General features: G+C 62.2%; 55 protein-coding genes (1 of these 55 cut by a window edge). 24 read left to right on the top strand and 31 right to left on the bottom strand.

All coding sequences use genetic code 11. The features are described 5' to 3' along the window. The 20 genes from AC097L_RS22080 to AC097L_RS21985 all read right to left on the bottom strand — a co-directional run. Positions 1–354 carry the 5' end (the start) of an L-lactate dehydrogenase gene (locus tag AC097L_RS22080; RefSeq protein WP_479588873.1) on the bottom strand. The gene continues 564 nt to the left of window position 1, outside the view, so 354 of the gene's 918 nt are visible here — the first part of the coding sequence; the start codon lies at positions 352–354; its stop codon lies beyond the left edge, outside the window. Positions 355–422: 68 nt separating this feature from the next. Beyond that, positions 423–1,013, bottom strand: coding sequence for an NAD(P)H-dependent oxidoreductase (locus tag AC097L_RS22075; RefSeq protein ID WP_479588872.1), 591 nt, complete (start codon positions 1,011–1,013; stop codon positions 423–425). Positions 1,014–1,093: 80 nt separating this feature from the next. After that, positions 1,094–1,540 carry a TIGR02594 family protein gene (locus tag AC097L_RS22070; RefSeq protein WP_479588871.1) on the bottom strand — a complete coding sequence of 149 codons (447 nt, stop codon included), beginning with the start codon at positions 1,538–1,540 and terminating at the stop codon, positions 1,094–1,096. Then, positions 1,537–2,223 carry an SOS response-associated peptidase gene (locus AC097L_RS22065; protein ID WP_479588870.1) on the bottom strand — a complete coding sequence of 229 codons (687 nt, stop codon included), beginning with the start codon at positions 2,221–2,223 and terminating at the stop codon, positions 1,537–1,539. The genes AC097L_RS22070 and AC097L_RS22065 overlap by 4 nt, the downstream gene beginning before the upstream one ends. A gap of 74 nt (positions 2,224–2,297) precedes the next feature. Next, entirely contained in the window at positions 2,298–2,516 is a 219-nt protein-coding gene (locus AC097L_RS22060) for a hypothetical protein (protein WP_479588869.1), read from the bottom strand. After that, complete coding sequence (locus tag AC097L_RS22055) at positions 2,500–2,622, bottom strand: hypothetical protein (protein ID WP_479588868.1); 123 nt, start codon at positions 2,620–2,622, stop codon at positions 2,500–2,502. Before AC097L_RS22055 ends, AC097L_RS22060 begins: the two co-directional genes overlap by 17 nt. A gap of 182 nt (positions 2,623–2,804) precedes the next feature. Beyond that, on the bottom strand, positions 2,805–3,890 hold the full coding sequence (locus AC097L_RS22050) for a porin (protein WP_479588867.1): 1,086 nt from the start codon (positions 3,888–3,890) through the stop codon (positions 2,805–2,807). Positions 3,891–4,242: 352 nt separating this feature from the next. Then, positions 4,243–5,322 (bottom strand): YncE family protein, encoded by a 1,080-nt coding sequence (locus tag AC097L_RS22045; protein WP_479588866.1) that lies wholly within the window; start codon positions 5,320–5,322, stop codon positions 4,243–4,245. 178 nt (positions 5,323–5,500) lie between these two features. After that, positions 5,501–6,685, bottom strand: a complete 1,185-nt coding sequence (locus AC097L_RS22040) for an acetyl-CoA C-acyltransferase (protein ID WP_479588865.1) — start codon at positions 6,683–6,685, stop codon at positions 5,501–5,503. 97 nt (positions 6,686–6,782) lie between these two features. After that, a complete protein-coding gene (locus AC097L_RS22035; RefSeq protein WP_479588864.1) occupies positions 6,783–7,970 on the bottom strand; it encodes a GIY-YIG nuclease family protein in 1,188 nt (395 codons plus the stop codon). Then, positions 7,963–10,107 (bottom strand): DEAD/DEAH box helicase, encoded by a 2,145-nt coding sequence (locus AC097L_RS22030; RefSeq protein WP_479588863.1) that lies wholly within the window; start codon positions 10,105–10,107, stop codon positions 7,963–7,965. The genes AC097L_RS22035 and AC097L_RS22030 overlap by 8 nt, the downstream gene beginning before the upstream one ends. Continuing rightward, positions 10,104–11,261: a PDDEXK nuclease domain-containing protein gene (locus tag AC097L_RS22025; RefSeq protein ID WP_479588862.1), complete on the bottom strand. Its 1,158-nt coding sequence runs from the start codon at positions 11,259–11,261 to the stop codon at positions 10,104–10,106. Before AC097L_RS22025 ends, AC097L_RS22030 begins: the two co-directional genes overlap by 4 nt. Further along, complete coding sequence (locus AC097L_RS22020; protein WP_479588861.1) at positions 11,258–14,095, bottom strand: class I SAM-dependent DNA methyltransferase; 2,838 nt, start codon at positions 14,093–14,095, stop codon at positions 11,258–11,260. Before AC097L_RS22020 ends, AC097L_RS22025 begins: the two co-directional genes overlap by 4 nt. A gap of 280 nt (positions 14,096–14,375) precedes the next feature. After that, on the bottom strand, positions 14,376–16,268 hold the full coding sequence (gene thiC, locus AC097L_RS22015) for a phosphomethylpyrimidine synthase ThiC (RefSeq protein ID WP_479588860.1): 1,893 nt from the start codon (positions 16,266–16,268) through the stop codon (positions 14,376–14,378). A gap of 236 nt (positions 16,269–16,504) precedes the next feature. Continuing rightward, positions 16,505–18,307 carry a bifunctional isocitrate dehydrogenase kinase/phosphatase gene (gene aceK / locus AC097L_RS22010; RefSeq protein WP_479588859.1) on the bottom strand — a complete coding sequence of 601 codons (1,803 nt, stop codon included), beginning with the start codon at positions 18,305–18,307 and terminating at the stop codon, positions 16,505–16,507. Between the two features lie 38 nt (positions 18,308–18,345). Beyond that, positions 18,346–19,011, bottom strand: a complete 666-nt coding sequence (can, locus tag AC097L_RS22005) for a carbonate dehydratase (protein ID WP_479588858.1) — start codon at positions 19,009–19,011, stop codon at positions 18,346–18,348. Positions 19,012–19,070: 59 nt separating this feature from the next. Then, positions 19,071–19,538: an SgcJ/EcaC family oxidoreductase gene (locus AC097L_RS22000; protein ID WP_479588857.1), complete on the bottom strand. Its 468-nt coding sequence runs from the start codon at positions 19,536–19,538 to the stop codon at positions 19,071–19,073. 176 nt (positions 19,539–19,714) lie between these two features. Then, complete coding sequence (locus AC097L_RS21995) at positions 19,715–20,422, bottom strand: response regulator transcription factor (protein WP_479588856.1); 708 nt, start codon at positions 20,420–20,422, stop codon at positions 19,715–19,717. Between the two features lie 4 nt (positions 20,423–20,426). Beyond that, a complete protein-coding gene (locus AC097L_RS21990; protein ID WP_479588855.1) occupies positions 20,427–21,035 on the bottom strand; it encodes a sensor histidine kinase in 609 nt (202 codons plus the stop codon). Beyond that, on the bottom strand, positions 20,968–21,882 hold the full coding sequence (locus AC097L_RS21985; RefSeq protein ID WP_479588854.1) for a HAMP domain-containing protein: 915 nt from the start codon (positions 21,880–21,882) through the stop codon (positions 20,968–20,970). The genes AC097L_RS21990 and AC097L_RS21985 overlap by 68 nt, the downstream gene beginning before the upstream one ends. Before the next feature lie 77 nt (positions 21,883–21,959). Here AC097L_RS21985 and AC097L_RS21980 point away from each other — a divergent pair, with 77 nt between their 5' ends. Continuing rightward, on the top strand, positions 21,960–23,075 hold the full coding sequence (locus AC097L_RS21980; RefSeq protein WP_479588853.1) for an MBL fold metallo-hydrolase: 1,116 nt from the start codon (positions 21,960–21,962) through the stop codon (positions 23,073–23,075). Here AC097L_RS21980 and AC097L_RS21975 read toward each other — a convergent pair. Then, positions 23,072–23,845 carry a M48 family metallopeptidase gene (locus tag AC097L_RS21975; RefSeq protein ID WP_479588852.1) on the bottom strand — a complete coding sequence of 258 codons (774 nt, stop codon included), beginning with the start codon at positions 23,843–23,845 and terminating at the stop codon, positions 23,072–23,074. The genes AC097L_RS21980 and AC097L_RS21975 overlap by 4 nt on opposite strands. 391 nt (positions 23,846–24,236) lie before the next feature. Between AC097L_RS21975 and AC097L_RS21970 the strand changes: the two genes are divergently transcribed. Further along, positions 24,237–26,021: a methyl-accepting chemotaxis protein gene (locus AC097L_RS21970; protein WP_479588851.1), complete on the top strand. Its 1,785-nt coding sequence runs from the start codon at positions 24,237–24,239 to the stop codon at positions 26,019–26,021. Here the strand turns inward: AC097L_RS21970 and AC097L_RS21965 are convergent. The 4 genes from AC097L_RS21965 to glyQ all read right to left on the bottom strand — a co-directional run bounded on the left by AC097L_RS21965 (position 26,018) and on the right by glyQ (position 30,475). Beyond that, on the bottom strand, positions 26,018–26,773 hold the full coding sequence (locus AC097L_RS21965) for a lysophospholipid acyltransferase family protein (protein ID WP_479588850.1): 756 nt from the start codon (positions 26,771–26,773) through the stop codon (positions 26,018–26,020). The two genes, AC097L_RS21970 and AC097L_RS21965, sit on opposite strands and share 4 nt — an antisense overlap. Before the next feature lie 64 nt (positions 26,774–26,837). Next, positions 26,838–27,413, bottom strand: coding sequence for a D-glycero-beta-D-manno-heptose 1,7-bisphosphate 7-phosphatase (gene gmhB, locus AC097L_RS21960; protein WP_479588849.1), 576 nt, complete (start codon positions 27,411–27,413; stop codon positions 26,838–26,840). Positions 27,414–27,423: 10 nt separating this feature from the next. Beyond that, entirely contained in the window at positions 27,424–29,556 is a 2,133-nt protein-coding gene (gene glyS / locus AC097L_RS21955; RefSeq protein WP_479588848.1) for a glycine--tRNA ligase subunit beta, read from the bottom strand. Position 29,557: 1 nt separating this feature from the next. After that, entirely contained in the window at positions 29,558–30,475 is a 918-nt protein-coding gene (gene glyQ / locus AC097L_RS21950; RefSeq protein ID WP_479588847.1) for a glycine--tRNA ligase subunit alpha, read from the bottom strand. A gap of 152 nt (positions 30,476–30,627) precedes the next feature. Between glyQ and AC097L_RS21945 the strand changes: the two genes are divergently transcribed. Further along, positions 30,628–30,852 (top strand): hypothetical protein, encoded by a 225-nt coding sequence (locus tag AC097L_RS21945; protein ID WP_479588846.1) that lies wholly within the window; start codon positions 30,628–30,630, stop codon positions 30,850–30,852. 165 nt (positions 30,853–31,017) lie between these two features. Here the strand turns inward: AC097L_RS21945 and AC097L_RS21940 are convergent, their stop codons facing one another. Continuing rightward, on the bottom strand, positions 31,018–32,088 hold the full coding sequence (locus AC097L_RS21940; protein WP_479588845.1) for a type II asparaginase: 1,071 nt from the start codon (positions 32,086–32,088) through the stop codon (positions 31,018–31,020). Positions 32,089–32,317: 229 nt separating this feature from the next. On the opposite strand from AC097L_RS21940, the gene AC097L_RS21935 reads away from it, so the two are divergent. From AC097L_RS21935 to AC097L_RS21895, 9 genes are all read left to right on the top strand, one after another. After that, positions 32,318–32,953, top strand: coding sequence for a TetR family transcriptional regulator C-terminal domain-containing protein (locus AC097L_RS21935; protein ID WP_479588898.1), 636 nt, complete (start codon positions 32,318–32,320; stop codon positions 32,951–32,953). 118 nt (positions 32,954–33,071) lie between these two features. After that, positions 33,072–33,659: an NAD(P)H-dependent oxidoreductase gene (locus tag AC097L_RS21930; protein ID WP_479588844.1), complete on the top strand. Its 588-nt coding sequence runs from the start codon at positions 33,072–33,074 to the stop codon at positions 33,657–33,659. Between the two features lie 26 nt (positions 33,660–33,685). Next, positions 33,686–34,981 (top strand): amidohydrolase family protein, encoded by a 1,296-nt coding sequence (locus AC097L_RS21925; protein WP_479588897.1) that lies wholly within the window; start codon positions 33,686–33,688, stop codon positions 34,979–34,981. A gap of 12 nt (positions 34,982–34,993) precedes the next feature. Beyond that, entirely contained in the window at positions 34,994–35,875 is an 882-nt protein-coding gene (locus tag AC097L_RS21920) for a creatininase family protein (protein WP_479588843.1), read from the top strand. A 79-nt stretch (positions 35,876–35,954) separates the two neighbouring features. Continuing rightward, entirely contained in the window at positions 35,955–36,947 is a 993-nt protein-coding gene (locus AC097L_RS21915; protein ID WP_479588842.1) for an ABC transporter substrate-binding protein, read from the top strand. A gap of 56 nt (positions 36,948–37,003) precedes the next feature. After that, the gene (locus AC097L_RS21910) at positions 37,004–37,801 is read left to right on the top strand and encodes an ABC transporter ATP-binding protein (RefSeq protein WP_479588841.1); all 798 of its coding nucleotides are present in this window, start codon (positions 37,004–37,006) and stop codon (positions 37,799–37,801) included. Next, the gene (locus AC097L_RS21905) at positions 37,798–38,622 is read left to right on the top strand and encodes an ABC transporter permease (protein ID WP_479588840.1); all 825 of its coding nucleotides are present in this window, start codon (positions 37,798–37,800) and stop codon (positions 38,620–38,622) included. Before AC097L_RS21910 ends, AC097L_RS21905 begins: the two co-directional genes overlap by 4 nt. A gap of 13 nt (positions 38,623–38,635) precedes the next feature. Further along, entirely contained in the window at positions 38,636–39,994 is a 1,359-nt protein-coding gene (locus AC097L_RS21900; RefSeq protein WP_479588839.1) for an FAD-binding oxidoreductase, read from the top strand. Further along, positions 39,991–40,491 carry a RidA family protein gene (locus tag AC097L_RS21895; protein WP_479588838.1) on the top strand — a complete coding sequence of 167 codons (501 nt, stop codon included), beginning with the start codon at positions 39,991–39,993 and terminating at the stop codon, positions 40,489–40,491. The genes AC097L_RS21900 and AC097L_RS21895 overlap by 4 nt, the downstream gene beginning before the upstream one ends. Here AC097L_RS21895 and lnt read toward each other — a convergent pair. From lnt to AC097L_RS21880, 3 genes are all read right to left on the bottom strand, one after another. Then, entirely contained in the window at positions 40,449–42,014 is a 1,566-nt protein-coding gene (lnt, locus tag AC097L_RS21890) for an apolipoprotein N-acyltransferase (protein ID WP_479588837.1), read from the bottom strand. The two genes, AC097L_RS21895 and lnt, sit on opposite strands and share 43 nt — an antisense overlap. Next, on the bottom strand, positions 42,014–42,901 hold the full coding sequence (locus AC097L_RS21885) for an HlyC/CorC family transporter (RefSeq protein WP_479588836.1): 888 nt from the start codon (positions 42,899–42,901) through the stop codon (positions 42,014–42,016). The genes lnt and AC097L_RS21885 overlap by 1 nt, the downstream gene beginning before the upstream one ends. A 75-nt stretch (positions 42,902–42,976) precedes the next feature. Next, a complete protein-coding gene (locus tag AC097L_RS21880; protein WP_479588835.1) occupies positions 42,977–43,666 on the bottom strand; it encodes an N-acetyltransferase family protein in 690 nt (229 codons plus the stop codon). A 219-nt stretch (positions 43,667–43,885) separates the two neighbouring features. On the opposite strand from AC097L_RS21880, the gene AC097L_RS21875 reads away from it, so the two are divergent. Next, on the top strand, positions 43,886–44,446 hold the full coding sequence (locus AC097L_RS21875) for an HdeD family acid-resistance protein (RefSeq protein WP_479588834.1): 561 nt from the start codon (positions 43,886–43,888) through the stop codon (positions 44,444–44,446). Positions 44,447–44,459: 13 nt separating this feature from the next. Here the strand turns inward: AC097L_RS21875 and AC097L_RS21870 are convergent, their stop codons facing one another. Beyond that, complete coding sequence (locus AC097L_RS21870) at positions 44,460–44,933, bottom strand: Lrp/AsnC family transcriptional regulator (protein WP_479588833.1); 474 nt, start codon at positions 44,931–44,933, stop codon at positions 44,460–44,462. Positions 44,934–45,092: 159 nt separating this feature from the next. On the opposite strand from AC097L_RS21870, the gene AC097L_RS21865 reads away from it, so the two are divergent. Together AC097L_RS21865 and phhA are read left to right on the top strand one after the other, a co-directional pair. Continuing rightward, positions 45,093–45,875: a transporter substrate-binding domain-containing protein gene (locus AC097L_RS21865; protein ID WP_479588832.1), complete on the top strand. Its 783-nt coding sequence runs from the start codon at positions 45,093–45,095 to the stop codon at positions 45,873–45,875. Then, entirely contained in the window at positions 45,863–46,753 is an 891-nt protein-coding gene (phhA, locus tag AC097L_RS21860; RefSeq protein WP_479588831.1) for a phenylalanine 4-monooxygenase, read from the top strand. The genes AC097L_RS21865 and phhA overlap by 13 nt, the downstream gene beginning before the upstream one ends. A gap of 66 nt (positions 46,754–46,819) precedes the next feature. On the opposite strand, the gene AC097L_RS21855 is transcribed toward phhA, so the two are convergent. Further along, positions 46,820–47,734, bottom strand: coding sequence for a LysR family transcriptional regulator (locus tag AC097L_RS21855; RefSeq protein ID WP_479588830.1), 915 nt, complete (start codon positions 47,732–47,734; stop codon positions 46,820–46,822). Positions 47,735–47,925: 191 nt separating this feature from the next. Between AC097L_RS21855 and AC097L_RS21850 the strand changes: the two genes are divergently transcribed. From AC097L_RS21850 to AC097L_RS21810, 9 genes are all read left to right on the top strand, one after another. Continuing rightward, on the top strand, positions 47,926–48,957 hold the full coding sequence (locus AC097L_RS21850; RefSeq protein ID WP_479588829.1) for a 4-hydroxythreonine-4-phosphate dehydrogenase PdxA: 1,032 nt from the start codon (positions 47,926–47,928) through the stop codon (positions 48,955–48,957). 20 nt (positions 48,958–48,977) lie between these two features. Further along, a complete protein-coding gene (locus AC097L_RS21845) occupies positions 48,978–50,150 on the top strand; it encodes an L-rhamnonate dehydratase (RefSeq protein ID WP_479588828.1) in 1,173 nt (390 codons plus the stop codon). A gap of 5 nt (positions 50,151–50,155) precedes the next feature. Continuing rightward, a complete protein-coding gene (locus tag AC097L_RS21840; protein WP_479588827.1) occupies positions 50,156–51,070 on the top strand; it encodes a dihydrodipicolinate synthase family protein in 915 nt (304 codons plus the stop codon). A gap of 141 nt (positions 51,071–51,211) precedes the next feature. Further along, positions 51,212–52,024, top strand: a complete 813-nt coding sequence (locus tag AC097L_RS21835; protein WP_479588826.1) for a transporter substrate-binding domain-containing protein — start codon at positions 51,212–51,214, stop codon at positions 52,022–52,024. Between the two features lie 189 nt (positions 52,025–52,213). Continuing rightward, positions 52,214–52,936 carry an amino acid ABC transporter permease gene (locus AC097L_RS21830; RefSeq protein ID WP_479588825.1) on the top strand — a complete coding sequence of 241 codons (723 nt, stop codon included), beginning with the start codon at positions 52,214–52,216 and terminating at the stop codon, positions 52,934–52,936. Further along, entirely contained in the window at positions 52,933–53,577 is a 645-nt protein-coding gene (locus AC097L_RS21825) for an amino acid ABC transporter permease (protein ID WP_479588824.1), read from the top strand. The genes AC097L_RS21830 and AC097L_RS21825 overlap by 4 nt, the downstream gene beginning before the upstream one ends. After that, positions 53,570–54,301: an amino acid ABC transporter ATP-binding protein gene (locus tag AC097L_RS21820; protein ID WP_479588823.1), complete on the top strand. Its 732-nt coding sequence runs from the start codon at positions 53,570–53,572 to the stop codon at positions 54,299–54,301. The genes AC097L_RS21825 and AC097L_RS21820 overlap by 8 nt, the downstream gene beginning before the upstream one ends. A gap of 20 nt (positions 54,302–54,321) precedes the next feature. Continuing rightward, positions 54,322–55,266, top strand: a complete 945-nt coding sequence (locus AC097L_RS21815; RefSeq protein ID WP_479588822.1) for a YncE family protein — start codon at positions 54,322–54,324, stop codon at positions 55,264–55,266. Beyond that, positions 55,266–56,198, top strand: coding sequence for an amidohydrolase family protein (locus AC097L_RS21810; protein ID WP_479588821.1), 933 nt, complete (start codon positions 55,266–55,268; stop codon positions 56,196–56,198). The genes AC097L_RS21815 and AC097L_RS21810 overlap by 1 nt, the downstream gene beginning before the upstream one ends. Positions 56,199–56,314: the final 116 nt, after the last annotated feature.

Raw genomic sequence — 56,314 nt, 5'->3', positions numbered from 1 at the left:
GTTGCTGACGATGACCACAATGCCCTGGTAGCCGCGCAGTTGCAGGGCGATGTTGCGCAGAATGACCAGGTTTTCTTTCAGCAAATCCAGCCGCGACTGGCCGGGCGTGCCGCCCTTGCCAGCTGTGATGACGATAGCCTGGGTGTCCAGCATCTCGGCCAGCGATCCGGCCCGCACATGGGCCGACGGGTAGAAGGCCGCGCCGTGCGCCAAGTCCATGGCCTCGCCCTCGGCCAGGCCGTCACGCGCGTCGAACAAGATCACCTCTTGCGCCGCCCCCGCCTGCAACACCGAAATCGCCACGCTGGCGCCGACCCAGCCGGTGCCGATGATGCCAATGGAAGGTGTGCGCATGGGGAGTCCTTTGCTTTGAAAGACCCCAGCCTACACCGTGGTTCGGTGCGGTTCTGTGCGCTAGCGCATCAAGCCGCCAATGCCCCCATCTTGCGCAGCTTAAGCAACCAGTCTTGCACGCCCTCTGCGCCCAGCTGGTCCACCATACCGATCAAGCTTGCATGCACCGGCGCGATGCCCACAAACCCCAGGATATTGCGCTCCAGCGAGCGCACGCTGTGCGCCCGAAAGTAGTAGCGGTACACCAAAGCCGGCATGCCCATGGTGACCACGACCCGGGCCGAACGCCCCGTCAGGCCCTTGAGGCCAAAGAGGTTGCCCTGGCTGGCCTTGAAAGCAAAGCCCGGGCGGGCAATCTGCTCCAAAAAGCCTTTCAGCAAGGCGGGCATATCGCCCAGCCACAGAGGAAAAAACAGCACCAGATGCTCGGCCCAGGCAATGTCGGCCTGCGCGATCGCCAGGCCGGGCGGCAGCGCGCCATGCTCCCAATCCTGCTGGCGACGCAGGAGTGGAAAGTCCAAAGCCGCCACGAGAACCCGGCGCACCGTGTGGCCCGCCTCTTCCGCCCCTGCGGCATAGGCATTGGCCAAAGCACCGCACAGGTGCTCTTGCGTGTCGTCGGGGTGGCCTTCGATGAAGACGATGCGCCGTGCGTCCATAAGCTTCTCCTGCTGTAGCCCAAAGCCCATACTGGCATGGCCATGGGCTAGCGGCTTGACACACGTCAAGCCCGCAGGGATTAACCGGGTGAAACGCCCGCAGGCCAGCGGTAGCCCAGCACCGAGGCCAGCGGGTAGCTGTTTTCGCACACGCAGTCCAGCTGGTTGCCGCCCAGCAGCAGCACTTTGTCACCCTCAGTGCGCAGATAAAAACCGACGTGGCCGGTCCAGCCCGTGGGGTTGTCGCGGGTCAGCACCACGATGCAGCCGGGCACGGGGGCATCCAGTGGCTGGCCCCAGTCCAGCCAGGAGCGGGCCAGGGCCGAGCCGGTGCCGGAAATGCCCACCTGGGCCAGCGTCCAGTTCACAAAAGACGAGCACCAGGCGGCCTTGTCGTCATAGCCTGCGATGTTGGTGCCTGCGTGGTAGGCGGTGATGCGCGGGTTGCTCTGGCCGGGCGGCGCGGTGCGCACGCCCTGCTCGCTGGCGGCTACCAGCATCCAAGTAGCAAAGGGCTGGAGCTTCAAAACAGCCCCTGCGGCACCTTATCAGCCTTGGTTTCCAGCGGGTTGGCGGCCAGCCAGTTGGCCGGGTACTGGCGCATGAATTCCTTGGCTTTTTCGATGCGCACCGTGAGCCAGGCATCCACCGCGCCTTCGTTGAGGATGACGGGCATGTGTTTGTCGTTGCCCGCGGGGCCGTAGCGGCGCATCAGGGCGTGGTTATTGGCGTTAACGGTGAGCACGGTGTAGCTGAGGAAGGGCACGCCGTCTGGCCCGGTCCAGCTGGCCCACAGCCCGGCCACGCCCATGGGCTTGCCGTCGATGCGCGAAATGCGCGTGGGCACGGCCTTGCCGCTGCGCAGGTCGTCCACATAAAAGGCCTGCATGGGCACGATGCAGCGCTGGTTTTGCAGCCAGGCATCGCGGAAGTTTTGCGTGGTGCTGGCCGTTTCGGACCGGGCGTTGACCAGCTTGGGCGCGCGCAGCTTGCCGTCGGATGCCGACTTGACCCAGTGCGGCACCAGGCCCCACTGGGCAGGAGTCAAGACACGAGACGCTGGTGCATCACCCTCGGCCGCAACGGGCCGGATGCAAAACCCCGGCTTGCGCGGCCACATGTCGCGCTCGCCCAGGGCGCTGGGCGGTTCGACGCTGAAGGCGTCTTGGTAGGCGGTAGCTTGCTGCAGAGATTCGTAGTGGGTGGTCATGCGGGGATGGTAGCGCGGTGGGGGAGGTGCAACCGCCCAGCCCCAGCGCAGAAACCCCCACAGCGGTATGAAAATTACTTTCCGTAGGTCAGCACGTAGAACTTATCGGCAACAAACGTGTTCGCGTAGTACGGCGACACGCTGGTGGTGATCTGCTTGGCGTAGTCGGCGCTGATGGCGTAGATCTTCTTGGTCTTGTGGTCCATCGCCATGGTGCGCACCCCGGCCTGGGTGCCCAGGGCTTCGGAAGGCTTGTAGATGTTAGCGTCCAGCTGCTCAGATACATTCAGCACTGAATTCACGCCGTTCACCGGGCACATAGCCCATGTGGTAGCTCATCTCGGCACCCAAGGCGCACTCCAACGCCGACTTTTTGAGTTGCTTAAAGATGCCTTTCAACGAGCAGGCGTCATCGGTCCTGAGATGAGCTATAGAAGTTGCTCTGCGCTCAACAGCGGCCGGGTCTTGGCAGGCTGGAGCCACCAACACCCAAAGCCAATCACCAGGTCTCGCAACCCGCGGTTTTTACATCGCCAATGCAAGCCAGCTCCCATCATTCAGGCTGGCATTGTGCTATTGCATCAGAACTTGTGGCGTATGCCCACGCCAAAGATACTGGTGTGCTCATTATTCGCCAGCTGGTGCTTGGTGTTGACGTAAGAGGTGTACAAAGTGGTGCGCTTGCTCAGGTCATACAGGGCTTCCAGATCGTAGCCCGTGCTCTTACCCAGGAGGTCACCCTTAGATTGCGCAATTTCTGCACGCAAGGTCAAAGCCCCGACGGGTACAGACACTCCAAACGCGTACTCCTTTTGCTGGGGGGAGTCGGTGAGCTTGGCTTCATTGAATGCGGCAGACAGCTTGAGTAGACCAAAGTCATATGCGCCACCAGCCAGAATATTCCTCAGGCTGATAGTGCTCGGACTCCGGGTCAGAACCTCGTTCTGGTAGGCCACCACTGCAGTGATAGGGCCATTTGCATATTCAGCAGCCAACGAAGTGGTGTTGGTTGCGCCGACCGTTGCGGTCTTGTTTTCACCCAGCGCGTACAAGGCTGAAACCGTGAAACCACTGAAGTTGTTGGAAATAAACTTGATGCTGTTATCAGCCCGCGAGTTATAGCCAGTCCAGGCGCCATCATTCTTGGCAAAATTATTCAGCGCGGTCACATAGGCCGCGTTCACCACACCTGCTTTGATTGCGGTGGCACCAGCGGCATCCAGACCAGGGCCATTCGTCGCGGAAAATATATTGGTGCCAGAGGGCAGGATATCGCCAAACATGTCATCCAGCGGAGTGTCGTGGCGCCCGAAGGTCAGGGTGCCCACACTGTTGCTCAGCCCCACGAAAGCATGCCGACCGAACAACAAACCACCTTGAGCGCTGGCACCGGTATCCACAGCAAACCCGCTTTGCAGATCAAACACCGCTTTCAATCCACCGCCTAGATCTTCGCTGCCCTTTAGGCCCCAGCGGCTGCCGTTTTGGCCACCGGACTCTTCGCGGGTTTGGGTTACGCCAGCGACTCCCTTTCCAGTGGCATCCACCGCAGCCCGCTTCACGGACTGCAGGTTCACGTCGACGATACCGTACAAGGTCACGGTGGACTGGGCCATGGCAGCGCCGGATGCGGCGAGTACGGATAAAGCAATCAAAGTCTTTTTCATTCAATTTCTCCAAATATTGTTGTTTACAGGGATGTGCAGCCTAACGGCCTTCCCTGACATCGCTTCTTGTTTTAGAAGCTTGAACCTCCGGGCCTGGGCGGAATTGGCTGACGACATTTACTGAACCTTGCGCTTGGCGCTCTTGTTCCTTGTCGACTGTCCTCATTCCGTACCGACCCATATGGTCCCTCACACACGCAGTCGCTAACTCTCCTTCACAGTGGCTACTTCAAGATTCCTTGTGTTGCCGCCCAGTAGGCCTGTGCACACCCCCGCTTCGCGGAGATCCGTTCGATGCGGTCCTATTGAATAGCGCAGCCGGTGGGCCACGGCGGACAGTGCCCGCGCGACATTATTTGCCGTAGGTCAGCACGTAGAACTTGTCGTCAAAAAACGTGTTGGCGTAGTACGGCGAGACGCTGGTGGTGATCTTCTTGCTGTAGTCGGCGCTGCCCTCGGCGGTGATGGCGTAAATCTTCTTGGTCTTGTGGTCCATGGCCATGGTGCGCACGCCGGCCATGGTGCCCAGCGCATCGGAAGGCTTGTAGGTGTTCGCGTCCACCTGCTCGAACACATTCAACACCGAATTCACGCCGTTGGCCAGGAACACCCGCTTCAGGCCCGCGTCGTACACCACGTCGTCATTGCCAGCGCCGATCTCGGCGGTGTAGAGGATGGCACCGTTGTCGGCATCCATCACCGCGAACGAAGGCTTCACGGTCGCGCTGCCGCGGCAGCCCAGGAAGATGCGGTGGTTGGCCACATCCAGCGCCAGGCCATTGGTCTGGGCACAGCCGGGCGTGGGCCACTGTGCCGTAACGGCCAGGTCCTTGGTGTTGATACGGTACACCGCGCTCTCGTCGCGCGATGCCATGTAGAAATTGCCCTGGCCGTCGGCTTCCGCGTGTTCGGGTTTCTTGGTGCTGACCTTGATAGAGCCGACCTGCTTCAACGAGGGGACATCGAGTACCAGCAATTCGGTACCGTCTTTTTCTGCCCCCATATTGACAATGACGCGCTTTGTCGCGGAGTCATAGTGGACGGAATCCAGATCGTCACCCAGCTTGATAGACGGCTGGGCTTGCAGCGTAGACAGCTTAAACGGTGTGATGGTGCCGTTTTCGTTGTATGAAATGCCCAAGTCAAACTCGGGAATCACGGCTGCACCATTGGAGCTATCGCTGGCCGTCGTACCGATGATGCCCAGGGCCTTGTGGGTGGCCAGATCGTAGGCCTGCAGGCCCGCACCCCGGCGACCAATGAACAAATGGCCGCGCGCAGCATCCAACGACACATAGTCCCAGGCCGACCCTTTGCCGGGAATGGCGGTTGCGTTCACCAGGTGCCAGCCATCAAACGCAGCAGCGGACAATGGGACACTGGCGACAGCGGCCGCAGCCGCCGCTATGGAAAGAAACTTAAACAGGGACATACAAACTCCTAAAGATGGAAGCCCGCATCCTAGGACGGAGATACGCCTCACCGTAGGGGGGCAAGTACTAACGTATTTTCCACATAGGTAGCGCTTGGGCCGCTGCACATCTGCCACCCAAAATTTAAGGCAAATCGCCCTCTAGCGCATATATAACCTACGCTAGTAGCTACTATAGTTATAGCAACTCAATCGCTACGGCCGTCGCCTCGCCGCCGCCAATGCAGAGCGTGGCCACACCCCGGCGCAGCCCGTGGGCCTGCAGTGCGTACAGCAGCGTCACCAGAATCCGCGCACCGCTGGCCCCGATGGGGTGGCCTAGCGCGCAGGCGCCGCCGCGCACATTGACGCGGCTGTGCGGCAGGTTTAGCTCGGCCATCAGCGCCATCGGCACCACGGCGAAAGCTTCGTTGATTTCCCACAGATCCACCTCGGCCACGGCCCAGCCGATCTTGGCCAGCAGCTTCTGCACGGCACCCAGCGGTGCGGTGGAAAACCAGGCCGGTGACTGGGCAAACGTGGCGTGGCCGACGATGCGGGCCAAGGGCTGCACCCCCATCTGCGCGGCGGTAGAGACACGGGCCAGCACCAGCGCGGCGGCCCCGTCGCTGATGGACGAGCTGCTGGCGGCGGTGATGGTGCCGTCGGTTTTAAACGCGGTCCGCAAAGTGGGGATTTTGTCCAGCCGAATCCTGCCCGGCGCTTCGTCGGTGGCGACCTCTATCCCTTTGGCCAGCACCGGCGTGATCTCCGCTGCAAATGCACCGGACGCAATCGCCGCCTGCGCCCGCTGCACGCTGGCGGTGGCAAACGCGTCCTGCGCCGCGCGGGTAAAGCCGTATTGGGCCGCGCAGTCTTCGCCAAAGCTGCCCATGGAGCGGCCCGGCTCGTAGGCATCTTCCAGCCCGTCCAGCAGCATGTGGTCCAGCACCTGGCCGTGGCCAATGCGGATGCCGCTGCGCCCCTTCGGCAGCAGGTGGGGCGCGTTGCTCATGCTCTCCATGCCGCCCGCCACCACCACATCGTGGCTGCGCGCCACCAGCATGTCGTGCGCCAGCATGGTGGCAAACATACCCGACCCGCACATCTTGGACAGCGTGACCGCCCCCGTGCCCTGCGCCAGCCCGCCCTTGAACCCCGCCTGCCGCGCTGGAGCCTGCCCCTGCCCGGCCATCAGACAGTTGCCAAACACCACCTGGTCGATGCGTGCCGGGTCTACCCCCGAGCGCGCCACTGCCGCCCGGATAGCCGCCCCGCCCAGGTCGTGCGCCGCCAACGCGGCGAAAGCCCCCTGGAACGCGCCCATGGGTGTGCGGGCGGCGGAAAGGATGGCGATGGGGTCAATCAGGTGGGTGCTGGGCATGGTGGCGGTCCTTTGCGTCCACTGTACGCCTGCTGACGAGGGGCGAAAGACTATGAATTTAATAGCTTGTCACGCTTATTAAATAAGCACGGGACGGCTATTTGACTATCAATCTTGCCGTGTGCAGGTCATACGTCACGTCGGCAATCGACCCGTCCCGGATGCGCCCAACCGCGGCGTCGATCACCTGCAGAGGTACCAGAAACCACTCTCTCGGCTTGACCGGGTGGCCAAAACGATCTTCGATGGTCAGGTCTAGCTGCGCTGCGCCAAACAAGCGGTGGAAGATGTTTTCCAGCTGGATGCGATTCAGGTTGTGGAGCTTATAAGTCGCCACAACTTCCACACCGGCCAAGAGATAAGTAGCGTCTTTATCTGCACCTGCGATGCGGGCCTCCACCTTGCCACCCGTTACGCCAATTTTGTGGATGAGCTCGCGATGCTCTGCCACGAACGGGTGGCCAGACAGGCTGCGCAGCACGTAGATGGTGCCGGTTTCAATATCGTCTGGCTCAACAGCATCGCCAAACAGCGGTCCCATGTCTGGATCTGTGAGACGACGGCCCGTATCATCCTTGTAAAGTGCCCGTTGCAGGGAACGGCGTAGCAAGTTGCTTTCTGTACCGTTGGCGTACACCACCCGTAGACGGGCATCGCTTTCGCCATTCGGTGCCTTAATCGCATCGCCCACCTCGGCTACATAGGCCAGTTGCCCGCCCACAATGAAGTAGTTGCCGTCAAAAATACTGGTATCGCGCCCGAAACGCAGCGTCTTGCGCAAGCCGGACTGCAGGTCATGCTCCACCCGCTCAAACAGGGGCTGAAACCGCTCAAAGTCCGCGCACGGCGTGCGGTCGGCGATTTCCTCTGCCGCCCGTTTTTCGCCGCTGGAGCGCACATGCCGCAGCACGGTGATGTCGTTCGGGTCGGCAACTTCGTCACCCACACCTATCCCCAACGCGGCCAACAAGGCCTCTTCATCCGTACCATCCACATCTGCAGGGGCCACCGCACCCGACAACAGGCCCGGACCATCCAGCCCCGCCAGCAAAGTTTGCACTTCCGGCAACTTGGCGATCTGCTCCAGACGCACGGCGTACAAGCGCTCAAAGATATCGCGATCTTCACCATGCTGCGGGGCGCGGCCATGCGCCTGATAGAACCGCAGAATGTCTTCAAAGCCCGCGATGATGCGCTCCTCGCGCGGAGTGCGGCTGATAGATTGAATTGGGGTGATGTCCAGGCCAAGATCGGCCAGCAGTTCGTCTTCGTCAATATCAGCCATGGGCCACCCCACTCTCCTTGCCACTTGGCTTGGCCGCCAGCTCTTGGGTCTTGTAGCGCATGAAAGCAGCCACTCCCTCAGCCATGTGTTTTTCCCACGGATCAGAAGAGTTGATGTCTGGCAGGCGACCCCGCTCCAACTTAAAGGCTCTGGCGCGAACCGTCAGATCCACCGCATCCTCCCGCGAAATGCTCACCTTCTTGGCGGCAATGCTGGCCTGTACCTGGCGCAGCGATGCCTCGTTCATCGCCTTGGCCAGCACCGCATAGGCGGCATCGAAGGGGTTGATGCGGTCAATCAGGTCAATGTCCAGGTCGCGCACATTCACAAACTTGCGCACACCGTCTATCAGTGCCGTGCTGCCCCCTGAACTTTCCCCATTCGCATCGGCCTGGGCCAACACCAGCTTGGCCTGCTGGGTGATGTTCATGGCCGCAATAGCGTGTTGGCGGATGGCCTCTTGGTCGGTATCGCTCAACTCCGGGTAGCGGTCCCGTACGATCTTACCCATGCGCAACCGGGTCAGCTCCTCTGGCAAGGTGTTTTCCTTGTCGAACAGGCCGCGCTCCAGCACGGTTTTGTCTTGCAGGAAGCTGGTGACCACCTCGTTCAGGTCTTCTCTGCAGATGCGCGTGGCTTCAGGGCTTTGTGGCTTGACAAGCCCGTTGATCTCCAGATGGATCTGGCCGGTATCGGTGTTCACCCCGATGTTGCGGCCCCCATCTTGGTAGCCGCTTGCGCCGTAATCAAAGCCCTCTTTCGGCCCCGTGTTTTTGGGCGTGAACTCGTAGCGCGGGGCCAGCACCTGCTCCATCAACAAGCTGGCGGAGATGGCCTTGAGCATGTCGTTTACCGCCTCGGCCACGGCTCCCTGCTCGGCTGCGGGTTCGGCAATCAGGTTGGTGAATCGTGATCGTTCCTTGCCCTCGGCATCTCGGGTGGCGCGGCCAATGATCTGCACAATTTCGGTCAGGCTGCTGCGGTAGCCAATGGTCAGCGCGTGCTCGCACCAAATCCAGTCAAACCCCTCCTTGGCCATGCCCAGCGCGATGATTACGTCCACGTGGTCGCGGTGGTTCTTCTGCGCCGGGTCTTTCAGCGCCCCCAGCACTTTGGAGCGCCGGGCCGGATCGCTGTCGTCCACCAAGTCCGCCACTTTCAAAGTACGGCCATCTTTGGCCTTGATCAAATGAAAGCCGGTGACCGGGTCAACGCCCTTCCACTCGCCCAGGCCGTGCATGATTTCATCCACCTCGCGCTGCTTGTCTTTCAGGCTCTCGCGGGCATTCACATTGGGAATATGGACGATGGTTTTCAGCGCCGGGTCCAGCACCTTGGCCACGGCATCCACATACGGCCCGGTGTAGAAAAAGTAGCCAATGTCCAGCGACTTGAGCCACTGGTAGCCGTTGAGCTGCTCGTAGTAGGTGTAGGTAATGGTCTCGAACCGGGCTTCATCCTGCGGGGCCAGCACCGCCGCGCTGTCGCCCCGAAAGTACGAGCCCGTCATGGCCACCACGTGCACCTTGTCGCGGGCGATGAAGTCACCCAACTGGCTGCCTAGCTTGTTGTCTGGGCTGCTGGACACATGGTGAAACTCGTCAATCGCAATCAAGCGGTTGTCAAAAGCCGCCAGCCCCAGAGCCTCCACCGCAAAGCGAAAGGTGGCATGGGTACACACCAGCACCTTGTCGCGAACCTTGTCGTTATGGGCCAGAAACTCACCCACTGCCTTGACCTTGGATTGGGCTACCCGCGCATCGTCCGCCCCCGGCGCATTGCACAGGTTCCACTGCGGGGCCACCTGCCAGTCATAGCCAAAGCCGTGCGCACTCAGCGGCTCATCGGCAAAGCTGGAGCCAATCGAGCGCTCGGGCACCACGATCAGCGCCTGCTGCAAGCCCTGGTGGTGCAGCTTGTCCAGCGCAATAAACATCAGCGCCCGCGACTTGCCCGATGCCGGGGGCGATTTGATCAACAGATATTGCTCGCCCCGCTTGGCATAGGCCCGCTCTTGCATGGCCCGCATGCCCAGCGCGTTGGCGCGTGCGGACGCACCCGTGCGGGCGGTGCTGATGGACACCGAGGGGACGGTATAGGCATTGGTTGGGTTGCTGGGATGGATGGAATGCGTCATACGGCTTCGTTTTCGCTGGATGGATGGTCACCGGTCAGCTCATGCTCGATTTCTTCGATGCTGGGCAGGCTGGACTTCAGCTCGGCGGGCAGGGCCCGTGTAAGTTCGTAGCTAGATACGCCAATAGGATTGTCGATGCCGCGCAAGGTGTACTCGGCCAGCACCCGGTTGTGCTGCTGGCACAGAATCAGGCCAATGGTGGGTTTGTCGTCACCGTGGCATAACCGGTCGTTGACCACGCTGCAATAAAAGCTCATCTTGCCCGCGTACTCCGGCTTGAATGCGCCGCGCTTGAGGTCGATCACCACGTAGCAGCGCAGCTTGAGGTGGTAGAAGAGCAGGTCGATATAGAAGTCCTGCTCGCCCAGATCGATGTGGTACTGGCGGCCTACAAAGGCAAAGCCCTGCCCCAGTTCCAGCAAAAACTTCTCCAGGTGCACGATCAATCCGGTTTCCAGTTCGCGTTCATGGAAGGGCGTTTGCAGCGTCAAGAAGTCGAACAAGTAGGGATCTTTCAGCGTCTGCTGCACCAGCGCCGAATCCGGCTCAGGCAGCCGCAGCGCAAAGTTGCTGGCAGCCCGGCCCACCCGCTGGTGGCTGGCAGACTGGATGTGCTCCAGCAACAAGTAACGGCTCCAGCCATTGTCCAGCGCGGCCTGCATATACCACTGGCGTGCGGTGGCATCTTTGGCCTTCTCCATCAGCGTGGCATGGTGGCCCCAGGGAATAGCCAGCAACAGAGGGGCCGGAAAATGGTTGCCGGGGGCCAAGTGCGCGTCAGGGGCCGCTGGTATAACTTGTGCCACAGGCTGTGGCACAAGCTCGGCATCCAGCGACGCATGCGGGTACAGGCGGTAAAAAGCCAGCATCCGCTTGATGTTGCGCTCAGAGAACCCCTTTTCTTCGGGCAACTCGTTGTGCAGGTCGCGCGCCAGGCGCGGAATCACCGCCGCCCCATAGCCCTCTTGCTGCTGCCGCTGTGCGATCACCTGGCCGATGCACCAGTACATCCGGATCATTTCGGCATTCACAGCCATCCAGGCCCGCGCCTGCGCATGGCGAATCCGCTGCTTGATCTCGCCGAGCAACTCTGCATAGCGTGGCGTGGGCATCGACGCTACCGCCGTTGTGGCGGTTTTCTTCTGAGGACTCATGCGAGGCTCCTTTTGCTGGGTTTCTTGGCGGGCTGGGCCTTGGCCGCCGCCGCCATCTGGGTGTACAGCGCAAACAGCTTCTCCAGCCGCTCGGTGTCGTTCTTGAAGCGGCGGCCCATGTAGATGCGCTCCAGCACTTCGTCGTTCTGCGCGTGGGCATGGCGCAAGTTGTCTGGCATGTCCTCCGGGTCGTACAGGTCGGCGATGGTGGCGGGGAAATGGGCTTCGCGGGCCAGCAGAATGTTTTCGGCGCAGGCGGTGAGGTCGGCCTTGTTTTGCTCGGTGAGCAGGGGGACGGGGAAGGTGTTCCAACCCAGGGTATTGGAGTAGCGGAAGTCGGTTTTTATTTTTCCGCAGACCGCTGCAATCCAAGAGAGGTGCAGTCGCGAGGAAAAAATTGCTACGTTCCAAAGCGGCACGTCGTACAGGGCTGATGCGCTATCAGCGACGATGTCGCCACGATTGCTCAACACAAATGGTAAATACTCACGGTTTTCTGAGCTGTGGCGTGGAATGACGATGGGAAGCTCGTCGCCGCGCTGACGAATTTCACCAAAAAGGTAAGGTGTTCTTGCTAATTTCTTAGTGGCGTTCTTATCGCTATCCAAGCGCATTATCTTCACACTTTCTAAGCGATCAGCCACAGCCTTATTGGTAGACGCAATATCTGCACTCTGTGCATCCATCCACAGGCAATAGCGATATTGACCATTGATTCCGTCTTCAGAGCCAACAAACCGACGCACGATTTTCTGCGTCTGCTTATCGGACAGGCCAAGAGCTTCAACCTCATCTCGCGTTAGCAACAGGTGACCGCCATCAGTCGGTGCACTCCCTTTTGTCATCGTATTAAGTTCACCAGATGCTTCGGCCCGCTTTTCCACGATGACATTCTGCGCAGGCACAAGGTAGGCGTTGATGTTTTCAACATTTTTTAGAGAAGTGACATCCTCCTTGCCTAATGCATAAAGTCGGCGTAATTTTCTTGGCCGGGTTGAGAGGCCAACAATGACGACCATCACACCTGCGTTGTTGGAGGCCAAGTTTTTCCACTTGAATGACGTATGAGCAAAAATAATTTGCTGTCTGGCTGCAAAAATCAGCGGCCATAAGACCGGGACTTGCTGGCCTTGGCAAATGGAGTTCGTTGCCACGAACGCGGTGGCAGAATCAGTGTGTCGACCGTAATCCACAGCCTTCATAAACCAACCGGCGACGTAGTCCAATGTTCCCCATGTACTGGCACGGTCATCAAAAATAGTCTTCAGATCGGCCTTACGAGATTCAGATTCACGCTTGAGGCGCTCTTTCATTTCCTTGCTTGCACCTTTCGGCGGTTTGACGGTTGCGCCCACGTACGGAGGATTGCCACAAATGAAGGTCTCCCCGCCCTCGTTCGCAAAGTCCATCTCCGTCTGGTCCAGCGGCATGCCGAACAAGTCATCCGCCAGCAGCTTCACGCCCGTCCCCGTGGGTGGGCAAATGCTTAGCCAGTCCAGCCGTAACGCATTGCCGCACACAATCCAGTTCTGCGCGTCCAGTGGCAAAAACTCGGCCAGCGCGTCCTTTTGCCCCCGGTACAGCACGTCGCACTGGAACTCGGCAATGATGAGCGCCAGCCGGGCAATGTCGGCGGGGAAGCTGCGCAGCTCGATACCGCGAAAGTTGGTGAGCGGGATCTCGCTGCCCAGGTGCTGCTCGCCACGCAAACGATTGATTTCGGCCTCGATCTCGCGCATTTGTTTGTAGGCGATGACCAAGAAGTTGCCCGACCCGCAGGCCGGGTCGAACACCCGAATACGGGCCATGCGCTTACGCAGATTAAGGAGCTTGCTCTTGTTTTCACCAGCGGCGGCCAGTTGTGCTCGCAGCTCGTCCAGAAACAAGGGGTTTAGCACTTTGAGGATGTTGGGCACGCTGGTGTAGTGCATGCCGAGTGCGCCGCGCTCTGCGTCGTCGGCCACGGCCTGGATCATGCTGCCAAAGATGTCGGGGTTGATGAGCCGCCAATTCAGCGTGCCGGTGTGCAGCAGATAGGTACGGGCCATGCGGGTAAAGCGGGGCACCTCGGTGCTGCCAGAGAACAGGCCGCCATTGACGTAAGGGAAGGTGTTGGCCCAGTTGGGCAACTTGGCGGTGGCTCGGTCGGCCACCTTGGTGTCCATGGCACGGAATATCTCGCCCATCACCTGGTGGGTGTTGGTGCCATCACGGTCGCTGAACTTGTTGACGGTCTGGGTGAACAGGCCTTCGCCGTTGAAGATGTCGGTGTCTTCGGCAAAGAAGCAGAACACCAATCTGGCCATGAAGTGGTTCATGTCAGCCCGGCGTGCCTCGCCCGCCCAGTCGGGGTTGTCGCGCAGCAGCTCGACATACAGCTTGTTGAGCCGCCCGGTGGCGCGCACGTCGATGGGGTTGTCTTTGATCTCCTGGATGGTGGAGATGCCCGCCAGTGGCAAAAAGAAGCCAAAGTGGTTGGGAAAGTCGGGGTAAGCACAGGCTATGGTTTCACCGCCCGCCAATTCCTCGGCTTCCAGGGTGTGCCCGTCGGTGGCGAGGATGAACTTGGCTTTGGCTTTAACCGTGGCCGCGCTGGTGCGCAAGGCCTTGAGGGTGTCGCCTACATAGCCGTCTGCACACACGGCTATGTGGAGGTTGTTGCGCAGCAGCACGCCGCCGGGCACGTCGGAGGCGTTGTTGTTGCCGCTGCGCAGGCGCTTGAGGGTGGTGTCTTTGTTACCGAAGGCGGCCAGAAAAGCAAACGGGAATTCTGCCGGGTCGAAGGGCTCCAGGGCCAGGTCGGAGATGGCGGCTTCGATTTCTACTGCGTTCATGGGGGGGCTTGCCGGTTGGGGGAGTCTCACGGGCATGCACCCCGTCGGCGTGCATTTTCGCACCGGGCGGCGGTAGGAACGGGACGTTGTTATTTGCAGATTTTTAGGCTATTTTTTTCATACTAAATAAGCTGGTAGCGCATATTTACTCTGCACAGACAGCTATCAAATTTATATATTAATTTGATAGCAACTGTGGTTGCGGCGTAAGCTGCGCTCTGGCTGCACCGCCTACACCCCGGCCCTCCCCCGCCGGGTTGCAAGCAGGCCGCGTGGGCCGTTAGCCCTGTGCGATCGGGATCACGCCGCCCACCGGAACATAGATTTCCCCGCCGCCGCTCTTGAACTCTTGCGACTTCTGCAGCATGCCTTTTTCAGCAGCAGCCGCCTCGCTCACGCCCAGGTTCTTGGCGTATTCGCGCACTTCCTGGGTGATCTTCATCGAGCAGAACTTGGGGCCGCACATCGAGCAGAAATGCGCCACCTTGGCCGAATCTTTCGGCAGGGTTTCGTCGTGGAATTTCTTGGCGGTTTCGGGGTCCAGCGACAGGTTGAACTGGTCCATCCAGCGGAACTCGAAGCGGGCTTTGGATAGCGCGTCGTCGCGGTATCGCGCCCCCGGATGGCCCTTGGCCACGTCGGCGGCGTGCGCGGCGATCTTGTAGGTGATGATGCCCACCTTCACATCGTCGCGGTCTGGCAGGCCCAGGTGTTCCTTAGGCGTGACATAGCACAGCATGGCGGTGCCGAACCAGCCGATCATGGCCGCGCCGATGCCGCTGGTGATGTGGTCGTAGCCGGGGGCGATGTCGGTGGTCAGCGGGCCCAGGGTGTAGAACGGTGCCTCACCGCAATGCTTCAGCTGCTCGGTCATGTTCTCTTGCACCATGTGCATGGGCACGTGGCCGGGGCCTTCGATCATGACCTGCACGTCTTGCTGCCAGGCTTTTTGCGTCAGCTCGCCCAGGGTGCGCAGCTCGGCGAACTGGGCTTCGTCATTCGCATCGGCGCTGGAGCCGGGGCGCAGGCCATCACCGAGCGAATAGCTGACATCGTAGGCCTTCAGGATCTCGGTCATCTCATCGAAGTGGGTGTAGATGAAATTTTCTTTATGGTGGGCAATGCACCACTTGGCCATGATGGAGCCGCCGCGTGAAACGATGCCGGTCATGCGGTTGGCGGTGAGGTGGATGAACGGCAGGCGTACGCCAGCGTGCACAGTAAAGTAGTCCACACCCTGTTCGGCCTGCTCGATCAGCGTGTCGCGGAAGATTTCCCAGGTCAGGTCTTCGGCCACGCCGCCCACTTTTTCCAGCGCCTGGTAGATCGGCACGGTGCCGATGGGCACGGGGCTGTTGCGGATGATCCAGTCGCGGGTGGTATGGATGTTTTTGCCGGTAGACAAATCCATCACCGTGTCCGCACCCCAGCGGATCGCCCAGACCAGTTTTTCCACCTCTTCTTCGATGCTGGAGGTAACAGCGGAGTTGCCGATGTTGGCGTTGATCTTGACCAGAAAGTTACGGCCAATGGCCATGGGCTCGACTTCGGGGTGGTTGATGTTGAGCGGAATCACGGCGCGGCCCCGGGCCACTTCGGAGCGCACGAACTCGGGGGTCATGACCTTGGGGATGCTGGCACCAAAGCTGTTGCCCGCCAAGCGTTGGTCGCGCTCGGTGTTGGCGGCATACTGCGCCATCCATTCCAGCTTCTGGTTCTCCCGCAGAGCCACGAATTCCATCTCGGGGGTGATGGTGCCTTTGCGGGCGTAGTGCATTTGGGACACGTTGGCACCAGCCTTGGCCCGGCGGGGCGTGCGCTGCAGGCCAGCGGCCTGGGCGCGCAGCAGGTTGAGCGCAGCGTTTTCATCGCTTTTGCGGCCATCGTCCAGCGCGTGCAGGATGCGGGCGGCGTAAGCCTCAGAATCGCCCCGGCCGGCAATCCAGCCTGCGCGCAGGGCCTGCAGACCGGCACGCACATCGATGCTGGCGCTGGCATCGGTGTAGGGGCCGGAGGTGTCGTAGACGGTCACGGCCTCGCCGTTGCTCTGCATGATTTCGCGCAGCGGTACGCGCAGGTCGGGGCGGCTGCCCTGGATGTAGCGCTTGGTGCTGGCGGGCAGCGGGTCGCAGGCGTAGCTGAGCAACTGGGCAAATTTGTCGGGTGCATTCATGGGGGTCTCCTGTGGAAGTGGAGCCCAGAATGCGCAGCCAGACCGCGCGAACTCCCAAGGAGATGCCCCTCTGCCTTGCAGGTGGGGCGTGTAGACGGCATGCACCCGTACCTCTAAGGGTAGGACGCTGTCGTCAAGCTCTTCTTACGCTGGTATGAACCAGATCAAGTTCGCGGGTTTGGATTCCATCTCAGCGCAGCTCACTGCACACCCCGGGCGGGTCGCAGTGTACGCGATCAGCCGGGCGGTAAAAACCGCTTTTCCTGGTCGTACGGAAACACGTCATGCACGTAACCGGCCTGGATGCGCTCCTTGTGCGCCTGCCAAAAGCTGGGCTCCAGCAGGTCGGCGTGGTGGCGCATGAAGGCATCGCGCACCAACGGGTTGCCCAGCAGAAAGGGGGCAAAGGTTTCGGGGAACACGTCCTTGGGGCCGACGCGGTACCAGATCTCGCCGCTCATCTCCTCTTCTTCATTGCGCGGCAGGGGCACGGTGCGGAAGTTGCAGTCGGTGAGGTATTCAATCTCGTCGTAATCGTAGAACACCACCTTGCCGTGGCGCGTCACACCGAAGTTCTTCCAAAGCATGTCGCCGGGGAAGATGTTGGCGGCTACCAGGTCTTTGATGGCGTTGCCGTACTCCAGCACCACGCGCTCGATCTGGGCACGGGCGCGGCGGTCGTCGGGGCCCGCATTAAAGGCCTCTTGCAGGTAGAGGTTCAGCGGAATCATGCGGCGCTCGATGTAGCAGTGCTTGATGACCACCTCCATCTGGCCATCGCCATCCCTATCGCTGATCTCCAGCTGGCTGGGCGCGAACTTCTCCAGCTCGGCAATCACCTCCGGGGTGAACCGGGCTAACGGAAACGCTACCTCGCTGTACTCCAGCGTATCGGCCATGCGGCCCACGCGGTCGTGCTGCTTGACCAGCAGATACTTGGCCTTGACCTGCTCGCGGGTGGTGTCTTTTTGCGGCGGGTAAAAGTCTTTGATGACCTTGAACACGTAGGGAAACGAGGGCATATCAAACACCAGCATCACCATGCCCTTGATGCCCGGGGCGATGCGGAACTGGTCGCTGGAATGGCGCTGGTGCTGCAGCAGGTCGCGGTAGAACAGGGTCTTGCCCTGCTTCGCCAGGCCCAGTGCGTTGTAAATCTCATTGCGCGGCTTGCGCGGCATCATGCTGCGCAAAAACTGCACGTAGGCGCTGGGGATTTCCATGTCCACCATGAAGTAGGCGCGCGCAAAGCTGAACAGCAGCAGCATGTCGTCCTCGCCAAACAGGACAGCATCGATCACCAGCCGAGCGTCGGCGTTGTGCAGGATGGGTAATGCAAACGGGTGTTCCTGGAAGCCGTTGATCACCTTGCCGCAGATGTACGCACCCTTGTTGCGAAAGAACAGGCCGGTCAGCACCTGGATCTGGAAGTTGGCCCGCAGCGTGACCTCGCCCAGTTGCTGGCGCACCGCGGCCTCTACAAAAGCGATGTCGCGCGCCAGGTCACCAAACGCGCGTTGCAGGTCAAAGTCTTGCACCATCTGCAACAGCACCGCGCCCAAGTTGGCGCGCGTGGGGTAGTAGGCGCGGTAGGTGGGGCGCTTTTCGGCCGCTTCCAGGTATTCGGTGCTGACGGCGGAGCGCACGAAGATGAAGTCGTTCTGGAAGTAGCTGCGGTGCAGCATCTTGGTGGTGACCGAGTTGAAGAAGGTCTCGGCCAGCTCGGGCTGGCGGTGGTCTACCAGCAGGCCGATGTAGTGCAGCTTGACCTGCTGCCATATGTCCATGTTTTGATCCATGCCATGCGCTTCCGCCTTGAATTCGCGCTCCAGCCGGGTGGAGCATTCGCGCACCCGCAGGTCGTAAAACTCGATGCGTTCGCGTTGGGCCCGCTGCTGGCTGTGCCAGTCGGCCACCTCGAAACGGTGCTTGGCCCGGGCCGACTCGGTACGGAACAGGCGGTAGTGCCGGTTAAAGCCATCCACCATGGCTTTGGCAATATCGTAGGCGAGCGGGGAGTCCAGGCGCTGGGGAAACATGGGCACAGTCTACCCAGATGCGCCCCCCCGCGATAAGGCTAGCGCGCGACCCGCACAGCCCCGGATACCCCCGCGATCGCCGCCCGGTACGCCGCCTCCAGCCCCTCAAAGCCGTTTACAGTGATGTGCAGGTTTTGCAGCAGACCGTCGTGGATGCCATACACCCAGCCGTGCACCGTGACGTTTTGGCCGCGCGCCCAGGCATCGACCATGACGGTACTTTGGCAGACATTGACCACCTGCTCGATGGCGTTAAGCTCGACCAGCGCATCATGGCGTCGGGGTTCGGCAATCTGGTCCAGCAGATTCCAGTGGCGATCCCGCACGTCCTGGATATGGCGCAGCCAGTTGTCGGCCAGGCCGACCCGCTGCCCCGCCAGGGCCGCCGCAACGCCCGAGCAGCCGTAATGGCCCACCACGGTGATGTGCTCAACCTTGATCACGTCCACCGCAAACTGCACCGTGGACAGTGCGTTCAGGTCTGAATGCACCACCACATTGGCCACATTGCGGTGCACAAACACCTCGCCCGGGTCCAGGCCCATGATCTCGTTGGCCGGAACGCGGCTGTCGGAGCAGCCAATCCACATGTACTTGGGTTTTTGCTGCAGCGTCAGCGCGGTAAAAAAGCCGGGGCGCTGGAGCTCCATCTGGGCAGCCCAGGCGCGGTTATTGGCAAAGATGTCAGGTATGGATTGGGTCATGGACGGTATTTTGCCGCCAGTTGCTGGCTTGGCAGCACGAACCGGCGGGTTACCGGTATTTACTTCTTCTCAGGCATGACCGAAGAGTGGTGGTGGGAGATGAGCCACTTGCCATCGGTAAATTCGTAAATATAGGTGTAGCGCGCCTGCACCTTGACACCGTCGTTCAAGGTGAAGGTGTAGGTACCCACGTCTTGCGCGATGTTGCAGCCAATTTTGACGAAGCGTTTGTCGATAACGCCCTGGGGCCCCAGCTTCAGAAATTTCGCAAAGTAGTCGTTGATTTCGGCGGGCGTGCTGCGCGGCTGGTCGGTGACGGTGGGCAACAGAATGCCATCACGGGCGTAGTTGGCAGTGACCTTGGCCGGATCCAGGGTTTTCAGGGAGTCATTCCAGCGGTCAAACAGGCTGGCCACCTCTTTTTCGTTGGTGGTCTCGCAGGTTTGGACACGGGCTTGGGCCGTGCCGGCAGCCAGCAGGGCACACAGGGCAACGGCGGGGATCAAACGGGTCGTAACGGCGGTCATGGTATTCACTCTTTCATGGGTTGGCCCTGTCGGGCAAAACCTGCAACGGGGTCTCTGCTGCAGTGAAAGAAGTGTCGAAGCCGGGCATGAACCCCAGCCTGCTGGCGGCGTTAAGCCCGGCTTACGTTTGCATGAACGCCAGATGAACTGCGCAAGCCTGGAACCAGTTCGAAGTCTTATCCCAGCGCTTCCAGCCGGTAGCCCAGGCCGCGCAGTGTGTGGATCAACGGCTGGGCCTGGCCGTCGTCGATCTTGCTGCGCAGGCGGCGGATGTACACGTCCACCACATTGGTCAGCGGGTCTTCGTGCACACCCCAAACGGCCGACAAAATCCGCTCGCGGCTGAACAGCCTGCCGGGGGCCGACATCAGCAGCTCCAGCAGGGCCAGCTCGCGGGCGGTCAGGGTCAGCGCCTGGCCGCCACGGCTGGCGCGCATGGCTTCGCGGTCCAGTACCAGGTCACCGACCTCCAGGCGCGCAGTGTTGGCCGGTGCCAGGTCGCGCGAGCGCCGCATCAGCGCCTCGATGCGGGCCAGCAGCTCCTCGAACGCAAACGGTTTGGCCAGATAGTCGTCCGCGCCCAGGCGCAGGCCGGCCACCCGGTCGTCCAGCGTGCCCAGTGCGGTCAGCACCAGGATGGGCAAGGCCACGCCGTCAGCGCGCAGGGTCTGGCACACCTCCAGCCCGCCCAGGCCAGGCAGCATCAGGTCCAGCAAGATGACGGTGGGCGTGCCGTCTTCACGGATCTGCTGGGCTACCTGGCGGGCCAGGGCCAGGCCGTCGATGCCGTTGCGCGCCACCTGGGTGCGGTAACCCTCGGCGCGCAGGCCGCGGTCCAGAAAGTCGGCTACGCGGGCATCGTCTTCCACAATCAGAATTTGCATGGTTTCAATTCGGTTCTGTCAGCAGCGGCAGACGCAAAATAGCCGTGGTGCCGCGCTCTGGCGCACTGTCAATCTCGATCTGGCCGCCATGGGCGCGGGCCAGGGTGGCGGCAATCGGCAGGCCCAGGCCGCTGCCATCGGCGCGGTGCAAGCGGGCCCGCGGGCTGCGGAAATTGCGTTCGAACACACGGCCCAGCTCGTCTGCCGTGATGCCAATGCCGTGGTCGATGGCGCGTAGCTCCCACTGCGCCGTACCGCTGGCATCCTCCACCCGCCGGGCCAGTACCTGTACCTGCCCCCCGGCATGCGAATAGCGCACCGCGTTGTGCAGCAGCAGGGTGAACAACTGGCGCAGGCGCTGCGCGTCGCCCAGTAGCTGCCAGTTTTGGGGCTCGGCAGGCGGGGTGTAGGCTACCTGCACGTGGTATTCGCGGCCCAGGGTGCGGGCCTGCTCCACAGCCTCTTGCAGGGGCTGGGCCACATCCAGCGGCGTGCGGTGTAGCACCAGCGTGTCGATGTCGCTGCGCGCCATGGTTAGCAAATCATCAATCACGCCGCCGAGTTGCTGGGCCGCAGCGACGATGCGCTGCAGGGCGCTTTGGTAGTAAGCCACCGGCTTGTCGGCGCCACGCAAGGCGATATCGGCCTCGCCACGGATAGCGGTGGTGGGCAATCTCGGCGGCCATGGCGTTGACCCGCTGCGCAAAGCGTGAGAACTCGTCGCGCCGGTGGGCCGGAATGCGGTGCTCCAGCTCGCCGCGCTGCAAGGCCTCGACGCCGGTGCTTAGCTCTTCCAGCGGACGGCGCAGCGCGCGGGCAAAGTACAGTGCGAGGAGCGCGGCAGCCAGGGCCAGGCAGGTCGCAGCCCCCAGCGCCAGCGTTCGTACCAGGGCCAAGGAGGCATCTGCGGCAGCCCGGTCCCGTGCCACGGCGGCTTTTTCACGGGCAATATTGCCGGCCAGCAGGGAGCGCAGGTCCCGACCCTGGGACACATCGAACACGCGGGTGATTTCCGACCACAGCGCCACCGAACTGTCATTGGGCGGCTGGGGCCGCACGCTGGCCATGGCGGTGCGCAGCTCATCCAGGCTTTGGTGCAGCACCAGCAGGTCTTCCTGGCGCTGGTGGTGTTCGGCCTGCAGGGCACCCCGGTCGCCGTCCAGCTCGGCCGCCATCAGGGCCATGGCATCCAGCCGGACCAGCGTGGCCGCCATTTCGTCTTGCAACTCTTCGCGCAGTTGCGGGGCCACCGGCGCACCCAGCAACGACTGCGACAGCCAGGCCCGCAGCCGCTGCTTGGTGGCGTACAGCTCCAGAAAACCGGCCAGCACATCGCTGGCGACACGGCCACGGTAGACCTTTTCACCCGCCGCCTGCAGCGCCCACCAGGAAACGCCGCCCTGGAGCAGGGCGGCCAGGGCCAGGGTACCCAGGGCAACGGTAAGGCGTTTGAGAAACATGCGGCATTATCGTTTCGGCCCGCAAAGGCCTGCCTAGAATGCAAGCCACGGCATAGCGCCATCCCCCCCCAGAACCCATGAACCTGCTAGAACAACAACTGCACTACCCACTGGGCGACACCCTGCCCGCGCAGGGCGAAACTGTCAGCGTCGCACCCGGCGTGCGCTGGATTCGCATGGCGCTGCCGTTTGCGCTGAACCACATCAACCTGTGGCTGCTAGAAGACGAGATGGATGGGCAACGTGGCTGGAGCGTGGTGGACTGCTGCATCAGCGCCGATGCCTCGCGGGACCAGTGGGAGGCGATTTTTGCCACCCAACTCGGCGGCCTGCCCATTCTGCGTGTCATCGTGACCCACATGCATCCAGACCATATCGGTCTGGCCTCTTGGCTGTGCGCGCGCTGGAGTGCACCACTGTGGATCAGCGCCACCGACTATTTTGTGGCCGGCCACAACATCCTGCACTCCAGCGGCAACGGCGGGCCAGGCGCGGCAGAGTTTTTCCAGAAGCATGGCCTGACCGACACGGAATCTGTGGCCAAAATCCGCGCCCGCAGCGGCTATTTTTCGGCCATGGTACCGGCCCTGCCGCCCAGTTTTGTGCGCATGCAAGACGGCCAGACCCTGCGCATCGGTGGACGAGATTGGCACTGCATCAGTGGCTATGGCCACGCGCCGGAACACATTGCGCTGTACTGTGGCGAAACCCAAGTCTTGATTGGCGGCGACATGATGCTGCCGCGCATTTCCACCAATGTGAGCGTGTTCGATGTGGAGCCCGAAAGCAACCCGCTGCAGCAGTTTCTGGACTCGATCGACAAGTTTGCGCCGCTGCACCCGGACACCCTGACCCTGCCCGCCCACGGCAAGCCCTTCCGGGGCCTGCACATCCGCATCCAGCAGCTACACGACCACCACCGCGACCACCTGGCCCGCGTGATGGCCTTCGCCCAGCAGCGGCCGTGCAGCGCCAGCGACATCCTGCCCGTACTCTTCACCCGCCAGCTGGACCTGCACCAGATTACCTTCGCCATGGGCGAGGCGGTGGCGCACCTGCACAAGCTGTGGGTGGATGGGTATTTGCAGCGCACACGCGGCGCGGACGGGGTGTACCGGTTCAGCCCGACGGCCTTGCCGTACCCCGTCAGTGCGGCGCTGGAGCCCAGCGAAGCGGTGCCCGTCGGCGCTTAAACCTCATCCCATTTAGGCACCACCACACTGCGCAATTCAGCGCGCAGCGGCGCATAGCCGGGCAGGATGGAAGCCACCGTATCCCAGAACTGGGCGCTGTGGTCCATGTAGCGCAGATGGCTCAGCTCGTGCACCACCACGTAATCAATAACGTCCATGCGGTGGTGCAGCAGCCGCCAGTTCAGGCGGATCGAGCCCAGGGTGCTGGCGCTGCCCCAGCGCGTGGTGGCGTTGGACAAGGCCAGCCGCTTCCACTGCACGCCCAACTGCGGCGCAAAGTGGTTCAGGCGCTCGGTGAACAGCGCGCGGGCCTGCAGCAACAGCCATTTGTGCACAGCAGCGCTTATCTGTGCAGGCATTGCATCCAGCGGCAAGCCCAGACGCAAATTGTGGTCGATCACCATCGCACCTTTGTGCGCCCGGTGCAACGCGGGCTCCAGCGCCAGGGCCAGCGGCTGGCCCAGGTAGGGAAAGGCCGCCCCGTTCTGCCAGACGACCCGCGAGGCTTGCTGCTCGGCCTGCCGCTCCTGCGACTGGCCGAGCTTTTGCACGATCCAGCCGCCCTTGCTGCGCACGGCCGCATCCACCTCGGCCAGCGGCACCCATTTCGGCGCGCTCACCACCAGGCCTTGCGCACCCACCACAAAACCGATGCTGCGGCGCTTGCTGCGCTTGAACGCAAACCCCACCAGCGCGCCGGGCAGCTGCAAGGTGCGGTTGGCAGCAGGGTGGTGGTAGGCGATGGATTGCCCCGTGTCCCGCAAAAGCATAGCGGGCGGCGGCAGCTCATTCGCTATATTTTCAGGAGCTACTGGTGTAGACGGTATATGCGCTAACGGCCTTTTTTTCTTTAAAATCTGGGCGTTTGCAGGAGCGGGCGAAAGCGGCAAGCCTGTGGGCTCAGGGTCAAAAAGGTCCAGGGTGAACTTCAATAAGCGGTGCATGGGGAAAGTTTAGCCGGACCGGCTTTCAGGCACCGTCGAAGTTCTTTGAATCACTTCTCAGGCACCTTGCAAACAGCTATTGACGGGTAACACTTTGTAAATATGATGAGAAGACCAATCACACCAGTTCATTTTGTAACCCATTGGTCTAATTCAGATAAACCACATAACCCACTCACCACGCATTGCCTGCACCCACCCCTCACCAAGGAACACCATGTCATTTGATAACCTCAAAGTAAGTACGCGCCTGGCTCTAGGCTTCGGTATCGCCATCCTGCTGGGTATTCTGATTACGGTGATAGGCGCCATGCAAATGAAGGCGTTGGCCAAAGATTTGGACGAAATCGCGAACAACCGCATGGTCAAGGTAGAGCAGTTTTCAACGATCAAAGACAACCTGAACGCCATCGCCCGTGCCACGCGCAACATCTTGATCAAGCCAGATGCCGCGTTTCGGGAAGTCGAGCGCAAAAAAATCACCGAACTGCGCGCCGCCAATTCCGCACTGTTGGCAGAACTGGCAAAAACGGTAACGCTGCCCAAGGGCATCCAATACCTCAAAATCATTACGGATACACGCGCCGCTTACAACCAGGGCCTGGACCAGGCGATTGCACTGGCCCTGCAAGACAAGGGCCAAGAAGCGTCGGATTTGCTCTTTGGCGAACTACGTTCAAAGCAAACCACCCTTTTCAAGGCGGTCGATGATGAAACAGAACTACAAAACACCGTCGGCAAGGGCTTGGCGCAACAAGCCGCTACCAACGCAGCGTTCTACGCCACGCTGATGGGCGCTTTAGCGGCCGCCATGGCGGTGGTTGCCGGGTTCTTGGGCTGGACCATCACCCGCAGTCTGACCCGCGCCTTGGGTGCCGAACCTGCCCAGGTGAATGCCGCCGTGCTACGCGTTGCCGAAGGCGACTTGAGCACCCCCATCGTCTTGCGAGGCAACGACAGCACCAGCATGATGGCCACCGTCAAAGGCATGCAAGAGTCGCTGACCCGCACCGTCAGCAGCGTGCGCAGCAATGCCGAGGGGGTGGCCAGCGCCAGCGCCCAGATCGCCCAGGGCAATAACGACCTGAGTGCCCGTACCGAGCAACAAGCCAGCTCCCTGGAAGAAACCGCTGCCTCCATGGAAGAGCTGAACGCCACCGTTAAACAAAACGCCGACAACGCACGCCAGGCCAACCAGCTAGCCCAAAGCGCCAGCACGGTGGCCATCCAGGGCGGGGCCGTGGTGGCCCAGGTGGTGGAGACCATGAAGGGCATCAACGACTCGTCGCGCAAGATCTCCGACATCATCAGCGTGATCGACGGCATCGCCTTCCAGACCAACATCCTGGCCTTGAATGCGGCCGTGGAAGCCGCCCGCGCGGGGGAACAAGGCCGTGGGTTTGCGGTGGTGGCATCCGAAGTGCGCAGCCTGGCGGGGCGCTCGGCCCAGGCCGCCAAAGAAATCAAAAGCCTGATCGGGGCCAGCGTGGAGCGGGTGGCGCAAGGCACGGCGCTGGTAGACCAGGCCGGTGTCACCATGGCCGAGGTGGTGGGCTCCATCCGCAGGGTCACCGACATCATGGGCGAGATCAGCGCGGCCAGCAGCGAGCAAAGCGCCGGTGTCTCCCAGGTCGGCGAAGCCATCATCCAGATGGACCAGGTCACGCAGCAAAACGCCGCGCTGGTCGAAGAAATGGCCGCCGCCGCCAGCAGCCTGAACACCCAGGCGGATGACTTGGTGGGCACCGTGGCCGTCTTCAAACTGCCCCACAGCGGCGCGCATACGCTAGGCCGGGTGGTAGCAGAGCGTGTGCCGCCCCACCGGGCCAGCCCCGGCATTCCCGCCAGCCGCAGCGGGCCGCGTGTCGGCATGGCCGCACCCCAAGCAAAATCCGCCGCCAGCTTCGCCGCCAAAACCAAGGCCCTGACACCACCGCGGGCAGGCAAAGCCACTCCCGCAGCAGTACCGGCGGGTGGTGACGACGGGTGGAGTAGCTTTTAGGCTGGTGTTGAAGCGACGGGCGGGTAAGCCTCGGGGTCCAGGCGGCGCATTTCAGCCTCGATCCAGGCCTGCACCTCGGCCATCAGCTCGTCCGGGCGGCGGCCCACACTGGAAATCGGCTTGCCAATGGAAATATCCACAATGCCCGGCTTCTTGATGAAGGCCTTGCGCGGCCAGCATTTGGCGGAGGTCACGGCAATCGGGATCACCGGCACGCCGCACTGGATGGCCAGCCGCGTACCACCGGTTTTGTACTCACCCACCTGGCCGCGGTCGATGCGAGTGCCCTCGGGGAACATGATCACCCAGGTACCCTGCGAGGTCAGCCGCTTACCCGATGCCACCAGCTTTTTGAACGCCTGCGTGCCCTGGCTGCGGTCGATATGGATCATGTCCATGCAGGCCATAGCCCAGCCGAAAAACGGCACGTACAGCAGTTCTTTCTTGAACACATAGGCGAGAGGGCGCGGCATGATGGCAGGCATCAAAAGCGCCTCCCAGGTGGACTGGTGCTTGACCAGCAGCACCACCGAATCCAGCGGGCCAGTGGGCAGGTTTTCCATGCCGGTGATGCGGTTCTGGATGCCCAAAATGGCCGTGCCGCTGTCCACCGCTAGCCGCAGCCAGCGCGCGCAAGCCCAGTACACCGCAGTGGGCCCGGCAAACAGCCGGATCACAAACACGGCCGAGGCCCAGGGGATGACGGTGACCGCCAAAAACAGCATGTGCAGAACAGAACGGATCAAAGGCATTTTTAAGTCTTTTAGGCTTCTAGCGCATATAGAACATACGCATACAGCTATAAATTTAGGAGTATCAAGCTGCAGGCGTTTTGGCGACCAGCCCGCGGTTGATAAGAAAGGTGGCAAACGCCAGCAGATCCTGGTGCACCCAGGTGCCCACCGGAAACTCCGCAGGCAGCACGCCCAGCCCGCGAAAGCGTGCGGCCTTGCCGGTCAGCACCACATGCGGCTCGCAGCCCACCGCCACCCCAGCCTGCAGGTCGCGCAGGCTGTCGCCCACCGTAGGCACGCCGTGCAGGTCGATGCCAAAGCGCTCGCCAATCTGCTCGAACAGCCCCGGGGCAGGCTTGCGGCAGTGGCAGCCGTCGTCGGGTGCGTGCGGGCAAAAGAACACCGCGTCAATCTTGCCCCCGGCCGCAGCCAGCAGCTTGAACATCTTGGCATGCATGGCGTTGAGCGCCACCATGTCAAACAGCCCCCGCCCCAGCCCCGACTGGTTAGTCGCCACCACCACGTGCCAGCCCGCGTGGTTGAGCTTGGCAATCGCCTCCAGCGCGCCGGGCAGCGGCAGCCATTCCTCCGGCGACTTGACGAACTCGTCACTGTCCACATTGATGGTGCCGTCGCGGTCGAGGATGGCGAGTTTCATGGGGTGTTTCCTATGAAGCTAATTTGGACAGGTCGGCCACGCGGTTCATCGCGTTGTGCAGGCTTTGCAGCAGGCCCAGGCGGTTCAAGCGCACGTCGATGGCTTCGGCGTTGACCATCACGCCGTCAAAGAAGGCATCCACCGGGGCGCGCAACGCGGCCAGGGATTGCAAGCTGGCGGTGTAGTCGCCTGCCTCGAACTGGGCTTGGGCAGCGGGCGCAGCTTGCTGCATGGCGGCGAACAGGGCGTGCTCGGCAGGCTCCTGGAACAGCGCCGGATTGGCGTGCGGGTCCACCGCGTCGGCCTTCTTAAGGATGTTGCCGATGCGCTTGTTGGCTGCAGCCAGTGCCGCTGCTTCCGGCAAGACGGCGAAGGCGCGCACGGCGGCCAGGCGCTTGGGGACTTCGGCCAGGCGCTGGGGGCGCAGGGCGAGGACGGCATCGACCTCTTGGGCGCTGTAGCCCTCTTCGCGCAGAGAGCCGCCGAGGCGGTCGTACATGAAGGCCAAAAGAGCTTGCACCGAGGCTTCACGCGGGGCGGTGCATTTGTCGCCCAACACGTTGAATGCAGCTTCGACCAGCGTGGTCACGTCCAGCGGAAGGTTTTGTTCAATCAGCATCCGAATCACGCCCAGCGCGTGACGGCGCAAGGCAAACGGGTCCTTGTCGCCGGTAGGCAGGTTGCCGATGCCGAACATGCCGACCAGGGTTTCCAGCTTGTCGGCCAGTGCCACGGCTATGCCCACGGGGTTGCGCGGCAGGGTGTCGCCTGCGAAGCGCGGTTTGTAGTGGTCTTCGATGGCGTCGGCCACTTCCGCGCTCAGGCCGTCGTTCAGCGCGTAGTAGCGGCCCATGGTGCCTTGCAGCTCGGGAAATTCGCCCACCATGTCGGTGACCAGATCGGTTTTGGCCAGCAGCGCGGCTTGGTCGGCCTGCTGGGCCAGCGCATCGCCGCCGAGTTGCAACGCTATGGCTTTGGCAATGGCGCGCACGCGCACCACGCGCTCGCCCTGCGAACCTAGTTGGTTGTGGTAGACCACTTTATCCAAGCCCGCCACGCGGGACTCCAGAGACTTCTTGCGGTCCTGGTCGAAGAAGAACTTCGCATCCGCCAGCCGTGGGCGTACCACGCGCTCGTTGCCGCCGATGACTTGGCTGGGGTCTGCCGGGCTGATGTTGCTGACGATCAGAAACTGGTGGGTCAGCTTGCCCGCAGCGTCCAGCAGCGGGAAGTACTTCTGGTTGGCCTTCATGGTCAAAATCAGGCATTCCTGCGGCACGCCGAGAAATTCCTCTTCAAAGCTGCAGACCAGCACGTTGGGGCGCTCGACCAGGGCGGTCACTTCGTCCAGCAATGCTTCATCTTCGATAGCACGCACCCCACCGCCTATCTGCGCGGCAGCCGCATTCAGCTGGCGAACGATATCGGCACGGCGGTCGGCAAAGCTGGCAATGACGGCACCATCACGGGCCAGGGTTTCGGCGTAGCTGTCGGCATCTTTCAAGACCACTGGATCGACGGCGGCTTCAAAGCGGTGGCCGTGGGTGGTGTTGCCGGACTGCAGGCCCAGGGCCTCCACAGGCACGATGTCGCTGCCGTGCAGCGCCACCAGGCCATGCGCGGGGCGCACAAAGCTGACGCTGGTCCAGCCGGGCTGGGCGCAGCCGCTGGCGAGCTGGTAGGTCATGACCTTGGGAATCGGCAGCTTGGCAATCGCTTCCAGCAGGGCTTTTTGCAGGCCTTCTTGCAGGCGGGCACCGGCCACGGTGCGCTCGAAAAATAGGGCTTCGGCTTTGCCGTCCAGGGCGCGCTTCAAACCGGCCACGGCAGTTGCGTCGGCACCCAGGGCCTGCAGTTTTTTCAGCAGCGCGGGCGTGGGTGCACCGTCGGCGGTCAGGCCTACGGCTACTGGCATCAGCTTGGCCGACACAGCCTTGTCGGCGGCGAAGGGAGCCACGTTGGAAATGTGCGCAGCCAGGCGGCGGGGCGAGGCGAAGGCGGTCACGACGGACTCGGCGCTGGCCAGGCCCTGGGCCTTGAGTTGCTCCAGCAGCACGGCGGCAAAGGCATTGCCCAGTTTATTCAAGGCCTTGGGCGGGAGTTCTTCGACAAACAGCTCCACCAGTAAATTCTTAACGCTCATTTCAGGCAGCTTTCTTTTCAATCTGGGCCAGGACTTCGGCCGCCCAGTCTTTGGGTGCCATCGGAAAGCCCAGGCGGGCGCGGCTGTCCAGGTAGCTTTGCGCCACGCTGCGGGCCAGATTGCGGATGCGGCCCATGTAGGCGGCGCGCTCGGTCACGCTGATGGCACCGCGTGCGTCCAGCAGGTTGAAGCTGTGCGCGGCTTTGAGGACCTGCTCGTAGGCGGGCAGCGCCAGGCTCTCGGCCACCAGGTGCTTGGCCTGCTTTTCGTGGGCCGTGAAGGCGGTGAACAGGAAGTCGGTGTCGCTGTGCTCGAAGTTGTAGGTGGATTGCTCGACCTCGTTTTGCTTGTACACATCACCGTAGCTGAGCCCTTCGGTCCAGACCAGGTTGTAAACGTTGTCCACCTCTTGCAGGTACATGGCCAGGCGCTCCAGGCCGTAGGTGATTTCGCCGGTGGCGGGCTTGCAGTCGATGCCGCCGACCTGTTGGAAGTAGGTGAACTGCGTGACTTCCATGCCATTGAGCCAGACTTCCCAGCCCAGGCCCCAGGCGCCCAGGGTGGGATTTTCCCAGTCGTCTTCGACGAAGCGGATGTCGTTCTTTTTAAGGTCAAAGCCCAAGGCTTCGAGCGAGCCCAGGTACAGCTCGAGGATATTGGCCGGGGCGGGCTTGAGCACCACCTGGTATTGGTAATAGTGTTGCAGGCGGTTGGGGTTCTCTCCGTAGCGGCCGTCCTTGGGGCGGCGGCTGGGCTGCACATAGGCGGCCTTCCAGGGTTCAGGCCCAATTGCTCTTAAAAATGTAGCAGTATGCGAAGTACCCGCGCCCACTTCCATGTCGTAGGGCTGCAAAAGTGCACAGCCTTGCGCAGCCCAGTAGGACTGCAGGGTCAAAATAATTTGCTGGAATGTCTTCATGGAGGTCTGCAAAGGGGAGATCGCCGGGGACGGCGATGCAAGCTTTGATTTTACGGGGCTGTGGAATATGTCACGAAATCGGTTTAGGCACGCCGCTTGCGTGGCCTGTAGTCGTTACATTCACACACATTCTGCAAAGAAAGAGGTTTGTGATGGAAGAGGCCGGCAGCAATTTCAGTTGGTTTATGGCGTATTTGATCAGTGGTGTACTGGTGGTTGTGGGCGCGGCCGCGTGGGTGATGGTCTGGCAACATCGCAAGCACAAACGCGAAAAGCGAGCCGCCGCCAAGAAATCGCGGGCCCGCTTCAGGGCCTGGCGCGACGGCCAGCCACCCCCTTCGCAACAAGCCGAACTCGAGCATAAAAAAAGCGACTAATGCATATTCCACATGCACTATTCGCTCTTATTTATATAGCATAAACCTTTAAACCAGAACGCATCCCCCCTCCAAAACAGCGCAGAACTGGCTCCGCCAGGCTGCTGCTGTTGCCCCCTGCAAGGGGGGAGGCGAAAGATGCGAAGCACTGCAGCCTGGGGGTGCTCAATACTCCCAGAAAATGCGCTGCAGTTCCTTGGTGTCGCTGGTCTTGGTCAAGGCCACCATGGCCAGGATGCGGGCCTTTTGGGGGCGCAGATCGTGGGCCACCACCCAGTCGTACTTGTCGTCTGGCTGCTCGGCATTGCGCAGCACGAAGCCGTCTGGCACGCGGGCACTGCGGATCACGATAGCGCCATCGGCACGCACTTTTTGCAGGTAAGGCACGATGCGGTCGGCCACCGAGCCGTTACCAGGGCCGCCATGGATAAGGGCCTTGATGCCACTTTTTCCCAGGGCTTCGATGGCCGTGGGTGCCACGCCTTCGTAACCCATGGCGATTTCCACCTTGGGCAGACTGGTGATGGTGTCGATGTCGAACTCGGAAGCCATGGTGTGGCGCTTGACCGGGGCGCGGAACCAGTAGTTCTTGCCTTCCACGACCATGCCCAAGGGGCCCCACTGGCTGGAGAACGCGTTGGTCTTGATATTGACGTTTTTGCTGACATCGCGGCCGCTGTCGATGGTGTCGTTCATGGTCAAGAGCACGCCCTTGCCCATGGCATCCTTGCTGCCGGCCACGCTCACGGCGTCAAACAGGTTCAGCGCGCCGTCGGCTGACAAGGCGGTGCCCGGACGCATCGAAGCCACCATCACGATGGGCTTGTTGGTGTGCTCCACCAGGGTCAGAAAGTAGGCGGTTTCTTCCACGGTGTCGGTGCCATGGGTGATGACGATGCCATCCACATCGGCCTGCTTGGCCAGCGCGGAGACACGGCGGGCCAGGGTCAGCAGGTTGTCATCGGTCAGGCTTTCAGACGCGACCTGGAACACCTGCTCGCCACGCACATTGGCGATGTTGGCCAACTCGGGCAACCCGGCGATCAGCTTTTCCACGCCCACCTTGGCGGCGGCGTAGGTAGCGCTGTTGAGGGCCGAGGCACCGGCTCCGGCGATGGTGCCACCGGTGGCCAGAATCACCACATTGGGCTTGGCCGCCTGGGCATGGGCCACCGTACTGATGGCGACAAACACAGCGGCAGCCGCAAAGGCGCGCAAACGGGAAGACATGTACATAGGTGTGTCCTTCTTGAACAGTGGTAAAAATAAAGGCTAAGAGCCACCATTGGAATACAAGACGCATGCCCGTTCGCCAAGTTCGCGATGCCAAGGCAGCATGAGACCATGCCTGGCATGCAAAGGTACGGGTCTGCTGGTCTGGCAGTACCATTCTTGTTGCGCCCAAATGCTGCCCTGGCCTTGACCGATCTTGCAAACTACGCCTCTCACCACCATCGCCCATGACATGCCCGCCCCCGAAGGCCCGCTTTCGCGCGCCAGGCCAGGGCGCGAACGCATCATGGCAACCATCCGCACGGCAGCCATTGAAGAATTCAGCCTGCATGGCCTGAAAGGCACCTCGACCCAAGCCATCGCCGCGCGCGCCGGCCTGACCAAGCCGCAGTTGCATTACTACATCGCTGGCAAGGAAGAGCTCTACGAAGAGCTGCTGATGCAGGTACTGCATGCCTGGAAGGTGGTGTTTTCATTCGACCAGGCGGCCCGCGGCCCGGCGGCAGTGCTTAGCGATTACATCCGCCAGAAGCTGGACCACGCCTTCGATAACCCGGAAATGTCGCGCATATTCACCCGCGAAGTGCTCGACGGTGGCCGCAACCTGGAGGGCTTTTGGCCCAATTCGCAGTCTTGGACGCAGAAGAAAATCGACATCATCAACGGCTGGATTGCCCGCGGCCTGATCCGCCCACTGGATGCCCGGCTGCTGCTGCAGCACATCTGGGCCATGACCCAGTACCACGCCGACTACGCCCTGCAGGCGCGCATGATGATGGGAACCGGCGCCGAGACCCCACTTGACCGTGAGCAGGTGGCCAAGGAACTGATCGGCTTGGTGCTGTCCGGCTGTGGCGTGAAAGCCTGACCGCCTGAATCCCTGAATCCGGTGTTGCGGCACCGCTACGCGCCAAGCTGGTGCAAACCACCTGGCACGCCCTTTGCGTAAAACCTGACCACTTGCTCTGATTGAATGGTCAAACATTATGCGTGTGCTCGTCGTCTACTGCCATCCGGTCGAAACCAGCTTCCACGCCGCTTTGCACCAGGTGGTGTTGAAGAACTTGCGCGCCGCTGGCCACGAGGTGGACGACTGCGATCTGTATGCCGAAGGCTTCGACCCGGTGCTGTCGCGCGAGGAACGCCTGGGCTACCACGACGTGCCCCGCAACCGGCTGCCACTGCAGTCGCACGTTGACCGGCTGGCCCGGGCCGAGGCCATCGTGTTCTGCTTTCCCACCTGGTGTTTTGGCCTGCCGGCCATGCTCAAGGGCTATTTCGACCGGCTCTTCATGCCCGGCGTGGCCTTTGACATCAGCGACCCGGCCAATGTGAAGCCGATGCTCACCCACATCAAGCGCATCTCGGCCGTGGTCACCTACGGCCGGCCGCGCTGGGTGGCCTGGTACATGGGCGACCCGCCGCGCAAGATCGTCACCCGCTACATGAAGAGGCTCACCGGCCAGGCCGCCCGGGTGGACTACCACGCCCATTACCACATGAACGTGGCCACCGAGCCGCAGCTCAAGCACTTCATGGCCCGCGTAGGCCAGGCGATGGCACGTTTCGCATAAGCACCCCAACCATGACCGCACCGACCATGGCCAGCCCCCACCTGCTCCACAACGCACGCCTGCCGCGCTGGCTGCTGCCCACCGGCTGGCCACAGCAGGAAGGCGCACCTGCGCTGGCACACATCGCGCTGGAGGCCGGGCGGGTGCAATCGGTACGGCCTGCCGATGCGTCTGCCAATGACTCAGCCGCCAATTTCCCTGGCAGCTGGAACTTGGCTGGCACGCCGGTGTTGCCCGGCCTGGTGGATGCCCACACCCATCTCGACAAAGCCTTCACCCTGCCGCGCATGGGCCAGGTGCAGCCCGGCCTGCTCGGCGCCATCGACGCGATGCTAGCCGACCGGATGCACTGGAACGCGGCCGACGTGCACGCGCGGGCCTCGCGAGGCCTGCACTGGGCCTGGGCCGCTGGCACCAAGCATGTGCGCACCCATGTGGACTGGTGGGAGCCAGAAGCACCGCCGCTGGCCTGGCCGGTGATTGCCGAGCTGGCCCAGGAATGGGCGGGCAGGCTGCGGCTGGAGCAGGTGAGCCTGATCAAGCTGCCACTGTTCGAAGATGCCGCCGAGGCTCTGCGGCTGGCCCGGCAGGTCAAGGCCACCGGTCCACAGGCTTTGCTTGGTGCCTTCGTGCATTCCACCAACTGGAGCGAAAACGCACTGCGCAACCTGCTGCTGGCCGCCCAGGCCTGCGACCTCGATGTGGACCTGCATGTCGATGAAGAACTCAACCCGGCCGCTGTGGGCTTGGCCACCACCGCCCGCCTGCTGCGTGAGATCGGCTTTGAAGGCCGGGTGGTCTGCGGCCACCTCTGCGCGCTGGCCGCCCAGCCCGAGGCGCAGGCCCTGGCCACACTCGATGCGGTAGCGCGGGTGCCCATCACCGTGGTGTCGCTGCCCGCCACCAACCTGCTGCTGCAAGACGCCACCACCGGCCGCACGCCCCGCCTGCGCGGCATCACGCTGGTGAAGGAAATCCAGGCGCGCGGCATTCCGCTGCTGTTTGCCAGCGACAACGTGCAAGACCCGTTCTGCCGCCTCGGCAGCTTCGACCCGGTGGAGGCCCTGGGCACGGCCGCGCTGGTGGCCCAGCTCGACGAGCCGTTCGACACTTGGTCGGCAACACTGTGCCGCAGCGACTGGCTGCAGCGCGTGCCGGCCAGCACCGCCACGTTGGCGGGCGCGCCGGCCGATCTGGTGCTGTTCCCACAGGCCGACCACCATGGCTGGCCGTCCCGCAGCGCGCAGCGCGTGGTGCTGCGCGACGGCATCGTCACCCACGGCGACGCCTCACCTTTCTCTTCCAACGCGAATTTGAACTAAACAAGGACCGCCATGCTGCACGGCTACATTCCGCCCCACCGCTTCCTGCCCTACCTGAGCTGGACAGAGATCGACGCACTGCCCGACCGCGAGAACACCGTCATCGTGCTGCCCTGCGGTGCCATCGAACAACACGGCCCGCACCTGCCCTGCTCGGTCGACAGCGTGATTGCCTCTGGCGTGATGGGCAAGGCGCTCGAAAAGCTCCCTGCCAACGTGCGCGCCTTCGCGCTGCCCACCATCACCTACGGCAAGTCGGAAGAGCACCTGCACTTCCCCGGCACCATGACGCTGACCGGCACCACGCTGCTGGCCACCGTGACCGAGATCGGCGAATCGGTCTACCGCGCGGGTTTTCGCAAGCTGCTGTTCGCCAACGGCCACGGCGGCCAGCCCCAGGTGCTGGAAATGGCCGCACGCGAACTGCGGCTGCGCCACGGCGACTTTGTGGTGGTGCCGCATGGCGTGTCGCGCCTGCCCAACGCGTCGAGCCAGCAGATCAGCGACCAGGAAAAGCGCCTGTCGATGCACGCCGGCCACTCCGAGACGGCGCTGATGTTGGCGCTGGCGCCCGACACGGTGCACATGGAACGCGCCGCCGCCAACTTTCCGCCGCCGTTCCCGATCAAGCTGCTGTCGCCCGACGGCCGCCCCGCCTGCGCCTGGACCGCCCGCGACTTCGGCCCGAGCGGCGTGATCGGCGACCCGACCAGCGCCACCCTAGCGCAGGGCGAAGAAATTCTGGACACCCTGTCCGACAGTTGGGTGCAGGCCCTGACCGAGCTGTACGCGCTGCGCTGGGTGGTGCGCGACGAGCCCACCTGGGCACGCGGCCACGAGACTGGCTTCATCCAGACCGGCGCTGGCCTTAAAGCGCACCAACACACCGCCTAAGCGGGTGAAGGCCCGCTATTTGCATCACTCCGTCCGTTCCTTCGTCTTTCCTCCAACCGCACTTCGAAAGGTCCCCACCATGCGCAAGCCCATTGCCTTCCGTCTCGCCAGTCTCGCCAGTTTCGCCGCCGTCACCCTGGCGGCAGTTTCCGCCCAGGCGCAGGACAAGTTCACCTACATGACCAACTGGTACGCGCAAGCCGAGCACGGCGGCTTCTACCAGGCGCTGGCCGAGGGCACCTACAAGAAGTACGGCCTGGACGTGACGCTGAAGATGGGCGGCCCGCAGGTCAACATCACCCAGATGATGGCGGCGGGCCAGGCCGACTGCATCATGGGCTCCAGCGACATCCAGATGATCCAGGTGCGTGAAGGCGGCGTGCCGGTGGTCAACGTGGCGGCCTACTTCCAAAAAGACCCGCAGGTGCTGATCGCGCACGACGACGTGAAGAAGTTCGAAGACCTGAAAGGCAAGACGCTGCTGATCGGTGCCCAGGCGCAGCGCGGCTACTGGCCGTGGCTGAAGACCAAGTTCGGTTTCACCGACGAGCAGACCCGCCCTTACACCTTCAACATCCAGCCCTTCGTGGCCGACCCGAACACGGCGCAGCAGGGCTACCTGACCTCCGAGCCCTACGCCATCCAGAAAGCCGGGGTAAAAACCAGCGTGCTGATGTTCAGCGACCACGGTTTTCCGGCCTACGCCACCACCGTATCCTGCATGGACAAAACGGTGAAGGAGCGCAGCAAACAGGTCGCCGCCTTCGTCAAGGCCTCGGCCGAGGGTTGGAAGAGCTACCTGGCGAATCCGGCACCCGCCAATGCGCTGATCAAGAAAGACAACCCCAACATGACCGACGACCAGCTCGCCTACAGCGTAGCCAAGCTCAAAGAGATGGGCATGGTCACCGGCGGCGACGCGGCCACGCAAGGTATCGGCGTGATGACCGATGCGCGCGCCAAGGCCAGCTACGACTTCCTGGTGGCGGCCAAACTCATCGACGCGTCCAAGGTCGAACTCGCCAAGACCTACACGACCGAGTTCGTCAAAGACCTCAAGGTGCTGCCCTGAGCTGGACAACGCCTGACCCGACGCACCAGCACACCCCCCGTCACAACCATACGACCATGGCGCACGGCATACCTGCGGTGGAGATTCTCTCCGCCGAGAAAACCTACCCCAACGGTACGCAGGCGCTGCTGCCAGTCGACCTGCGGATTGCCGAGGGCGAGTTCGTCGCCCTGCTCGGCCCGTCGGGCTGCGGCAAAAGCACGCTGCTGAAGATGATCGCAGGCATGCTGGAGCCTAGCGACGGGCGGCTGCTGGTGTGGCGCAAGCCGGTCGCCGAAATCCACAACTGTCCGCAGAAACTATCGTTTGTCTTCCAGTCGGCCACGCTGATGCCCTGGGCCAGCGTGCAGACCAATGTGCGCCTGCCGCTGGACCTGGCCGGCGTGCCGCGCAAAGAAGCCGACGCGCGTGTGACCGAGTCGCTGGCGCTGGTCGGGCTCGACAAATTTGCCAGCGCACTGCCGCGCGCGCTGTCGGGCGGCATGCAAATGCGGGTGTCGATTGCGCGCGGCCTGGTCACCCAGCCCGACCTGCTACTGATGGACGAGCCCTTCGGTGCGCTGGACGAGATCACGCGGCACAAACTGGATGCCGACCTGCTTGACCTGTGGCGCGAGAAAAAGCTCACGGTGGTCTTCGTCACCCATTCGATCCACGAAGCAGTATTCCTGTCGAGCCGCGTGGTCATGATGGCCGCGCGCCCCGGGCGGGTGGTTGAGCAGTTCCAGATCGACGAGCCCTACCCGCGCAGCGCCGACTTCATGGTGTCGCCCCAGTTCAGCCGCTACGCCAAGCAACTGCAGGACAGCCTGCTGCGCGCCAGCATCACACAAGCCGAGGAGCCCGCAACGTGAGCAAGACCCCGCAATCACGACAGCGCACGCCACTGCTGCACCAGCCACAGGTTCAGCGCGTGGTCTACCCGTTGCTGGTCGGCGCGGTGCTGGTCGGCCTTTGGCAGGCGATGGTGACCCTGATGGAGCTACCGCCCTACCTCGTGCCCTCGCCCTATCTGATGCTGGAAACCCTGGTGAAAGACTGGGTTCCGCTAGGCAATGCGCTGCTGGTCACGCTGAAGATCACGGTGTTCTCGTTCGTGCTGGCCACCGTAGCCGGTGTGCTGATCTCCTTCCTGTTCGTGCAGAGCAAGCGCATCGAGACGGCGCTGTTCCCCTATGCCGTGCTGCTGCAGGTCACACCCATCGTGGCGGTGGCGCCGCTAATCATCATCTGGGTGAAGAACCCGGTGGCGGCCATGACAGTGTGCGCCGCGCTGGTGGCACTGTTTCCCATCATCGCCAACACCACGCTCGGCCTGCGCAGCATCGACCCCGACCTGCAGAGCTACTTCAAGCTCAACCGCGCCACGCGCTGGCAGCAACTGGTGCGCCTACGCATTCCGAGCGCGCTGCCTTATTTCTTTGGCGGGCTGCGCATCTCCAGCGGCCTGGCGCTGATCGGCGCGGTGGTGGCCGAGTTCGTGGCGGGTACCGGCGGCTCCGGTGCAGGCCTGGCCTACCAGATTTTGCAAGCGGGCTTTCAGCTCAACATTCCCCGCATGTTCGCCGCGCTGCTGCTCATCTCGCTCACCGGCGTGGGCCTGTTCGTGCTGATGGCCTGGCTGTCAAAGCTGGCGCTCGGCTCCTGGCATGCCAGCGAGCTTTCCCAAGATTGAGGACAACGACACCATGAACGCACCCGCTTCCGCCATCGAACAATTACAGCTCGAACTGCCCGGGCTCGACTGGATCACCGACCCTGGTCGCATCGCGCGGCTGTCGCAAGACTTTGCGTGGTTCAGCCCGGTGCTCAAGCGCCAGCTAGAACACAAACGCGCCGACCTGGTGGTGCGCCCGCGCACCGAGGACGAGATCCGTGCCGTGGTCGGCGCCTGCGCGCGCCACCAGCTGCCCATCACCATCCGCGGCAGCGGCACCGGCAATTACGGCCAGACCACCCCACTGGCAGGCGGCGTGGTCCTCGACATGACCGGCTACAACGCGCTGTGCTGGCTGCGCAACGGCGTGGCGCGTGCGCAGGCCGGCATCCGCCTGGGCGACATCGAAAAGCGAACTAAGCCCGCTGGCTTTGAGCTGCGCTGCATGCCGTCCACCTACCGCAGCGCCACGCTCGGCGGCCTGTTCGGCGGTGGCTTCGGCGGCATCGGCTCGATCAACTACGGCCCGCTCGCAGCGCCCGGCAACGTGCTCGGCGTGCGCGCCATGACCATCGAGGCCGAGCCGCAGACCGTCGAGCTGCGCGGTGACGAGGCGATGCGCATGCACCACCTGTGGGGCACCAACGGCCTGGTGCTGGAGCTTGAGGTGGCGCTGGCACCGGCCCAGCCCTGGCTGGAGACGCTGGTGACCTTCAGCGAATTCGATGCAGCACTGGCCTTTGGCGATGCCTTGGCGCGCGCCCCCGGCATCGACAAGCGCGAAGTCGCCTTCTTCGCCAGCCCGGTGCCGGACCACCTGGGCCAGCTCGCCGAATTTTTGCCACGCGGCTGCCATGCGGTGCTGTCGCTGGTGGCCGAGTGTGGCGAGTCGGCCTTGCTGGAACTCGCGGCGGCGCACGGCGGCCACATCAGCTACCGCCGCTGCGCCGAAGAGGTGCAGAAGAGCAACCGCACGCTGATCGAGTTCACCTGGAACCACACCACCCTGCACGCGCTGCGCATCGACAAGACGCTGACCTACCTGCAAAGCAGCTTCACGCCCGGCCAGCATGTGCAGCAGATCACCGAGATGGAAAAGCTGTTTGCGGGCGAGGTGCTGATGCATGTGGAATTTCTGCGCGGCATGGATGGGCAGTTGACCTGCAGCGCGCTGCAGCTGGTGCGCTTCAGCACCGAGGAGCGGCTCGATGAGATCATCCGCATCCACCGCGCCCACGGCGTGCGCATCAACAACCCGCACACCTTCATCGTGGAAGACGGCAAGGCGGGCGGCGCACTGCCGCCCGAGATAGTCGCAATGAAGCAGCGCTTCGACCCGCTAGGCCTGCTGAATCCAGGCAAGCTGCGCGACTGGCCGGTGAAGGCATGAGCGCCGCGCCAGCGCCGGGCATGGGCACGCCGATGGCGAATTACGCTGCGGCCCGGCGCGTGGGCGATTTCGTCTTCATGAGCGGCGTGGTGGCGGTAGACCCGGTGCGGCGGCTGGCAGTGAGCAGCTACGACGACATCCCCGAGGCTGCCCGCGCCGCGCTACGGCCGCTGGGCTTTGTGACCGGCCAGATGTCGGTCGACGTGTACGAGGCGCCCATCGTGGCGCAGAGCTGGTTTGTGCTGGAGCGCATCCGCCAGCTTGCGGTGGAGCACGGCGGCAGCATGGCCGACGTGGTGAAGCTGGTGCAGTACTTCCGCGATCTGCGCCACTACCCGGCCTACAACCGGGTGCGCGGCCTGTTCTATCCGGGCCAGCCGCCGGTGAGCACTGTGGTGGAAGTGGCGCGCTTCCTGCCGGGCGATGCGCTGCTGGTCGAGGTTGAGGCGACGGCTTATTTGCCCCTACCGCTGTCCATACCGTCACCGTCGCGCTGACGCCGGCCCAGCACGGCGACCGCCAGCAACGACAAGCCCCACAGCGGCCACAGCCCCATGCGGGACACCCACCAAGCATAGGGCGTGATGCGCCAGCCGCTGGTGGCGTTCAGCCCCCGGCCCTCCACCTCACCCACCAGCACATCGCGCGTCAGCCGAGGCAGCGCCTGCACCACCCGACCGCGGTGGTCGATGATGGCGGTGGCACCGGTGTTGGTGGCGCGCAGCATGGGCCGCTCGAACTCCAACGACCGCATGCGCGAAATGCTGAGATGCTGGTCAATCGCCAGCGAGTCGCCAAACCAGCCAATGTTGCTGATATTGACAAAGATGGTCGGGGCCTTTGCCGGGTCGATGAAGCGCGCGCCCAGCTCTTCGCCAAACAAATCTTCGTAGCAAATATTCGGTGCCAGGCGCTGGCCCGCCACCACCAGGGACGGCTGGCCCACCGCACCCCGGTTGAAGTCGCCCAGCGGGATGTGCATCATCTCGGTAAACCACTTGAACAGCGGCGGTATGAACTCGCCGAAAGGCACCAGGTGGTGCTTGGCGTACTCGTATGGCTGCGGCTGGCCGGGTTGCAGACCCACCACGGCATTCAGGTAGCCGTCTTTGGTATTGCCCAGCGGCACGCCGACCAGGGCGGTTTGCCCACCGCTGGCGAAGCGTTGCAGCAGTCCGGCCCAGTAACCCGCAGGCAACTGCTGCGGCAGCATGGGAATGGCGGTCTCGGGGGCCACCACCAGCGGGGTGCGGGCCTGGGACAGCTGTTCGCCGTACCAGTTCAGCGCCACCGGCACACCGGCACCCAGCTCAAACTTTTCGTCCTGTGGAATATTGCCCTGCAGCAGCGTGACCGGCAGGCGGGCCGCGGGGTCGTTGGGCGGCTGCACCACAGAGTCGGCCGTGGCCACCAGCAGCGCCACCAGCGCCAGCACCCGCCACTGGCGCAGCACCACGCACGCCGCCACCAGCGAGGCCATCCAGCCCACGCCATACACACCTACGTACGGGGCCAGCAGTGCCAACCCGTCCAGCTGGGCATAGCCGCCCGCGCCCCAGGGGAAGCCGGTCAGCCACTGCCCACGCGCCAGTTCGGCCAACAACCATGAAAATGCAAAAACAATAGCACGAAGCGTAGGTGGAATATGCGCTAGCGCCTTAAAACATCCACATGCCAGTGCATACAGCAGCGCCAGGGCTGCGGCCAACCCGCCCACCGCCAGCACGGCCAGGACCGCAGGCAGGCCGCCGTAGGTATGCATCGAAATAAACAGCCACCAGAAGGTGCCGCTCAGCCAAGCCCAGGCAAACACCCAGCCCAGCAGGGCCGCGCGTCGGGGCGTGGCAGCGCGCTCCACCAGCCAGTACAGGCCGGCCATCGACAGCAACTGCAGCCACCACAGCGGCTGTCCGTTCCAGGGGTTGGCGATGGACAGGGCCTGGGCCAGGCCCGCCACCAGGCTCAAGCCCAGCGCAAAAGGAGTGGGAGGGACGCGGTTGCGACCGAACAGGCCGCGCATCAACCGGTCAGGTCGGTATCGGCCACCGGCGACACCTTGAACCAGCGCACCGCGCCGCCCTTGGCGTGCAGCACCACAAAGTTCAGCCCGGCCATGGCATGGTGCTCGCCACGCTTGGGCACGTGGCCCATTTCGTGGGCGATCAGGCCGCCAATGGTGTCGAAGTCGTCGTCGGGGTCGGTGCTGGCCAGCTTGACGCCAAAGGCTTCGTTGACGCGCTCGATGGAGGTGTCGCCGCTGACGCGGTAGGTGCGATCGGCCAGGCCAAAGATGTCGCCCTCGTCCTCGGCAATGTCGAACTCGTCTTCGATCTCGCCGACGATCTGTTCCAGCACGTCTTCGATGGTGATCAGCCCGGCGATGCGGCCAAATTCATCGACCACGATGGCCAGGTGGTTGCGGTTGCCGCGGAAATCGCGCAGCAGGTCGTTCAAGCCCTTGGTTTCGGGCACAAACACCGCCGGGCGCAGCAGCGCGCGGATGTTCAGCTCAGGGGCCCGCTGCAGCTTGAGCAAGTCCTTGGCCATCAGGATGCCGATGATGTTTTCTTTTTCGCCCTCGTAAACCGGAAAGCGCGAGTGGGCGGTTTCGATCACGATGTGCAGCAACTCGTCAAACGGCGCAGCAATGTTGAGCCGGTCCATGCGCGTAGCCGCCACCATCACCTCGCCCGCGGCCATGTCGGCCATGCGGATCACCCCCTCCAGCATGGCGCGCGACTCGGCACCAATGATGTGGTTGTCCTCGGCTTCGGACAGGGTTTCCAGGAGTTCGTCGCGCGAATCGGGTCCGGGGTGGATAAATTCGGCGAGTTTTTGCAGAAAGCCGCGCTTGTCTTCCCGTTCAGGGACAAAGGAAGACGAGCGCGCGGGGTAGGGGTCTGACACAGCCTTGGATGCAGGACGGGCGGTTGTTAACAAGCGCCAAGGATAGCTGATCCCTACGACAGCGGCACGAAAGCATCAGGCCGCCGACTTGTGCCGCGCATCCTTCAAACCTTGGCGCACGCTCTGGAGGCCACTGAGCAGGTCCCAAAAATTTTTGGCCTGGGTCTTGAACTGGTAGTCGGTCTGGGCGATCTGCTCTGCCAGCATTTCGGTGACGCGGCTGTCCAGCGTGGCGGGCGGCAGGCGCAAAAACGCCTCGGCTTCGGAGCCATCGCGCTCCACCGTGGCGCCGGCTTTGCGGGCGATTTTCAGCATGGCGGTGTTTTCGCTCAGGGCGTGAACAAACAGCAGCTCCACCCCTTCGTTGCTGGCGTGCATGGTGGCCCGGTCGAACAGGCGCGCGCCATAGCCCCGGCCACGGGCCGTGGGCCGCACCGACACGCCAAACTCGGCGCAGGACTTGAACTGCGGATTCACCGAATACGCCAGGTGCGCCATGGCAATCAGCTCCAGCTTGCGGTTGTAAATGCCAAAGATGTCGTCTTTCACAAAATTGAGGCTATGCACGTACTCCAAGATATTGCGGTCGGCGGCGTTGTAGCCAAAGCGCAGGTAGCGGTCGCGCGGGTCCAGCGCCAGCAAATGGGCGGCGATGCGCTCGCGGTGGCCCACGCCCAAAGAGCGGATGGGCACCAAAATGGGCGAGGCTGCCCGCGAGGCGACCAGGGCCAAGGGTGCAGAGGACGGGTTTTGAAAGTCGGGCATCCTTGGAATATACGGGTTTTCCCTTAAAAATCCAGTCCAACACCCCGTCTGGGCCATGAACTAGGGGTGCCCACCAAAATCAATGCCAAATAATGCCGCTCTGCGCGGTTCCAAAACAGCAATTCGCCATAAGTACATTGTCGAGACGGCATAAACTTTGCATTCAATCTGTTTTAAAAAGCACATTACCGTATTTATTCACAGACAAGAGATCCCCATATGCGCATACATACCGATTATTTTTTAACCCAAATGGGTCGGCAATGGGGCTGGGTGGTGTTTCGCGGACTGGTGGCAATCCTGTTTGGCGGATTGGCCTTGTTGGTTTCCAACCGTGAATTTGAAACGCTGACACCGATCTGGGGTGCCTATGTGGTAGCCGACGGCTTTCTGGCCTTGCTCACGGCCTACCAGATACGCGAAAAAAACCATCCATGGTGGTCACTGGCGCTGGAGGGGCTGGTGGGAGTGTGTGCCGGGTGGGTGATCTTTGCCTTGCCAGGCAAAACCATGGGCCTGCCATCGCTGGTGGCCCTGTGGTCCCTGGCCATGGGTACGCTGCAGATGGTGTCAGCGATGCGCATGCGCCAATCCATCAGGGGCGAGTGGAGCATGGTCTTGTCAGGTGCATTGGCCGTGCTGTGTGGCGTGCTGCTCCTCATCATCCCCAGTAGCTATGTTGTAGCAATCGACTGGTTGATCATCGGTTTTGCCATCAGTTTTGGCGCGCTGGTGGTAGCGTTTGGCCTGCGTTTGCGCAGCGCGGCTTACGCAAGCTGAATCTTCCAGAAAGCTACACCGGCAAGGCCGTGGTGGCCTTCACGTGGTCCAGTACAAAGCTGGTTTTGCAGTCTTCCACACTCGGGTGCTTGAGCAGCGTGTCCATGATGAAGCGGGCGTAGGCGGCCATGTCTTGCACCACCACGCGCAGCAAATAGTCCATTTCCCCTGTTAGTGACGCGCATTCCACCACCTCGGGCCAGGTCTGCACGCTGGCACGGAATACGTCCATCGGGTTGCGCTTGTGGCTTTCGGTATGCTTTTCCAACCGCACATTCAGATATGCGGTCAACCCCAAACCCACCGCCTCGGGCTTGACCAGAGCCACATAGCGGTCAATCACCCCGGTGTCCTCCAGCCGCTTCACGCGGCGCAGTACCGCACTGGGCGACAGACTCACCTGCTCTGAAATCTGGTCGTAGGTGGCCCTGCCATCGGCTTGCAGGCTGCGCAGAATCAGACGGTCAATCTTGTCGAGTGTTTCCATCGGCGTGATTTTGCAGCTTTCCTGCGCCAGCCACCAGCAGACAGCTGAATTTGCAGAAAAACGCCAGCGCCACAGACCTACAGTAGGCCCATGCCCATAACGCAGGCCTGCCCTGCCAGCGTAGACTGCCACCACCCCATTCACCCCTTGAGGATGTCCATGTACCCCACTGTTCTTCGCGCCTCTTTTGCATTCACCGTCGCCTGGGGCTGCGCACTCGGTGCCCAGGCCCAAACCGCCTCCACGCTCGACACTGTGGTGCAAACCGGCGTGCTGCGCGCCTGTACGCCCGGCGACTACAAGCCCTTCAGCTTCCTGCGCGCCGACGGCGTGTTTGAAGGGATGGATGCCGACCTGGCGCAGTCGCTGGCCAAGGCCCTGGGGGCCAAGCTAGAGTTCGTCAAAACCAGTTGGGCCAACCTGCTGCCCGACATGGTGGCGGGCCGATGCGACATCGGCGTGGGCGGCATCTCGGTGACCACCGAAAGGCAGAAAAAAGCCTTCTTCAGCACCGCCTACATGGTGAACGGCAAAACACCTATCGTGCGCTGTGCCGACGTGGGCAAGTTCCAGTCGCTGGCCGACATCGACAAACCCGGTGTGCGCGCCATCGCCAACCCTGGCGGTAGCAACGAACGCTTTGCCAAAGCCAACTACAAACAGGCCACGCTGACCATCCACCCCGAAAACCTGACCATCTTTGACGAAGTGCTGCAAGGCCGTGCCGACGTGTTTGTGACCGAAGCCGCCGAAGCCCTGGTGCAGCAAAAGCTCAAGCCCGGCCTGTGCGCCATCAACCCCGACAAGCCACTGCAGTACGGCGAAATGGCCTACCTGCTGCCGCGCGGCGACGTGCCTATGAAGGCCTTTGTCGACCAGTGGCTACATCTGGCGCAGGCCACGGGTGAGTACCAGCGTACGGCGGACAAATGGCTGCGCTAACCCCTCTGGCGCACACCGGCGCAGCCCCGGTGGTCTACGGCGAGGGCAGTCGTCCGCCGCGGGGTGACTACGCCCGCGATGGCCTGGTTCTGGCCGATTACACCTGCCCGCAAAATTACGCCGCCTACACGCCGCAAGACCACGACACCTACCGCCGCCTGTTCGAGCGCCAGTCGGCCCTGGTGCCGGGCCTGGCCTGCGATGCATTCATTGAAGCCCTGCCCTTGCTGGGCGTGCGCGACCGTATTCCGCGCTTTGAGGAAATCAACGCCCGCCTGACCCCGGCCACCGGCTGGGAAGTGGTGGCCGTGCCGGGGCTGATCCCCGAGGTGCCGTTTTTCACCCTGCTGGCGAACCGCAAGTTCCCGGTGACCGACTGGATCCGTACGCCCGAAGAGATGGACTACATCGTCGAACCGGATGTGTTCCACGACCTGTTTGGCCACGTGCCGCTGCTATTCAACCCGGTGTTTGCCGAGCACATGCAGGCCTACGGCGCGGGCGGCCTGAAAGCCCACGGCCTGGGCGCCTGCGAACTGTTGTCGCGCCTGTACTGGTACACCATCGAATTCGGCCTGGTGCGCCAAGCGGACGGGCTGCGGGCTTTTGGTGCGGGCATCCTCAGCTCGGCCGGAGAGTTGCAGCACAGCGTGCACAGCCCCGATCCGCAGCGCATCGCCCTGGACGTGACCCGCTGCATGCGCACCCGCTACAAGATCGACAGCTACCAGCAAACCTACTTTGTGATCGACAGCTTCCAGCAGCTGTTCGACATGACCGCCCCCGACTTCACCCCGTTGTATACCCAGGTGCAGACGCAGGGCGAGTTGGCCGCCGATGCGCAAGCGCCAGGCGATGTACGCATCACCTTGGGTTGAAGCTATATTTTTTATAGCTACTAGCGCAGGTTTTATATGCGCTAGCGGCCTAAAAAGCTTAAAAACCTAGGCATGGAGCAACTCTAGAAACCGGGCCGTTGCCACACCCAAAGGCCGGTCGCTGCGCACAATGCTGCCGTAAGCCGCCAGCTTGTGGTTGATGGTGTAGGACAGTATTTTTAGCAGCCCGTGGGTCTGGTAGCGGCTGGCGCTGGACTCTGGAATCACCGCAATCATCTGGGTCTTGAAGATCAGGTTGGTGGTGGTGAGGATGGACGAGGTCTCGATCAGTCCGCGGTGAAATCCCGTATGGTGGTCGCGAAATTCCTGCTCCAGCACCTCGCGCATGGGGCTGCCATGGGGCTGCAAAATCCACGGAAACTGCAGCATGTCTTCAAATGACACGCTGGCTTTATCGGCCAGCGGATGGTCCACGGCCACCACCACCGACAGCGGCTCCTCGCCAATCGGCCGAAAGTGGTGGTTCTGCCGCGCCGGGCCCAGCATGCGCCCAATCACCACGTCCAGCGCGCCCTCACGCATCTGCTCCACCAAGCGGTCGCTGGTGTCCACCGCAATCTCGATGGACAGCAGCGGGTACTCCTCTTTGAGGCGGATCAGGCTGTCGGTTAGCAGCCCCGGGGACGCGGCCATGATGCTGCCGATGAACAGTTTGCCGGCCCCACCCAGGCGCAAGTCCTCCAGCTCGCGGTTTAACGCCTCCATGGTGCCGCGCATGCCGCGAAAGGTGTTCATGACCGCCTGCCCGGCCGGGTTTAGCTGCAGTCCCCGCCCCACCCGATCAAACAGAGGCTGGCCCAGCGCGTCCTCCAGTTCGTGCAGCATCTTGGTGGCTGCGGGCTGGGTCATGCCCATCTGCTGCGAGGCAGCGTGCAAGGTGCGGTGTTCGTCAATCGCCAGCAGCAAGGCCACCTGGCGCATGCGCAGGCGGTTCAGGAGCTGGGTGGTGGTGTCGGTCATTTGATAACCCTAGGCAATCAATACATCAAATACTTTCACTATACGGGAATCAATCAGCTGCCTAACATACGCTCCAACCTAACGCATTGCGAAGACTTTGTGACCGGAGACAAGCCCCCTTTTATCGCCAGCCCGCCTGGTGGTGACTGGATGCCTGCGTCCGGTTGGAACCCAACCTACTGGACACCACCATGCAGACTGCCACTCCCTCTGCCACCCTACCCGTCGTGGCCCTCACGCTGGGTGATCCTGCAGGCATCGGCCCGGAACTGATCGCCCGCCTGCTCGGCCAGACCGATGCCACGGCGCATGCCAACATCGTGCTGGTGGGCGATGCCTGGCTTTGGGCCGAGGGCCAAAAAATCGCCGGTGTACAAGTCGCCACCCAGCCCATGCGCAGCTTTGCCGAGGCTCGCACCCGGGCCGATACCTCGCAAGCGGCGTGGCTGCCCATGGACACCGTGGCCGCTGCACAGGTGGTGCGCAGCCAGGCCCAGGCCATCGGCGGTGCGTCGGTGCTGCAGGTGCTGAATGCCTGCATGGATGCCACCCAGCGCGGCGAAGTGGATGCCATCTGCTTTGCCCCGCTGAACAAGTTCGCCATGAAGCAAGGCGGCCTGCAGTTTGAGGACGAGCTGCACCACTTCGCCCAGTACCTGGGTGTCCAAACCTACTTTTGCGAGTTCAACACCCTGGGCGATTTGTGGACCTCGCGCGTCTCCTCGCACATCCCGCTGAAAGATGCCGCCAGCTACCTCACGCAAGAGCGCATCGAGCAGGCTGCCACCTTGATCTACCGCTCGCTGCAGGCCAGCGGCATTGCCAGCCCGAAGGTGGCGGTGGCGGCCTTTAACCCGCACGGTGGCGACGGCGGCACCTGCGGGCGCGAAGAGATCGACACCATTGCCCCGGCGGTGGCCGCGCTGAAAGCGCAGGGCATCGCGGTAGAGGGCCCCTTTCCGGCCGACACCATCTTCCTCAAAGCGCGCGATGGCGAGTACCAGGCCATCGTCACCATGTACCACGACCAGGGCCAGATCGCCATCAAGCTGATGGGCTTCAGCAAGGGCGTAACGGTACAAGGCGGCCTGCCCGTGCCCATCACCACGCCGGCCCACGGCACGGCCTACGACATCGCAGGCCAGGGCAAGGCCGATGTCAACGCCACCTACAACGCATTCCGCATCGCCGCCCGCATGGGCCTGGCTAAACACCTGAACTGAGAAACTGAGAAAGAGACACCATGAAAATCACCGCCGTCCGCGCCCGCGTCTTCGAATGGAAGGGCAAAACCGTGCCGCCCCTGGGCAACTTCTGCTCCAACGCCATGGACCTGGTTTACTCCAAGACCGAGAGCATGAGCACCTTCCGCTTCCACTCGTGGACGGTGGTGGAGATTGAAACTGACAGCGGCATCATCGGCCTGGGCAACGTGGCCCTGGCCCCCAAGATCGCCAAGGCCATCATCGACGAGTACCTGGCCCCGCTGGTCATCGGCCAGGACCCCTGGGACTATGAATACCTGTGGCAGCGCATGTACCGCGCCACCCATGCCTGGGGCCGCAAGGGCGTGACCATGGGCGCGATTTCGGCCATCGACCTGGCGATCTGGGACATCCTGGGCAAGTCGGTCAACAAGCCGGTCTTCAAGCTGCTCGGTGGCCGCACCAAAGAGAAAATTCCTTGCTACTACAGCAAGCTGTACCGCACCGATTTAGGTGAGATGCAGAAGGAAGCCCAGGCCTTCAAGGACCAGGGTTTCACCGCATTCAAGATGCGCTTTGGCTACGGCCCGGCCCACCTGCAACACGGTGTGGCCGAAAACCTGAAATCGGTGGAAGCCGTGCGCGAAGTGATTGGCTATGACAACGACCTGATGCTTGAGTGTTACATGGGCTGGAACCTGGAATATGCCAAGCGCATGCTGCCCAAGCTGGCCAAGTTCGAACCCCGCTGGCTAGAGGAACCGGTGATCGCCGACGACATCGACGGCTACGCCGAACTCAACGCCATGGGCATCATCCCGATCAGCGGCGGCGAGCATGAATTCAGCCTCTACGGCTTCAAGCAGCTGCTGGACAAAAAAGCTGTCAGCGTGGTGCAGTACGACACCAACCGCGTCGGCGGCATCACCGCTGCGCACAAGATTAATGCCCTGTGCGAGGCCCACAGCGTGCCGGTCATTCCACACGCAGGCCAGATGCACAACTACCACTTGACCATGAGCACCATCGCCAGCCCGATGAGCGAATACTTCCCGATGTTCGACGTGGAAGTGGGCAATGAGCTGTTCTATTACATCTTCAAGGGCGAGCCGGTGGCGGAGAACGGCTTTGTACAGCTAGACGACAATACGCCGGGCCTGGGCCTGACGCTGAACACCGATTTCCTCAACCAGTTCGTGATCACGGAGTGAGCGAGATGGCTGCTCGCTTCAAAGGCGTATTTCCCGTCGCGCCCACCATCTTTCACCCTGACGGCACACTGGACCTGCCCGGCCAGAAGCGCTGCATCGACTTCATGGTGGACGCGGGCTCGCACGGCATCTGTATTCTGGCCAACTTTTCCGAGCAGTTTTTGCTGTCGGACGAAGAGCGCGAGGTGCTGACGCGCACCGTGCTGGAGCACGTCAATGGCCGGGTGCCAGTGATCGTCACCACCACGCATTTCAGTACCGATGTCTGCATCGCCCGCAGCCAGCGCGCCCAGGCCCAGGGTGCGGCCATGGTGATGGTGATGCCGCCTTACCACGGGGCCACTTTCCGGGTGCCCGAGGCGCAGATCTTCGAGTTTTACGCCCGGCTGTCGGACGCGATCAACATTCCCATCATGGTCCAGGACGCACCCGCCAGCGGCACAGTGCTGTCTGCGGCCTTCCTGGCGCGCATGGCCCGCGAGATCCAGCAGCTCAGCTACTTCAAGATCGAAACTGCGGGCGCTGCCAGCAAGCTGCGCGAGCTGATCCGCCTGGGCGGCGATGCGGTGGAAGGTCCGTGGGACGGCGAAGAGGCTATTACCCTGCTGCCCGACCTGGATGCCGGAGCTACCGGTGCGATGACCGGCGGCGCCTACCCCGACGGTATCCGCCAGATCATGGATGCCTACGCCGCAGGCCGCCGTGAGGATGCCATGGCCGCATACACCCGCTGGCTGCCCTTGATCAATTACGAGAACCGCCAGGGAGGCATCTTGACGGCCAAGTCGCTGATGGCCGAAGGCGGTGTAATTGGCTGCGAAGCTCCGCGCCATCCCTGGCCAGCAATGCATCCGAATGTCCGTGCGGGCCTGATCGAGACCGCCAAGCGGCTGGACCCATTGGTTTTGCGCTGGGCATAAATACTACTTTTTTGATAGCTGCCTGCGCTGGTAGCTATTGCGCCAAAGCCTTAAAAAGCTTGAGAAGTTGCAGCCCAGGTCGAAAGGCTTGGAAAAGCGCCTGTAGCACCACAGATTTTCAAAATCCACAAGGAGAACACTATGGCTATTTCCCAGAAAATTGAACGCGCACTGCGCAAGCTCGCCTTCTGCGCCGCAGCACTAACTTTGGGTCTGGTAGCGACGCACGCCAGCGCCATCACGTCCGAGGAGATCATCAAGCGCGGCAGCGTGAAAATTGGAGTTCTGTCCGGCGTACCGATCTATGGAACGGTAGATGCCAACGGCAACCCCGCTGGTTATGACATTGATGTGGCGCGCTTGCTGGCCAGCTACCTCGGCGTCAAAGCAGAGTTGGTGCCCCTCGTGCCCCCAGCCCGCATTCCGGCATTGCAGGCCAGCAAGGTCGACTTTCTGGTGGCGACGCTGGCGGCAACACCAGAGCGTGCCAAAGTGGTCATGTTTACCGCGCCATACAGTGCGTTCCAGATGGTCATCGTGGCGGGCAAGAGCACAGCCCTGGACAAGCTTGACAGCCTGAATGGCAAGCGTGTCGGGGTCAACCGTGGCTCCAGCCAGGAAACAGCATTGACCCGGGCCAACATCCCCGGCCTCCAGATCGTCCGCTTCCAGGACGATGCCACCGTGGTACAGGCCCTGCTGGCGCAGCAGATTGACGCCGCAGCCGTTCCAGACGGTGTCGCCAAAGATGTGATGAAGCAGCAGCCCGACGTAGATATGGCCATCAAGTTCACCTTCTTTCACCAGCCCAATGCCATGGCGGTGCGGCTGGAAGAAAACGAGATGCGCGACTGGCTGAACAAAGCCATCGCCAAGATGACCGCATCGGGCGAGCTGAACAAGATAGCGCTGAAATGGACGGGTAACCCGCTGGCCGACCTGAGCAAGCCCTAAGCCCCTGGCCGGACGGTGACGGCCAGCGATCTCGGCTTAGCATCCCCGCGCAAGTTGCCGCACACCACTTTGCGCCGATGCCGAAGCCCCTGGCAACCGCTGACCCTGCCGCCCCGCCCTTGATACAAATTTTCCCCTGCAACAGATGGCGCGCATCGCAGCCTGGTTTGCGGAGGACCGGAGAATCTCATGGCATATCAATTTCAATTCGAGCCGGTCCTGGCGCACCTCGACCAACTGGCCGAAGGTGCGCTCATGACCATCGAGCTTTCGGCCGGCGCCATCTTCTTCGGAACCGCGATCGGCATAGCAACAAGCGGCGTGCGCTGGATCCATGGCGGGCGCATACGCAGTTGCATCGACGCGTATGTGGAAGTAGTGCGCAACACGCCTTTTCTGGTACAGCTGTTCATCCTCTTTTTTGGCTTGCCCGCGCTGCACATGCGGGTGACGGCCACCGAGGCCGCGCTTATCGGCATGGTCATTAACCTGGGTGCCTATTCCACAGAAATCATCCGCGCCGGTATCGACTCCATACACCGTTCACAAATTGAAGCGGGGGCATCTTTGGGCATGACGCCGCTGCAAATTTTTCGGTACATCGTCATCAAGCCAGCGATTGCCAAGGTCTATCCCGCGCTGTCCAGCCAGTTCGTCCTGATGATGCTGGCCTCCAGCGTGACATCCGCCATCTCGACGCAAGAGCTCTCGTCCATCGCCTCGCAAATCGATTCAGAAACCTACCGAAGCTTTGAGGTCTACATCCTGGTAACGCTGGTCTATCTGGGTCTGGCCCTGGTGTTCAAAGCTGTCTTGGCGCTGCTGGCCAGGCTCATTTTGGCGCGGCGGCAGACAAAGCCAGGCGGCAAGGGTGACGGTGCCATATCAACTATCCAGGAGGTACTCCCATGATCCGCTCCCTTGGCTGGAATGACTTGCTGTTCTTTTTAGGCGCCTTGCGCTGGACCGTGCTGCTGGCCAGCATTGCCTGCGTCTGCGGTGGCGTGCTGGGTCTGGGCGTGGCCCTGGCCCGGGTGGCCCGCTCCCGCGCAATCCGAACTGCGGCCGCCACCTACATCCAGATCGTGCAGGGCACACCCGTGCTGATGCTGCTGTTTCTGTCGTACTACGGACTGAGCCTGCTCGGCTACGACCTGCCGCCCATGATCGCAGCCAGTGTCTCCATGAGCATCTATGTCAGCGGCTACCTCGGCGATATCTGGCGCGGCTCCATACAGTCGGTGGCCCAACAGCAATGGGAGGCATCAGAAAGCCTGGGGATGACCCGGGCACAGCAGTACCGCCACGTCATTCTTCCGCAAGCCATCAAGATTTCATTGCCGCCCACGGTAGGTTTTATGGTGCAGGTGGTGAAGAACTCGTCCATCGCGTCCATCATCGGTTTCGTCGAACTTGCCAAAGCCGGTCAACTGATCAACAACGTGACATTCCAGCCGTTCGCGGTCTTCCTCATCGTGGCAGCACTGTATTTTTGCGTCTGCTACCCGCTTTCATACTTCAGCCGCAGGCTGGAAAGGAAATCCCATGCCTGAGATCGTAGTCAACAACATCCATAAAAGTTTTGGCACCGTCAAGGTTCTGCAAGGAACCTCGATCAGCGTCGAAACCGGACAGGTCTTTGCCCTGATCGGCCGCAGCGGCTCAGGCAAAAGCACCATGCTGCGCTGCATCAATGGGCTGGAGACGATTGATGCCGGCAGCATCACGGTGGCAGGCCACACGCTGGACAGCAACCCCAAGCATCTGCGCGCACTGCGTGCCGATGTAGGCATCGTATTCCAGAGCTACAACCTGTTTCCGCATCTGTCGGTCGGCGAAAACATCATGCTGGCCCCTATGGTGGTGAAGAAAATGAAACGCCCGCAAGCCCGTAAGGACGCAGAGGAAGCGCTGAAGCTGGTGGGCTTGGGCGAGAAGTTCGATGTCTATCCCGACACGCTGTCGGGCGGCCAGCAGCAGCGCGTGGCCATTGCCCGATCGCTGGCGATGAAACCGCGCGTGATGCTGTTTGACGAAGTTACATCCGCGCTGGACCCGGAGTTGACGCAAGAAGTGCTGAGCGTCATGGAAACCCTGGCCCGTAAAGGCATGACCATGGTGCTGGTGACCCATGAAATGGCGTTCGCCCGCAAGGTTGCCAACACCACGGTCTTTATGCACCAGGGCCGGATATGGGAGTCCGGCCCTTCACAAGAGCTCTTCACAAATCCGCAGACGCCGGAAATGCGGCAATTCTTGAGCGCCGACGTTCACTGAAACCACTACTGGAACCCATGATGCCCCAACAAGAAACTCTGCTGCTGGTTCAAAAGTGTGCCCACACCTTCAGTTTTTACGATCTGGCCACCGGTCAGGCACAAAAGCACATCGTGCTGCCCAACTTCCCGCACGAATTCACCGTGGACCCGGTGCGGCGGCTGGCCTATGTAGGGCATTACGGCATAGAGACCGCCAGCCATCTGGGGGATGTAGGTGGACATTCGGTGTTCGTGATCGACTTGGAAAAGCGTGCACATGTGCATACCCTGAACATCTGGCCGTTCTACCGGCCCCATGGTCTGACCGTGGACGCGCAAGGACGTTTGTATGTGATGTCCGAAGCGCACAACACCTTATTGCGCTTCTCAGACCCGGTGAACCGCCACGTACCCGATCTGGCCGTGGCCTCAGGCGGCTATAAAACCCATTTGTTTGCACTGACCCGGGATGCCAATACAGCGTATGCACTGAACCTGCTGTCCAACACTGTCACCAAGATCAAGCCGAACGACCCGACCTTCACCCCTGTGGCCATGGTGCCCGGCCCGGTGCCCGAGGGCAATGTGCTGTCTGCGGATGAATCGCTGCTGTATGTGGCGAATCGCGGCGACGACACCATCGTGGCGGTAGATACCGCCAGCATGCAAATCGTGGCCCGGGGTAAAACACGGCGTGATCCGAACCGGGTTTACCGCTTCCGCGGCGCCAACGGCCAGGACCTGCTGCTGACCACCAACTCGGGCGAACATTCGCTGTCGATATTCGACACCGATCTGCATGAGCAGCACTGCTTCAAGCTACCCAGTAATCCCCTGGCCTTGTCCTTCCATCCACTGGACCGTGCGGTCTATATCTCGTTCCAGGACGAGACCGTGCGCCGCCTCAATCTGGACAGTTTCGAATTCGAGCAGGAGATCAAAACCCTGCGCGAACCCGATTCTTCCTACGTTTGGCAACACTGATGGATGCAATGCCCGTCGTGGATGCCCACCACCACCTGTGGGACCTGTCGCTGGGTAGCTACCCCTGGCTGCAGCACGGCTACGACCCGCAGGCATTTTTTCTGGGCGACTACCGATCGTTGTGCCAAAACTTTCTGCCGCCCGACTACCGCGCCATTAGCCACAGCAGCCAGGTGGTCGCCACCGTGCATGTGGAGGCCGAACGCGACCGCAGCCAGCAGGTGGCCGAAACTGCCTGGTTGCACGAGATGCATGCCACATACGGATTCCCAAATGCCGTGGTAGCCCATGTCTGGCTGGACCGACCTGAAACTGCGGAGCGGCTGCAGGAGCAAATGCGCCATCCGCTGGTACGCGGCATCCGCAGCAAGCCGGTGACCGCAGCACAGGCAGGGGCGAGCGTGCAAGGCCAACCAGGCACCATGCAGGACGAACGCTGGCTGCGCGGCCTGGCCCTGCTGGACCAGTACGGCCTGAGCTGGGATTTGCGCGTGCCCTACTGGCACCTGGCCGAGGCCGCCGAGGTGGCGGCGCAGTTTCCCCAACTGCGCATCGTGCTGAACCACCACGGCTTTGCCTGGGACCGCAGCCCCGAGGGGCTGCAATGCTGGCGCAATGCCATGGAAGTGCTCGCGCAGCAGCCCAACGTGCACGTCAAGCTGTCCGAATTTGGACTGCGCGACCAGCCCTGGAACTGGCAGGACAACGCCTACATCGTGCGCGAAACACTGGCCATCTTTGGCTGGCAGCGCTGCATGTTCGCCAGCAACTTCCCAGTTGCCGGCCTGCGCATCGGCTACCGCGACCTGGTCGCCGGCATGCAGCGGATCCTGGGCGACCTGGCTCCTAAGCAGCAGCAGGCCGTGATGTGCGACAACGCCCTGCGCTTTTACCGTATCGAAACGCCAACTCTTTCACCTCCAGACCTATGAAACACGACAACTACATCAACGGCCAATGGATCGCGGGTGCCAGCTACGCCCCCAACATCAACCCGTCCAACCTGGGCGATGTGATCGGCGAATACACCCAGGGCGACGCGGCCCAG

It is taken from the genome of Rhodoferax sp. RT5P35 (assembly GCF_056521385.1).
This window is presented reverse-complemented; position numbering and strand designations above follow the sequence as displayed.

Excerpts from the sequence above, each read along its gene's own strand:
- AC097L_RS22075 (WP_479588872.1), bottom strand. The coding sequence starts at position 1,013 with ATGGACGCACGGCGCATCGTCTTCATCGAAGGCCACCCCGACGACACG.
- AC097L_RS22065 (WP_479588870.1), bottom strand. The coding sequence starts at position 2,223 with ATGACCACCCACTACGAATCTCTGCAGCAAGCTACCGCCTACCAAGAC.
- AC097L_RS22050 (WP_479588867.1), bottom strand. The coding sequence starts at position 3,890 with ATGAAAAAGACTTTGATTGCTTTATCCGTACTCGCCGCATCCGGCGCT.
- AC097L_RS22045 (WP_479588866.1), bottom strand. The coding sequence starts at position 5,322 with ATGTCCCTGTTTAAGTTTCTTTCCATAGCGGCGGCTGCGGCCGCTGTC.
- AC097L_RS22040 (WP_479588865.1), bottom strand. The coding sequence starts at position 6,685 with ATGCCCAGCACCCACCTGATTGACCCCATCGCCATCCTTTCCGCCGCC.
- AC097L_RS22035 (WP_479588864.1), bottom strand. The coding sequence starts at position 7,970 with ATGGCTGATATTGACGAAGACGAACTGCTGGCCGATCTTGGCCTGGAC.
- AC097L_RS22030 (WP_479588863.1), bottom strand. The coding sequence starts at position 10,107 with ATGACGCATTCCATCCATCCCAGCAACCCAACCAATGCCTATACCGTC.
- AC097L_RS22025 (WP_479588862.1), bottom strand. The coding sequence starts at position 11,261 with ATGAGTCCTCAGAAGAAAACCGCCACAACGGCGGTAGCGTCGATGCCC.
- AC097L_RS22020 (WP_479588861.1), bottom strand. The coding sequence starts at position 14,095 with ATGAACGCAGTAGAAATCGAAGCCGCCATCTCCGACCTGGCCCTGGAG.
- thiC (WP_479588860.1), bottom strand. The coding sequence starts at position 16,268 with ATGAATGCACCCGACAAATTTGCCCAGTTGCTCAGCTACGCCTGCGAC.
- aceK (WP_479588859.1), bottom strand. The coding sequence starts at position 18,307 with ATGTTTCCCCAGCGCCTGGACTCCCCGCTCGCCTACGATATTGCCAAA.
- can (WP_479588858.1), bottom strand. The coding sequence starts at position 19,011 with ATGACCCAATCCATACCTGACATCTTTGCCAATAACCGCGCCTGGGCT.
- AC097L_RS22000 (WP_479588857.1), bottom strand. The coding sequence starts at position 19,538 with ATGACCGCCGTTACGACCCGTTTGATCCCCGCCGTTGCCCTGTGTGCC.
- AC097L_RS21995 (WP_479588856.1), bottom strand. The coding sequence starts at position 20,422 with ATGCAAATTCTGATTGTGGAAGACGATGCCCGCGTAGCCGACTTTCTG.
- AC097L_RS21985 (WP_479588854.1), bottom strand. The coding sequence starts at position 21,882 with ATGTTTCTCAAACGCCTTACCGTTGCCCTGGGTACCCTGGCCCTGGCC.
- AC097L_RS21980 (WP_479588853.1), top strand. The coding sequence starts at position 21,960 with ATGAACCTGCTAGAACAACAACTGCACTACCCACTGGGCGACACCCTG.
- AC097L_RS21975 (WP_479588852.1), bottom strand. The coding sequence starts at position 23,845 with ATGCTTTTGCGGGACACGGGGCAATCCATCGCCTACCACCACCCTGCT.
- AC097L_RS21970 (WP_479588851.1), top strand. The coding sequence starts at position 24,237 with ATGTCATTTGATAACCTCAAAGTAAGTACGCGCCTGGCTCTAGGCTTC.
- AC097L_RS21965 (WP_479588850.1), bottom strand. The coding sequence starts at position 26,773 with ATGCCTTTGATCCGTTCTGTTCTGCACATGCTGTTTTTGGCGGTCACC.
- gmhB (WP_479588849.1), bottom strand. The coding sequence starts at position 27,413 with ATGAAACTCGCCATCCTCGACCGCGACGGCACCATCAATGTGGACAGT.
- glyS (WP_479588848.1), bottom strand. The coding sequence starts at position 29,556 with ATGAGCGTTAAGAATTTACTGGTGGAGCTGTTTGTCGAAGAACTCCCG.
- glyQ (WP_479588847.1), bottom strand. The coding sequence starts at position 30,475 with ATGAAGACATTCCAGCAAATTATTTTGACCCTGCAGTCCTACTGGGCT.
- AC097L_RS21945 (WP_479588846.1), top strand. The coding sequence starts at position 30,628 with ATGGAAGAGGCCGGCAGCAATTTCAGTTGGTTTATGGCGTATTTGATC.
- AC097L_RS21940 (WP_479588845.1), bottom strand. The coding sequence starts at position 32,088 with ATGTACATGTCTTCCCGTTTGCGCGCCTTTGCGGCTGCCGCTGTGTTT.
- AC097L_RS21935 (WP_479588898.1), top strand. The coding sequence starts at position 32,318 with ATGCCCGCCCCCGAAGGCCCGCTTTCGCGCGCCAGGCCAGGGCGCGAA.
- AC097L_RS21930 (WP_479588844.1), top strand. The coding sequence starts at position 33,072 with ATGCGTGTGCTCGTCGTCTACTGCCATCCGGTCGAAACCAGCTTCCAC.
- AC097L_RS21925 (WP_479588897.1), top strand. The coding sequence starts at position 33,686 with ATGGCCAGCCCCCACCTGCTCCACAACGCACGCCTGCCGCGCTGGCTG.
- AC097L_RS21920 (WP_479588843.1), top strand. The coding sequence starts at position 34,994 with ATGCTGCACGGCTACATTCCGCCCCACCGCTTCCTGCCCTACCTGAGC.
- AC097L_RS21915 (WP_479588842.1), top strand. The coding sequence starts at position 35,955 with ATGCGCAAGCCCATTGCCTTCCGTCTCGCCAGTCTCGCCAGTTTCGCC.
- AC097L_RS21910 (WP_479588841.1), top strand. The coding sequence starts at position 37,004 with ATGGCGCACGGCATACCTGCGGTGGAGATTCTCTCCGCCGAGAAAACC.
- AC097L_RS21900 (WP_479588839.1), top strand. The coding sequence starts at position 38,636 with ATGAACGCACCCGCTTCCGCCATCGAACAATTACAGCTCGAACTGCCC.
- AC097L_RS21895 (WP_479588838.1), top strand. The coding sequence starts at position 39,991 with ATGAGCGCCGCGCCAGCGCCGGGCATGGGCACGCCGATGGCGAATTAC.
- lnt (WP_479588837.1), bottom strand. The coding sequence starts at position 42,014 with ATGCGCGGCCTGTTCGGTCGCAACCGCGTCCCTCCCACTCCTTTTGCG.
- AC097L_RS21880 (WP_479588835.1), bottom strand. The coding sequence starts at position 43,666 with ATGCCCGACTTTCAAAACCCGTCCTCTGCACCCTTGGCCCTGGTCGCC.
- AC097L_RS21875 (WP_479588834.1), top strand. The coding sequence starts at position 43,886 with ATGCGCATACATACCGATTATTTTTTAACCCAAATGGGTCGGCAATGG.
- AC097L_RS21870 (WP_479588833.1), bottom strand. The coding sequence starts at position 44,933 with ATGGAAACACTCGACAAGATTGACCGTCTGATTCTGCGCAGCCTGCAA.
- AC097L_RS21865 (WP_479588832.1), top strand. The coding sequence starts at position 45,093 with ATGTACCCCACTGTTCTTCGCGCCTCTTTTGCATTCACCGTCGCCTGG.
- phhA (WP_479588831.1), top strand. The coding sequence starts at position 45,863 with ATGGCTGCGCTAACCCCTCTGGCGCACACCGGCGCAGCCCCGGTGGTC.
- AC097L_RS21855 (WP_479588830.1), bottom strand. The coding sequence starts at position 47,734 with ATGACCGACACCACCACCCAGCTCCTGAACCGCCTGCGCATGCGCCAG.
- AC097L_RS21850 (WP_479588829.1), top strand. The coding sequence starts at position 47,926 with ATGCAGACTGCCACTCCCTCTGCCACCCTACCCGTCGTGGCCCTCACG.
- AC097L_RS21845 (WP_479588828.1), top strand. The coding sequence starts at position 48,978 with ATGAAAATCACCGCCGTCCGCGCCCGCGTCTTCGAATGGAAGGGCAAA.
- AC097L_RS21840 (WP_479588827.1), top strand. The coding sequence starts at position 50,156 with ATGGCTGCTCGCTTCAAAGGCGTATTTCCCGTCGCGCCCACCATCTTT.
- AC097L_RS21835 (WP_479588826.1), top strand. The coding sequence starts at position 51,212 with ATGGCTATTTCCCAGAAAATTGAACGCGCACTGCGCAAGCTCGCCTTC.
- AC097L_RS21830 (WP_479588825.1), top strand. The coding sequence starts at position 52,214 with ATGGCATATCAATTTCAATTCGAGCCGGTCCTGGCGCACCTCGACCAA.
- AC097L_RS21825 (WP_479588824.1), top strand. The coding sequence starts at position 52,933 with ATGATCCGCTCCCTTGGCTGGAATGACTTGCTGTTCTTTTTAGGCGCC.
- AC097L_RS21820 (WP_479588823.1), top strand. The coding sequence starts at position 53,570 with ATGCCTGAGATCGTAGTCAACAACATCCATAAAAGTTTTGGCACCGTC.
- AC097L_RS21815 (WP_479588822.1), top strand. The coding sequence starts at position 54,322 with ATGCCCCAACAAGAAACTCTGCTGCTGGTTCAAAAGTGTGCCCACACC.
- AC097L_RS21810 (WP_479588821.1), top strand. The coding sequence starts at position 55,266 with ATGGATGCAATGCCCGTCGTGGATGCCCACCACCACCTGTGGGACCTG.